Genomic DNA, 53,446 nt, shown 5'->3' on the forward strand with positions numbered 1-53,446 from the left:
GCGGCGGGCCGCTGCCCCCGGTTCCCGTCGCGGTGCTCAGCAAGACCGCGCCCTTCGCCGTACCGCCCACGATGTCCAAGGATCTGGTGGCGAAGCTGGAGAAGGCCTGGCCCACGGCGCAGCAGGCTCTGGTGGCCTTGCGCCCGCAGACCCCGCACCTGCTGGCGACCGGTAGCGACCACTACGTCCAGCTCCACGACCCGGACCTCACGATCGCGGCGGTCCGCCTCGTCGCGGACCGCGCGTCGCCCCCGCCGGAAACGTCCTCGACCTCGCCGTAGCGCCGGGGCTCAGGCCTGGGTCGGGTCTCCGGGGATCGGGTGCACTTCGACCGGGTCGCTGCCCGGCGTCCCTCCCGGTCCGGGGCAGGCCGACGCCCGTGCGGCGATCTCCAGGGCCCGGTCCTCGCTCTTGACGTCGACCAGCCAGTACCCGGCCAGGATCTGTCCCTCGTAGGCCGGCCCGTCGGTCACCTGCGGCCGCCCGTCGCTTCCGGCCCGTACCGTCTTGACGAGCGAGGGGCCGCCGAGACCCTGCCCGTCCACCCATTCCCCGGCGGCGGTGATGTCGTCGTTGAGGGCGCCCATGTGGGCGAACATGGCCTTCATGTCGTCCTCGGAGTACGACGACATGATGGCGTCCCACTCGGCGGCAGGCACGTTCATCTGGATCATGTACTTCATGTTCCTCACCCTTCCGGGGCGGCTGCTGGGGTTTCGGTCTTCCACAGGGGTAGACAGCCGGTCGCGGCAAAACTCATCGGTGCTCCCAGCACCACATCACGGAAACCCGGTGATCGCCCCCAGGGCAGCTCGCGCGAGGGACGAGTGACGCACGTCAGGCCTCTTCCGCGTCGGCCAGGGCATCGGTGATCAGGCGGGTCGCGAAGTCGGGGTCGCCGGTCATGCGGTTGATGTACTCCGCGAGCAGGAAGGCCGTGGCCTCGAGCGGATTCATCTCCGCCTCGGTCCAGTCCCCGTACTGCTTGCGCCACAGGTTGGGGCTCAGGCCGGTGCCCGCGGCAATGACGAGTCCGGCCATGGTGGGAATGGCCTCGGGGCGCACGCTCCTGGGCATCATGCGCATCGTGGCGACGATGTTCGGCACGACGTACTCGATGACGTCCTTGCCGTGCTCCTCGTGGGCCCTGCGCAGCCAGATCATGAACATGTAGATGAGCGTGCACGCCCCGTCCAGCAGGTCGTCGGCTTCCCTGGGGCCGAGCGACGAGGCGTACTGGTCGATCAGCGCCTGCTGTTCGGGGTCCCTCCCGGTCTTGCCGTCGTGAATGCCCTTGAGCCGGGAATCGATCATCAACAGCGCTGCGCCCACATCACCCGCGGGAGCGTGCTCGGGGTCGTACTGCGATGCCACAGGACTCCTCCTCAGGTCGCCACGATGGACGGCTCGGCCTTGGTCCGCACAGTAGACGGCCCACAGGACGGCGGCCGCCCGCTTGGCCCTCCGTCACACCCAGATGCACTTCTCGAGCCAATATGGCTTCATCGTCGGCGACTTGAGGAGCGGTATGCGGATACGGATGCGCGTCATGCAGGTACGAACGGTCTCCCTGATCGGCGGCTGCGCGCTGCTCCTGACGGCCTGTACGGAACAGGAGGGCGCCGTACCGTCGGCCGGACCGACCGTGACGAGTACGGCCGCGCCGTCGACCGCACGGGCACTGGCCGAGCGGTACCAGCGCGCGGGTGGGGACGAGAGCGTGTACGCCATCCAGCAGGAAGCGGGCCCCGAGGGGGTTCCGCTCCTGATCCTCCGGACCACGCACACCTCCACGGAGAACGCGCTCTTCGAGAAGCAGCGGGATTCCGTCGTCTCCTACCTCACGCGATTCGAGCAGCTCTCCACGGCCCGGGGCTACCTGATGGACGTATTCGGTGGGACCGGATCGCTGCTCCACCGCTGGGATGCCCGCCCTTAGAACGCCTCGCGGAAGGGGCCCCGGGCGGACGGTCCGGGCCGCCGTGATCGTGGCACTCCTCCAAGGCGCGAACACCACGCAGACGGGCGCCGTCGCGTGCCTGCGGCTCGCCGGGGCGCGGATATCCGGTCACCTCAACCTGGCCGGCGCCCAGATCGCTCATGCTCTCTGGCTGAAGGACTGCTGGTTCGAGCAGAGCGTGGACCTCTCCGGAGCGTCGACTCGGCCGATTGCGATCGTGGACAGCCGAGTGCCGGGCTTGGAAGCCTGCTTGATCTGCATCGAGGGACGCCTCGACCTGCGGCGCTCTCGCCTGGGAGGTGGCTCTGCCTCGCCCTTCCACCGCAGGGTCACCGCCTTGTCGCTCATCAACGCCCATGTGAGTGGCGCCGTGAACCTCAGCGGGGCCGAGATCACCGCACCCGGCGAATGGGCGGTGTCCGCCGGCGGACTGGTCACGGAGGGCGGCGTCTACTGCTTGGACGGTTTCGTCGCGCACGGTGAAGTGCGTCTCATGGGGGCACAACTGCCGGGCGGACTGCACATGCGGGGCGCACTACTGGAACGCCCCGGGCAGCGCGGGGTGGCGCTCGCCCTGGACAACGCCGTGGCCTCGACGCTCGATTTCTCCCGACGGGTTCGTCGCGAACGGGACCGCACGGCTGAGGGGCGCCCGGATTTCGGGCGGCCTGACCTTTGCAGGAGCCGTCCTCAACGGGCCGCCGGCCCGGCGGGCTGACCTGCGCCCGCATCCTCCAGCGGCACGGCATCTTCCCCAGCGTCTACGACCACGAGACCGGGCCGGGGGCCCGCGACCAGGGCGGCACCCTCGACCTCCATAAGGACAACGGCCAGATCGCCCTGCGCGAAGCCGGACTGCTGGAGGAGTTCTTCCGGCTGTCCCGGCCCGAGGGGCAGGAAATGCGTCAGCTGGATCCGGCCGGGACACTCCTCTTCCAGCACACCCCTGACGAGGGCGAACGCTTCAAGCCCGAGATCGACCGCGGCCACCTGCGCGACCTCCTCCTGGGCTCGTTGAAGCCCGGCACCGTCCGATGGGGGCACACGCTCCGGTCCCTCGACGGCCCCGTGGAGGGCCCGCGGCAGCTGCACTTCGCCGACGGCACCACCATCGAGGCGGACCTCGTCATCGGCGCCGACGGCGCCTGGTCCAGGGTCCGCCGCGCCCTCTCGCCGTCCACCCCCCGGTACAGCGGCGTCAGCTTCCTCGAAGCTTGGTTCCACGACGTCGACGACCGGCACGCCGACATCGCCGACCTCGTCGGCCGGGGAAGCGCCGCCGCGGCCGACGGCGACCGGGGCCTGTTCGCGCAGCGCAGCAGCGGCGGTCACATCCGCGCGTACGTCATCCAGCGGCTGCCCGCCGACTGGATCACCGCGGGCGGCCTCACCGTCCAGGACACCGAGGGCATCCGCGCCCTGCTCCTGGAGCGCTACCGCCACTGGTCACCCCGCCTGCGCCGGCTGCTCACCGACAACGACGGGCTCTACGTCGACCGCCCCATCCACGCCCTGCCCGTCCCGCACGTCTGGGACCAGCACCCCGCGGTCACCCTGCTGGGCGACGCCGCCCACCTCATGCCCCCGCTCGGCGTCGGCGTCGACCTCGCCATGCTGGACGCCTGCCAGCTCGCTCTCGCCCTGGTGGACAACGACACCGTCGGCGACGCCGTCCGCGCCTACGAGGCGACCATGCTGCCCCGTTCACAGGAGATGCAGCAGCTCCTCGACAACGGCGCCGAGGAGCTGCTGTCCACCGAGCTCCCGGACTTCGCCACGACCGAAGACCACTGAGGCGGCGGCCGGGCGTCCGTACGCCTCACACGGAGAAGCCCGTGACCTTCTGCGGGGTCACCCGGACGACCACCCGGAGCACCTCCTCCGGTTCGGCCGGCGGGTCCTCGCCCAGGTACTTCTGCGAGAGCGTGCGCGGCAGCGACTTCTCCGGGTCGTCGATCAGTTCGGCAGTACCGCGGATGTCCACGGACCGGTACGGGTCCTCGGAGTCGAAGACCGTGAGGCTGATCCGTGGATCCCGTAAGAGATTCCGCGCCTTCTGGCGCCCGGCCGTCGTGGAGAACAGCACCGTCTCCCCCTCCCGGAGGATCCAGACCACCGAAGTCTGCGGCCCGCCGTCCCGGTTCAGCGTCGCGACGGTGGCGAAGTTCCTCCCGTCCAACAGCTTGCGCGTCTCCGCAGTGAACAGCTCTGACGCTGCGTCCCCCTGTGCCCGGTATTCCTTGGCCAGCTACCTGAGCCGAACATCTGCGAGGGCCGGATGCTTCCCCTTAGGCTGCGTGATCCACATCGTTCGGGGGATCATGGACTTCAGTCGGTACCGCAGACCTTCGGCCTTCCTGCTGCTGGCGGCAGCGGTCATCTTCGCCGTGGCGGCCGTAGCCGGATTCGAATCGGGCGGCGAGGGCGCACTGATCCTGCTGCTCAGGCTCAGGGAACACCTCGTTCTGCTGGGATGCCTCGCCGTGGCCGCGCTGACCGGGGCGGTCATCTTGGGACTGACCAAGTCCTCCTCGCTGCGCATGCCCCTGGTCACCGCGGTGCTCGTCACCGGCGTTCCCCTGCTGCTCGTCGGGGGCTGGGCCTCCGCAGTGTTCGGGGACACGGACAGGGTGGTGAGGGCCGAACCCTCCCCCGGTCGCAGCGACCGCCAACTGGTCGTGGTGTCACGGAGCGGCTTCCTCGACCCGGTGAGGTGCGTCCACGTGCACCAGGGGCACCCGCCGCGGGAACGCCGATGGAACGTCGGCTGCTTCAACGGCGACGACGAGGACAACTCGCTCAGAGAAGCCGTGTGGACGGCTCCCGACCGGATTCGCATGACCACCGAAGGAGGCGCGGTCCACGAAGTGAGCATCGCCCCTGGGGGCCGGCCGGACCGGGTTGTTTCCGTCGGCTAGGCCGTCTCTTTCGGATCTTGTCGGCCGAGCCCGCGGCGTCTGGTGCCGTGCCTGGCCGTGCTGTCGGGGCACGCGCGTACTGGACGTACTCGGTTGCCCTGGAAGTGCGGCCAGGCACGGTGCCAGGCGTCGCGGGCCCGGCAAGATCCGAAAGAGACGGCCTAGTGCTGGTGTGTGCCGGAGGTGGGCGGGAGGTTGGGGGCCGGTGTCGGCCGGCCCGGGTCCAGGACCGTGAACTGGCCCATCATGCCCTCGTCCTCGTGGTAGAGGAGGTGGCAGTGGTACATGTACGGGGTGTTCGGGTCTGCGGGGCCCTCGAAGCGCAGGGCTATGCGGACCGTCGTACCGGACGGGATGAACACGGTGTCCTTCGGGCCGCGCAACGGGGGCGGCGGGGCCGCGCCGTTGATGTCGAGGACGCGGAACTGGACGTCGTGGACGTGGAAGTTGTGCGGCATCCCGTCGTTGTTGCGGAGGGTCCAGGTCTCGGTCGTGCCGCGGGTGACCGTCTCGTCCACGCGGGACATGTCCATCTTCCGGCCGTTGATGCCGGACATCTTGAGCTCGAAGAAGCGGCCGCGTACCGAGTCTTCGCCGGTGGGAAGGGTCGAGGCCGCCAGCGTCTGCGGCAGCTCGGCCGACGGTCGAAGGGTGGGGGCCCCGCGCAGCTGCATCACGTCGAAGGAGTCGTCGCCGCCCCCGAAGCGCTGGTTCCAGAAGTCCAGGCTGGCGTCCAGAGGGTGGGAGCGCAGGACCGTCCGCTCGCCCGGTCGTATGCGTACGACGATCTCCGCCCGCTCCCCCGGCGACAGGCGCAGGCGGTCGGTCGTGTGCGGGGCTTCGAGGAGGCCGCCGTCCGAGGCGATCTGCCGGAACTCCCGGCCGTCGTCGAAGCCGAAGGTGTAGACGCGGGCGGTGGAGGCGTTCAGCAGGCGCAGCCGGACCAGTTCGTCCTGCACGGTGACGTACGGGTCCAGCGTGCCGTTGACCATCGTCCGGTCGCCGAGAAAACCGACGTTGCGCATCAGCTTGTGGCCGTGGTCGAACTTCGCGCCGTCGAAGGACACGTCCTGGACGATGACCGGTATGTCGTCGACCCCGTAGGTCTTGGGCAGGGGCAGGGCGGCCGACTGAGGGTCGTCGAGGAGGAACAGACCCGCGAGGCCGCGCTGCACGTGTGACTCGGTCGCGCCGTGCGGGTGCGGGTGGTACCAGAGGGTCGAGGCGGGCTGCTCGACCGTCCACTCGGGGGCCCAGCTGCCGCCCGCCGGCACCATCTGGTGCGGGCCGCCGTCCATCGCGGCGGGCAGGTGCATGCCGTGCCAGTGGACGGACGAGGCCTCCGGCAGGGCGTTGGCCACCTTCACCCGGACCTTCTCCCCCTTCGCCGCGCGGAGGGTGGGGCCGAGGTGGCTTCCGTTGAACCCCCAGGTGGGGGTCTTGGTCCCCGGAGTGAACTCGGTCTCTCCGGTCTGCATCCGCAGGTCGAAGACGCGCGTTCCGTCGGCTTCGACCGTGGACTGCGCGAGGGGTGGTACGGCGAGGGCGTTGTGGAAGTCCACCGCACCGACGGTGGACACCTTGGCTCCCGTGTAGAGCCACGTGAACAGCACTGCGATGACCAAGGCGAACGTCGCGACGAGCGAGCCGAGGATCAGCAACGCCCGCTTCCACGCCGACATCCGGCGCTTGCCGCCGGTCCCGTTCTTACCGTTTCTCCACATGGCAACGACGCTACGGACGGCGCTCGCGCCGGACATCGGGGACCGACCCGGGGCCGCCCCCGAGACCACCCCCGAGAGGGTTCAGGGACGGTCTCGGGGGCGGTCTCGGGGGCGGTCTCGGGCGAGAGGGGCGGGGTCTCCGAGTGCGAAGGAGGCCCGCGCCCGCCACGTGGTGCCGTCGTGGACCATCAGCTCCACCGCGGAGACGTGCGAGGCGAACGGGAGCCCGCCGTCGAGGTCGGCCTCGATCTCCTCCAGGACCGCGTCCTCCTGGCCTTGGGCGATGGTCAGGTGCGGCACGATCTCGGCGAACCGGCCGCCGTACGGCGGAGCCTCGGGCCAGCGGGCGGCGATCGCCTCCGTGAGCCGGATCAGCGGCGCAGCGGGTTCCGGAACGAGGTACAGGACCTCCGGGAGCCGTCCGCACCTCTCGAACCGCAGGTCGAACGGCTGATGGCAGCGCACCACGTCCTCGAGGGCAGCGTGGACGAGCGGATCGATCCGGCTCTCCTCCAGGAACGGGAAGAGCACGGTGACGTGTGCGGGAACCCCGGCCCGGGCCGAAGGGTCGAGCCGCTCGCGCCACCTGCGGACGGCCGGCTCCGCCTCCGGAATCCTGACGACGAGGCCCGTCTGACCCGCCTGGAACGTGCTGCTGCTGTCATCTGCCATGACACGACAGGGTGCCACGGGAAGATCCGCTCGCGCCCGCGGGTTTGCGCCGCACCCGGTCAGTGGATCCTGTGTTCCGTCCAGAAGGGAGTGAGGTCCTGGGACGTTGCCGCCTGGGCCGCGCGCTTGAAGTCCTTGGTGGTGGAGACGCCCAGCCAGTGGTCGCGGACGTAGTCGCGCAGCATGGCCGTCATCGCCGGGGTGCCCAGGGTGCGTTCCAGGTCGCTCAGGGCGCAGGAGCCGCGGTGGTAGACGACCCGGACGAATTCCGAGCGGTGGCCGTTCGCGTAGTAGCCCATGGAGTTGGTGAGGGCGGCCGTGTCGCTGGGCCAGGCTCCCTGGTCCTCCCAGCACGTGGTGGTGTCGTCTCCGTAATAGGTCCGGTTCGCGTACTGGGCGAAGGATTCGTCGAGCCAGGGCGAAGTGAACTGGTCGTTGCCCACGATGCCGTAGAACCACTGGTGGGCGATCTCGTGGACGACGGCCGCCCCTTCCGGTTCGGTCCAGAGCAGGACGAGGCCCGGGAACTCCATGCTGCCGAACTCGTCGAGGTTGTCGCTCATGACGAGGTCGAGCTCGCCGTACGGGTAGCGCCCGAAGCGCTTCCCGAAGGCGTCGACCGAGCCCACGGCGTCCTTCAGGTCGGTGGCCACGCCCTCCGGGGAGGTGGCGGCGGTCCAGTACGCGTTCAGCCGTACTCCGCCCGGCGTGGTCACCGTCTTCGACAGGAAGGGGCCCGTGGCCCAGGCGAAGTCCCGTACCCCGTGCGCGACGCTGGTGGTGACCGTGCGGCCGGGTGCGCCGGCGCGGCGCGTGGTGGTGCCCGTCGCGGGGACGACGAGCGCGCCGGGGTGGTCGAGGACGACGCGGAAGTCGCCGGTCAGGGTGTAGAAGCTCTCGCCGAAGCCGACGTCGGGGTCGAGGTGGCGGCCCTGGGCGTCGCGTACGGACAGCAGGGGCAGTGCGTTGCCGAGGTAGCGGTGCGCGCCGTCCTTGCCGAAGCGGTGGACGCGGTCCGGGACGCTGATGTCCACGTCGAAGGAAACGCTGGTCCGCGCCCCGTACGGGAGCGGCGCGGGCAGGTCGATCTGCAGGGCGGTGCAGCCGACGGTGAGCGGCCGCGGGGTGCCTCCGGTGACCTTGCCCACCCGGACCGGCGACGGTGCCTCGGGAGTTCCGCAGCCGTCGGTGCCGTTGCCCCACAGCCGGACGTCGATCGAACGCATCGGAGTACGGGCGGAGTTGCGGAAGGAAACCGTCTGGCGGCCGGTCCAGTGGGAGCCGTCGGCGTCGCTGCGCAGCGACACCTCGTACGACGGACGGTCGGGCGTCGCCGCGGACGCGGAGGCCGCGGGGTCCGGAGGGGTCTGGGCCGCGACGGTCTGCGGGGCACAGAGCATGACGGATGCGAGGGCGAGCAGCAGGGCCCGCCTGAACCTGAGCGAGATCATGCCCGGCACGCTAGAACGTCCGTACGGCCGGACGGGCGGGTTCCAGGGCACTCGTCGCCGTCAGGCGGTCAACTCGGCGGCCACGGAGCGCAGGAGCGCGAGGAAGGCGGTCGTCGCGGGTGAGGGGGCCGAGCCGCGCGGGGTCGCCGCGTACACCTCGCGGCGCGGGGAGTCCTCCGCGCGCAGCGGGACCAGGGCGATGTCCGCGCGGGCCGATGAGGCCGCCAGCTCGGGCACGAGGGTCACCCCCAGGCCTGCAGCCACGAAGCCCTGTTTCGCGATCCAGTCGGCGGCCAGGAAGCCCATCCGGGGCTGGAATCCCCGGGCCAGGGCGCCGGCCATGAGGGTTTCCTCGGGGCGGCTGCTCGCCGCGATCCATTCCTCCCCGGCGAAGTCGGCCAGCCGCGCCGAGCGCCGTCCGGCCAGCGCGTGGCCGCGGGGCACCGCCACGTACATCCGCTCGTCCAGCAGGTGGTGCAGTTCGCACCCCTCCAGCGGCTGCCCGCAGGCCGTCCCGACCACTCCGAGATCGAGCTCCCCGGCGGCCAGCAGCGCCAACTGCCGGGCGGACCCGCCCTCGGTGCGTGTGACGCGCACGGCGGGGTGCCGGGCCCTGAACGCCGCGAGGGTACGGGGCAACAGGGCGGCGTCGGCCGTGGAGAACGCGCCGATCCGCAGGCGGCCCCCGTCCAGGGCCCGCAGCGCGTCCAGTTCGGCGCGGGCGGCGCGCAGCCGCTCGTCGACCGCCTCGGCGTGCGGCAGCAGGGCCCGGCCGGCCTCGGTGAGCCGCACCCCGCGCGGCAGCCGGTCGAACAGCGGGGTGCCCCACTCCTCTTCCAGGGTCTGCACCTGACGGGACACCGCGGACTGGGTGTAGCCCAGGACTTGGGCGGCGGCGGTGAAGGAGCCGTGGCGCGCCACGCTGCGGAACACCTCGTAGAGATCATGCGGGATCGGCATGGGAGCCATGCTATTCATTCGCTTGTCGCATGGCTGGGGCGGACCTAGCGTCGAGGCCATGAACACCACAGCGGACGACGCGCCGCACATCGCCTTCCTCGGCCTGGGCAGCATGGGCGCCCCGATGGCCCGCCGACTGCTCGCCGCCGGACACCCGGTGACCGTCTGGAACCGCACCCCCGGCAAGACCCGTGCGCTCGCCGAGGCCGGCGCGGTCCCGGCCGCGAGCCCCGCCGAGGCCGTCCGCGAGGCGGACCTCGTGATCACCATGCTCGCCGATCCGGCGGCCCTGCGCGCCGTCGCGGAGGACCTGCTGCCCGCCCTGCGCCCCGGTACGCACTGGATCGACACCTCGACCGTCGGCCCGCAGGCGGTACGGGACCTGGCGGGACGGCTGCCTTCGGGGGTGCTGCTGACCGACGCCCCGGTCATGGGCAGCGTGGACCGGGCCGCCTCCGGCGAGCTGTGGGTGCTGGCCGGGGGCCCGCTGCCCGGCCCCGTACGCCGGGTGCTGAACACCCTGGGCGAGGTGACCGAGTGCGGTCCGGCGGGCTCCGGTGCCGCGCTCAAGCTGGTCCTGATCAACGCGGTCATCGGCGGGGTCGCGCTGGTCACCGAAGCCCTGGAACTGGGCTCCGCGCTGGGCCTTCCGGAGGAGCTGCTGCGCTCGGAGCTGGCCCGCGGGCCCCTGGCCGGTGCGGTGGCCCGGGCCTACGCCGAAGGCTCCCACTTCCCCGTGGCGCTGGCGGCCAAGGACGTGGACCTGGCCCGCGGCCACGCCGAACTGCCGGTCCTGGAGGCGGTGCACGGCGCCCTGACCGCCCGTCCCGAACTCGCCGCCCGCGACCTGGCGGCCCTGCGCCCGGTCCGCTGACCGGCCGGTCGGAGCCGATGCTCCGCGCGGCCTACGGCGTGCCGACTCCGACGCCGACGCCTGCGAGGCCGGACAGGGCGGTGTGCCAGGCCGAGGTGACCGCCCCGTGGGCAGCGGCCGTCGCTTCGGGGAGCCCGTCGGGCAGGAACAGGGGCGCGCCCACGTGCACATGGACCCGCGGCCGGCGGACCGGGGCCGTGAGGACTCCGGCGAGCTGTTTGGCCGTCGTACCGGAGCTCACCCGGCGGGCGCCCGCCTGGCCGACGGGGCGGACTGGTGCTCCGGTGGCCAGGGCGAGTCGGGCCAGGCCGCTGCGGAAGGGCAAGGGCGCGGCTTCCCCCGAGTCGCGCCGGGCGGGGATCCCGCCTTCCCCGTACATCAGCACGCATCGCCCCGCCGCCAGCGCCCGGGCGGCGTCGGAGAGCGAACCGGCCGCACGGTCCGTTCCGCGGTGAACCGGGATGTGCCCTTCGCGGGCGAGCGCCCCGCCGAGCACCGGGATCCGCCAGAGCCCGGCCGTGGCCATGATCACCGGCTCGACGCCGAGCCGGCGCAGGGCGGCGACCACGACGACGGGGTCGGCCAGGCTGGTGTGGTTGGCGGCCAGGATGGTCCCGCCGACGACGGGGCCCGACGTGTCCGCGGAGACGGTCAACCGCCCGAACACCGGGGCCAGGGCGGCGGCGACGTGGCTGATCATGGAATCGAACCTCCGGGAGACGGGGTGTGCGGTCTGCGTGCCTCCAGCGTGTCGGCCGCAGCCCCGACCTGCATGAGTCGCCCTACTCAACCCGCCTGGGTACGCGGCCCACGCACCCCTCCGCTCCGCGACGGAAGCGGGAGCAAGAGCGGGAGCCCGGAGCCCGCAGCCCTGCGGGAGCCGGAGGTTGCGGGCGTCGGCCGTCTGGCAGTGTGGACCCATGACCGCCTACGTGCCTGCGAGGCGTGCCCGTGCCGGATCCGGCCGGGCCCGGACCCGGACCCGCCTCGTGGCGGCCGGGGCGGCGGTCGTGACCGTCGGCGCGGGGCTGGGGCTACGGGCCGTGGCGACGGGAAGCACGGCCAAGTACGGCGGAGACGCGCTGTACACCGTACTGATCTTCGCGCTCATCGTGCTGGCCCTGCCACGGGTGACGGCCCTGCGGGCCGCCGCCGGCGCTCTCGCGGTGAGTTGGGTGGTGGAGTTCCTCCAGCTGACCGGCATACCGGCGGAGCTCTCCCGGCACAGCGGGCTCGCCCGGCTCGCCCTCGGGTCCACCTTCAACCCGCCCGACCTGTTCTGGTACGCGGTCGGCGCGGCGGCCGGCTGGCTCGGCCACACCGCGGTGGGGCGCCACTCGCCACGGCCCGGCGGCCCGAAGGAGACCGCCTAGTGGCGGCGGATCAGGTTCTCGGGGGCGCCCGCGGACTGGGCCCCTTCGGTCTCCAGGGTGAGCCGGTCGGGTTCCGTCAGGGTCAGTACGTAGAGGTTGCCCTTCGGACAGTCGAAGGTGGCCGCGGGGTCGGTCGGATGGCTGGTCACCGCCGCGAAGACCGCCCTGTCCCCGCTCGTCTGCCGTAGTTCCAGGGCCTCCGTGCACCCCAGGTTCCGCCCGGAGACCGTCTCCTTCACCTCGCTGACCTGCCGGCCCACGAGGTCGCCGACGGAGCCCGCGTTCAGCGTGACCGTGACGGAGAACTCGCCCGTCCTGGCCCGTGTGATTCCGTCCGCGTCGGGGGTTCCGGGGCCGGTGCCGGTCCACGTGCCGACCCACGACCGCGGCATCGCCGACGCGGAGGCGGAAGCCGAAGCGGACGGGGTCGCCGGTCCGCGCCCGTCCACGTCCCTGTCGCCGTCCCCGCCCCACGGCATCTTGATCACGAGGGTGGCCGCGACGACGAGGACGGCCGCGCCGGCCGCCCCCGCCACCCGTCGCGTCCTGGCGGGAAGGGGAGAGAGCAGCGGCGGCGTCGCCGCGAACGCCGAGGGCGGCGCCGGGGGCGCCGGGGGCGCCGGGGGCGCCGGGGGCACGGAAACGGGTGCGGGCGTGGGTGGCGGCTGGGACGCCGCCAGGATGCCCTGGAGTACGGCTTCCCTGCTGCCCACGTCCGCAGCAAGCGCAGGTGGTACCGACCCGCTCCACTCCTGCCCTGCCGCGCCGATCCGGGTCAGCACCTCGTCGGCGGTCGGGCGCTCCTGCGGATCCTTGGCCAGGCACGCGCCGAGCAGCGGTCGGAGCCCGTCCGGAACTCCGTCCAGGGCGGGCTCGTCGTGCACGATCCGGTAGAGGAGGCCGGGGAGTTCGAGCTCCTCGCCTGCGGCCAGGAAGGGGCTGCGCCCGGTGGCCGCGTAGACGAGTACCGCGGCGAGCGAGAAGACGTCCGCCGGGGCCTCGGCCACGGCTCCGGTCGCCTGCTCCGGCGCGAGGAACCCGGGCGTGCCGATGACCGCTCCCGTCCGGGTGTGGCGCGGGTCGTGCACGGCACGCGCGATGCCGAAGTCGATGAGGAAGGGCCGTTCCCTCCCGAGCAGCACGTTCCCCGGCTTGATGTCGCGGTGCACCACGCCCGCCGCCCGTACGGCCACGAGCGCGGCCGACAGTTCCCGGGCCAGGCTCCACACGGCCGGGCCGGTCAGCGGTCCGTGCCGGTGCACCCAATCGCCCAGGGAGGGCGCGGCGACGTACTCCGTGGCGAGCCACTGCGGGGACGTCCCCTGAGCGCTGTAATCCACCACCGAGACCGTCCACGCGGAACGTACGCGGTCGTTGGCGCGTATCTCCCGCGTGAAGCGGTCGGCGAAGTCGGGATCCCGGCTCAGTTCCCGGTGGACGGTCTTCAGGGCCAGCGGCCGGCCGGACGCCGTCCGGGCCAGGAAGACCTCGCCCATGCCGCCTTCGCCGAGCCGTGCCAGCAGGCGGTACCCGCCGATCTCCGGCGGGTCGCCGGGCCGCAGTGACTCCACCGACTCCCCCTGTCCACAAGGCCGTTGTCCGCACGCGCGGAGCGCTCGGACAGGCCGGTGGAGTCACCTTAGAGGACGCCCCGGAGGGCCCGATGGTCAGGACGACGTCAGGACGACGTCAGGACGACGTCAGGACGACATGATGAAGCGCAGGGCCAGACCCGAGGCGGTCATCCAGTGGGTGACCTTGGCGAAGTCGTTGTAGTAGACCGTGTCGACGCCGGGCAGGGCGACCTTGATCGGGTCTCCCTTCTTGCTCCCGGCCGTGGTGTCCTGGAGCTGGACGGTCATGGTCTTCGCCGGGGCCTCGTCCATGGGTCCGTTCAGGAGCAGTGCGGCGTGCGTCTGCTTGCCCGGAGCGATGGTGTCGTACGGCGTCCCGGGCGTCGGGGCGCTCTCCTTGATCTCGGGAACCAGGCGCCGGGCGTCGCCGATCTGGACCTGGGGATAGCGGTAGACCTTGCACGCCTTCTGGCTGGTGTTGGTGAGGGTGAGGAGGATGTGCCGGACGCCCTTGCTGATCTCGTCCTCGGTGCTGGAGGTGATCGAGACGTCGCCCGGGGCGCAGACGGCGACGGCTCCGTCGCCGCTGCCGCCGGTGGTGGTCGGTGCCGGGCTCGGCTTCGCCGAGGGCGTGTCGCCGGGCTTCGGCGTGCTCGGGGAGCCGGTGTCGCCCGGGGTGCTCGACGGGCTCGTCGCGCTCGGGTTGCTCGGGTTGCTCGGCTTGGCCGTGGGCTTGCCGTCGCCCGGCCCGTCGCCCCCGCTCGGCGAGCACGCGGCGGACGCGAGCAGTGCGGTGACCGTCGCGGCCCCGATGACGTAGGACTTCCAGCCTCTGCGACTCGTGCGGGCAGCAGTGTTCATGGTGTTCCCCCGTGGGCGGCCCTGGGCGGCCGCTGTCGACTCCCGATGGTGAACGCAGACCGTGACGGCTCCGAGGAGTCGACGGCGGGCCGACGTGGCTCCCACCTGCTCCTTACCGGCGCCCCCACCGGCCTGCAGTAGCGGATTTCCCACATCGCGGGGGTCCCAGACGCCTGTTACACAGCAGGGACAAGAACGGCACGCTTCGGTCAGATGACCACCCCGTCAGGGCGTCCGCCACCCCTGCGCACGGGGTGGTTGACCACCGCTCGATTGGCATGTATATGATCTTTCCCTTCGGACGGGGGAGCATCATGTCAGGGGATTTCGCGCAGGAATGGGAGCGTGAGCGCGCGGGCGTCACGGACCACGACGTGGCCGTGCGGTTGAACGGCGCACCCACGGGGCCGTTCGCTCCGGGCGGGTCCGGTGACTTCGCCTCGACGCCCGCCGAGAAGCAGACCGCGGCGAACACCATCGAGACCGAGCTGGAGCCGAACACGAAGAAGGCCTCCGAGCACGCGGACGATGCCACCAGTGCGGCCCAGAAGGGCTTCGAGGGCTGGGACACGGCCGGCGGCCTGAAGAAGGTGTCGGACACCTGGGACCAGCAGGTGAGGACCTTGATGGGCCGTCTGTCCTCCGAGAAGGGGGCGCTGCGCGGGGCCTCGGGGCTCTTCGTGCGCAACGACACCGGGCTGGGCAGCCAGTTCCTGGCGTCCGGCTCGAAGCTGAACGGTCTGTAGGGGGCTGCGGTGCTGACGTATCACGAGGTCATGACCACGGACCTGGGCCTGTTGACGGCCGCGGCGGCCAAGTGGGAGGCCATGGCGGGCGAGTTGAAGAAGGTCGAGGCCCGCTACGGCGACAGCGTCCAGAAGATCACGCTGGGCCCGACCTGGTCCGGCGTCAGCGCGGGCGCCGCGCAGTCGGGTTTCGCGGCGACCCGTTACGAGTACGCCGCGGCGCAGACCCAGGCCAAGGCCGTCGCGAGCCTGCTGCTGGACGCCCACGCCGTGTTCACCGACCTCAAGTCGAAGCTGCAGAGCGCGCGGGACGACGCGGTCGCCGCCGGGATGACCGTGTCGGAGCAGGGCCGCGTCGCCTTCGACTACTCCAAGCTGACCCCCGCCGAGCGCAGCGCCTACCACCACGACCCCGACGGCGAAGCCTCCATCCGTACGGCGGTCACCTCGTGGCAGCAGTACCTCGACGACCGCGTGAAGGCCGCCTCCGAAGCCGATCAGCATGTGAAGGCCGCTCTGGAGGCCGCTGTCGTCGACGGCAACCGCGACGCCTTCGGCAAGGGGGCCGACCAGACCATCGGCGGGTTCAACGCCCACCCCGAGGGCGACCTGGCCAACGTGCCGCTCCCCCGGTCCAAGGACGCCGAAGTGGGCACGAAGACCGACGGCTGGCAGGCCGAGGGCTCCGCGTCGGCGACCGGGCCCGACGCGGGCGCCAAGGCCTCCGGGCCCAAGTACGGCAAGGAAGGCTCGGCCCAGGCGTACGCCGAGCTCGGCCACGCGACGGCGCAGGGATCCCTCAGCAACGGCTCGATGCGGCTCTCCGGCATCGCCGACGCCTACGCAGGGGCCCGGGCCAGCGCGAACGTCGGCATCACGGACAAGGGCCTCACGGGCAAGGCCGAGGTGTCCGCGGGTGGCCGCGCCCTGGCCGAGGGGCGCGCGGGATACGGTTACGTGGAGGGCTACGGCCGGGCCGAAGGGTTCGCCGGGGCCGAGGCGCAGGCCAGTGCCGGCGTCGGCCTGGAGGGCCTGAACGCCGGGGCGAAGGCCTTCGCCGGGGCGAAGGGCAGCGTCGCCGGGGGCGCCGAGGTCGCCGGGATCGGGGCCGGTGCCACGGCCGAGGGATGGGCCGGAGCGGGCGCCGAGGCGAAGGTGACCTTCGGCAAGGGCGACGACGGCAAGTTCCACATCGGTGGCAAGGTGGGCGTCGCCCTCGGCCTCGGCGGTTCCGTCGGAGCGGAGTTCACGATCGACCCGGCGAAGGTGACCGACGCCGCCGGCGACGCGGCCGATGCGGTCGGGGACGCCGCCCATGCCGTCGGCGATGCGGCGGGCTCGGTCAAGGACACTGTCGGCAGCTGGTTCGACTGACCCACGTTTCCGTGGGAGGACAGAAAGACAGAAAGAAGGAAAGCGCGCGATGCCCACGACACTGCCCGTACCGATCGAGTTCCGACTGCCGGAGGGCTGGCAGCCCGCCCCTCCGGACGAGGTCGGCGCTCCGGGCGTGGCCTTCGTCGCGCTGCATCCGCAGCCGGATTCCGGATTCACGGCCAACATCACCATCGACGGCGAGTACCGGCCGGACGAGGTGACGCTGGACGAGCTCGCCGACGCGTCGGTGGAGCGCCTGCGCGAGGCCGGCGAGTCCGTGGTGGTGGCCGCCCGCCGGGAGATCGGCCCCGAGGGCGCGCCGGGTCTGACCCAGCGGGTGAGCTTCTCGGCGGTCGCGGGCGGCGTGCGCCGCGAGCTCGTCCAGTCCCAGGTCTACTTGTCCATGCTGGACGTCCACGACCCGCGCAAGCGTGCGGTGATCCGGATGGTGCTGACCGCCACGGCGGAGCAGCACGACGACGTCCTGGGCGACTTCCAGGAGTTCCTGCGTACGGTGGGCCCGGACACGGCGGCGGGATCGTAGGAGCCGCGCCGGATCGTTCGATCTTGTATCGAACGGCCGGATGTCCCTAGGGTGGTGTGATGGGTCTCTTCGACAAACTCACCGGCACCAGGCACCCCGACCGCGGCGTCGCACCGCGCTCCGCCGAGGAGGTGCGGGCGACACTGCTCGGGCTCTTCGCGGCGGACGCCCCGTACGTCGTGCGCGGGGGCGCCCCCGAGGGCGCCGACCTGGTGGCGGAGTGGCGGATCCAGGAGCCCGCGTGGCACACCTTCTTCGCCCGGACCCAGGTGAGCCGCGTGCTCCAGATCCGGCTGCGCCTGGACGCGGCCGCCCGCGAGGTCCGCAGCGTCGACCGGCAGTTCGATGTCACGTGGCTGGGAGACACGCCCCGGCTGGCCCTGTCGGCCGAGGCCGCGCGCGGGCAGGTCACCACGGTGTCCCGGCGCTGGAAGGTCGAGCGGGATGCCGACGGCGGGCTCGGGGCCACCGAAGTGTTCCGCTTCGACAACTCGGACCTCAAGGACCCCCTCCGCGAGGCGGTGCTCGCCGCGGGGTGGACCTGGCGCGGGGTCGCCTTCGGGAAGCTCTGACGCGGGCGGCGGCGGGGGGATCCGGTCGTCCCCCCGGTCGTCCTTCCGGCCGACGCCCGGTGCCCACCGCCCCGCAGCGGCCGGATCCGGCCGGCGTCGGGGGTCCGCCTCCGCGAAGACACACGGCCCCGCGCACCCCGGCCGCGATCGCCGAGCTCCAGGTCCGGTCTCCCTGCTCCGGCCTGCCGCCCACCCTGCGGGGGCCTCCGCGCCGGCCCTTGCGAAGCCACCGAGGTGTCACCCGCGGCATGGAAGACAGCACCGCCCGTCTCCTCGCGACCCTGACCGCATCGACCGTTCCCGAGGCCCGAGGATTCCTCAACGCCCGTGGCCTCACCGCCGAGGTCCGGATCACCGTCCGCCGGACCCGAGGACGTAGAACCGGATAGCTGAATGGCGGGACGTGGGACGTGGATGGCCTGCCGGCGCGTCCGACCAGCTCCGTTGTCAGAGCAGTGCGCTTCACTGTCCGGAATGAAGCTCACACAGATGGCCGTCAACGATCTGCTGGCTCAACTCGGCCCGGCCGACGGCTACATGTACCTGCCCGGCGACCTGGGCCCGCAAGCTCTGACCGACCTGCTCGCCGACAGGTACGGAGTTCCACACACTCTCGTCCTCGACGGCTTCACCGATCCGGCGGTCGACGACTCCAGGGGCGCGGCTCTCCTTGCCCCCTTCGGGGACCGGGCTGTGAAGATGCGGGCGTGGGCGTACGGGAACCAGTGGGTCGGCACGGGCACGGCGCGAGACGCCGAAGGCGCCGAGCGGCCGGTACTGGTGGTCGCTCAGAGGCACGTGCCCGAACCGTCGGCTGTCGCTCCGGACGAGGACGAGGACGAGGAAGCCGACTGGATGGAGCGGCTCATACGAATCACCGGCTGGACGCAGCCCGCCCAACGGCCGGACGTGAACTGGGCGGAGGTGGAGTCACGCCTGGGAACGGCGCTCCCGGCCGACTACAAGCGCATGGTCGAGACGTTCGGCGAGGGCGCCTTCGACGCGTATCTGAGCCTGCACCAGGAGCCGTGGGCGGATCTCCGGGAGGACGGGCTCATCATCTGGGCGGGCACGGAGCACGAGGACCTGTACTGCTGGCGGGCCGACGGCGACGACCCCGACCGTTGGCCCGTCGTCGTCCGGTCCTTCGATGGCGAGGATGCCCCCTTCGGCTACCAGGCCGCAGAATTCGTCCGTCGCATCCTCGTCGACCCGCACCACCCGTTCACGATGGCGCGCTATTTCGATACGCACTGGTTCATGAACTACCGGAAGAGCGACTGACGGAGCCCCGCGCGAGTGGGATGCGGACTCGTCCGCCGGCGGCCGGGCACGGACCTGTAGGCTCCGCGCCCGTGGACGACATACGGCAGACAAACATCACTTTCAGCGGAATCCTGACGCGGGAGGAGTTCGACGAGGCCCTCGCGGCAACCAGATGGTTCCGACACCTGCGCGGGCTCGTCCTCGTGGCCGCGGCCCTGATGGCGGCGCTGAGCCTGAAGCCCGGTAGCGGCGACCCGATCAACACGGGTCTGCTGGCGCTCGCCCTCGTCTATGGCGCGCTCGGCCTGTTCCTTCCCCCGATGCTGGCCGGCCGCATGTTCCGTGCCGACCAGGCCACTGGGGAGAAGCAGGCCGTCATCGACCACGCGGGCTGCGTAGTCTCCCGAGGCTCCGAGGAACTCATGCGCGTGCCGTGGCGCACCATGTACCGCTACTACGAAACGGAGCGGGTCTACGTGGTGACCGGCCGCATCGGTTGGAAAGTCGGCCTGTTGATCGTGCCCAAGCGGCTACTGACCAGGACAAGCGAGACCGAACTGATCCACCTTCTCATGGAGTCCAGCGTTCGCCGCGCGAAGAGCAAGCAGGCACACGGCCGTTAGCGTCAGCCAGGGCTGAGAGAAGCAGCCTGCCCCTCACCCGGTTCATCGTGGCAGCCGCTCGATCGTCCTTGGGTCCCGCCCCCGGGAAACCGGGGCTGCCAGGGTTCCGGTCGATGCATCGGGTCAAGCAATCCCGCTCTGCCGTTTCGGCTGCGGTCAGCCCGCAAGCCTTCCAGGACCCGAAGGGCTGCCCGAGCACTTCGGGTGACGCAGCGAGGGGCAGTCAGCGGTGGTCCCGTCGCGCGCCTACAGTCGGTGCATGCGCATCGTCTCCCTGCTTCCCGCGGCCACGGACATCGTGGTGGACCTCGGACTCGCCGCCGACCTGGTCGGACGCACCCACGAATGCGACTGGCCGCCCGCAGTGGTCGCCTCGGTTCCCGTCGTCACCCGCGCCGAATTCGACGCGGACGCACTCAGCAGCCGGGAGATCTCCGCCGCGGTGGGCGGCGCGGCACACAGCGGATCCTCGCTCTACACCCTGGACACCGAGGCTCTTGCCGCGCTCGCCCCGGACGTCCTGCTCACCCAGGACCTCTGCCAGGTCTGCGCGGTGTCCTACGAGGGTGTCTCCCGGGCGGTGCGCCTCATGGACGCCGGACCCCGTGTGCTGAGCCTGGAACCGCGAACCCTGGACGACGTGTTGGACTGCCTCGTCACCGTGGGCGAGCTGTTGGGAGTCCGCGCAGCGGCCGAGCGCCGGCGCGGCGAGTTGCTCGACCGGCTCGCCGGGGTGCGGCGCGCGACGGCGGGCCGGCCGCGGCCCCGGGTGGTGGCCGTCGAGTGGCTCGACCCGCTGTGGCCCGCCGGACACTGGGTGCCGGAGCAGATCACGTGCGCGGGCGGGGAACCGCTGCTGGCTGCGCCCGGAGAGCACACCAAACCGATGACCTGGGAGGCGGTACGCGCGGCACGCCCGGACGTCGTCCTGGTGCTGCCGTGCGGGTTCCCGCCCGAACGGACCTTGACCGAGATCGATCTACTCACCTCACTGCCAGGCTGGGCGGATCTGCCCGCCGTACGGACGGGCCAGGTGTGGGTGCTGGACGGGCCCGCCTACTTCAACCGACCCGGGCCGCGCGTGGTCCGGGGCGCCGAGGTGCTCGCCCACGTGCTGCACGGGGCGCGGGCCGGGGATCCTGTGACCGAGGCCGAGGCGAGGCGGTTGGTCCGGGCTTGATGCTCACCCCCGGTCGCGGGATACGGGGTAGGGGATGAACGTGCTGCTGTTCTCGTCGACGGCGAGGGTCCGGCTCAGCGGCGGTACGGCGCGCTGGGGGCAGTCGAGGCGTTCGCAGAGGCGGCAGCCCATGCCGATGGGCGTGGCCTCGGCCGTGTTGTCGAGGTCGAGGCCCTCGGAGTAGACGAGGCGGGAGGCGTGGCGGAGCTCGCAGCCGAGCCCGATGGCGAAGGTCTTGCCCGGCTCGCCCCAACCGCCGCGGTGGCGGGCGCGGGCGCGGGCGCGGGCGGTCCACAGGTACCGCTGCCCGTCGGGCATGGCGGACCGTCTCGTAGCCGAGCCCGAAGTGGTCGGTGAGCCGCTCGATGTCGTAGCGGAACTCCTCGGCGGCCGTGTGGAACGCGCCGTACGGGAGGACCAGCGCGGCCGCGACATAGTTGGCGATGCCGATCCGGGCCGGGCGGTGTGCCGGGGAGTCGGGCGGGAAGTCTTCAGCCGCCAGCCGGTCCAGTTCCGTCCCGTACTCCAGCAGCGCGAGCTGGGTGGGCCTCATGACCGCACGTGCCGCAGCCATCCGGATCAACGCGCGGGCCGGAATCGTCGTCGCCGTGGCGGCGTGCCTCGGGATGGTCGCCCGATCCGCTTCGAGCCCCGCACCATCCCGGCTGAGCAGTGACCACAGCGCCCGCCGTCCACTTCGGGGACGGACTGGAGCATCCACCGCTGACCGCCGCCTGAGGGTGGAGGTGCAGGCGTCGTCACGCCTGACCGGTCGGACGCAGTTCGCGTTCGAGGGCGGACAGGGCGAACGCGTGCGCGGAGGTGTCCTGCCAGCGAGACCGTCCGAACATCACGTCTTCGGAGAGACCGCTCAGCATGGCCACGGCCCGGATGGTGAACTCGGCAACGTCCACCTCGGCGAAATGTCCCAGGTCCCGGCCCTCACGAAGGATGGCTCCCAGTCGCTCGTCCCAGCCGTCCAGCAGCGCGGTGAGGATCTGCCGGCCGGCTTCGTCGTGGCGCTGGGCCAGGACCTGCGTCCACAGTGCGTAGCGCTCGTCACCCTGGTGGCGGGGCAGGTAGAAGCGGACGAACAGGTCCAGCTTCTCCGCAGGGGATGCGGCCTGGTCGCAGGCCTCCCGGAACCGGTCCCAGAGGTCCGCTTGGCTCCATGCGAGGACTTCGAGCAGGAGGCGGTCCTTCTTGCCGAAGTGGTAGAGGATGTGCCCGGTGCTCATGCCGGCCCGCTCGGCGATGTCCGACATCCGCAGGGCCGCGGTGCCCTTCTCGGCGATGACACTGATGGCGGCCCGCATCGCCCGCCCCCGTGCCTCGTCCCCGCTGGGCTGGCGCTTCCTGTCGACCGGGGCCGTAGCAGCCGGCCGGGAAGCAGCACTGGCGTCGATCCCCGCCCCCTTCACACCCTCCGGCAGGACAGGGTGCTGCGGCCGCGCGGGCCCGGGCTCTGACGTCGGCATGAGCTGGCTCACCTCGGTTCCGGGAATCTAGATCTCTACTCTAGACTGAAAATCTAGTCAGGGCGGCAGGGTGGGTCGATTCCCACCCGACCGGCCCGATGCGCCGGGCGCTCACCAGTCCGGCCCGATCCCAGGAGGCAGCCGTATGACGCGCGGATTCGATGTTGTGGAGACCTGTATCGCCGACCTGCGCGCGGCGCTGGAGAAGGGTGAGACCACCGCGGTCGACCTGCTCGATGCCTACCTCGCGCGGATCGAGGCGTACGACCGGCCCGGTACGGCGACCGCGCTCAACGCGATGGTCGTGATGAACCCGGATGCCCGCGCGGAGGCGGAGGCCAGCGACACGCGCCGCGCGCGGGGCGAAACGCTCAGCCCGCTGGACGGCATCCCGTACACGGCGAAGGACAGCTACCTCGCCAAGGGGCTGACCGCCGCCTCCGGCTCCCCCGCCTTCGAGCACCTCGTCGCCCAGCACGACGCCTTCGCCATCGAACGGCTGCGCGCGGGCGGGGCCGTCCTCATCGGCCTGACCAACATGCCGCCGATGGCGAACGGCGGCATGCAGCGCGGCGTGTACGGCCGCGCCGAGAGCCCGTACAGCGCCGACTGGCTGACCAGCGCCTACGGCTCCGGTTCCTCCAACGGCTCCGGCACCGCGACGGCGTCGTCGTTCGGCGCGTTCGGCCTCGGCGAGGAGACCTGGTCCTCGGGCCGCGCGCCCGCTTCGAACAACGCGTTGTGCGCCTACACGCCCAGCCGCGGTGTGATCTCGGTCCGCGGCAACTGGCCGCTCGTACCGACCATGGACGTCGTCGTCCCGCACACCCGCACCATGGCCGACCTGCTCGAACTGCTCGACGTCATCGTGGCCGACGATCCGCAGACGCGCGGCGACCTGTGGCGCGCGCAGCCCTGGGTGGCGGTTCCCCCGGCCTCGCAGGTACGGCCCACCTCGTACCCCGCGCTCGCGCCCGCCGGCGTCCAGGCCGCGCACGACGCGCTCTCCGGCAAGCGCGTCGGGGTGCCCGCGATGTACATCAACGCCGACCCCAACGCCGGAACCAACCCCGACGGGGGCATCGGCGGGCAGACCGGGCAGCGCATCGACACCCGTCCCTCGGTCATCGCGCTGTGGGAAGCTGCGCGCCGCGACCTGGAAGCCGCCGGGGCCGAGGTCGTCGAGGTCGACTTCCCCGTCGTGTCGAACTACGAGTCCGACCGCCCCGGTGCGCCCTCGCTCCACACCCGCGGACTGGTCAGCCGCGACTTCCTCACCTTCGAGATCGAAGACCTGTCCGCCTGGGCATGGGACGACTTCCTGCGCGCCAACGGAGACCCCGCAATGTCCACCCTCGCCGAGGTCGATTGCACCCGCATCTGGCCCAAGCAGGAAGGCGAACTGCCCGACCGCTACGAAGGCTTCGACGACACCATCGGCGACTACCCGCGCTTCGTGCGCGAGCGCCCGTACGCCTCCCTCACCGACATGCCGCACCTCGAGCAGGGGCTGCGCGGACTCGAGGAGACCCGCCGGATCGACCTGGAGCTCTGGATGGACGGACTGGGCCTGGATGCCGTGCTGTTCCCCGCGGTCGCCGACGTGGGCCCCGCGGACATGGACGTCAACGTGGCGTCCGCCGACCTCGGCTGGCGCAACGGCGTCTGGGTCGCGAACGGCAACCTGGTCCCCCGCCACCTCGGCATCCCGACCGTGACCGTTCCGATGGGCACCATGTCGGACACCGGCATGCCCGTCGGGCTGACGTTCGCGGGCCGCGCCTACGACGACAACGCCCTGCTGGCCCTCGCCGCGGCCTTCGAGAAGACCGGCAGCCGGCGCACCGCGCCGCCGCGCCTGTCCGCCCCGTGACCTGCCGGAGACCTCCGCGCAGATCCCCACAGCCGGTAGCGGAAGCGGTCGGCCGGTGGAACGGTGCCGAGCATCCCCCCAGTGCACAGGGGGGATGCCTTCGCCGAGAGTTCATCGTCTAGGCAGGCCCCTTGCCTCCGCACGTGGAGCAACTCCGTCGAGGATCGCGACGCCGGAATCGAGAGCCGCGAAGGAGGTCACCGGGCCGCGGGCGCGGGCCTTGGCACCGCAACAGCGGCGGCCCTGGCGATCCGGCTCCGCACACGATCGGCTGGAGGCGGCCTCATACCTGCCCTACTCCTCGTTCGAAGCTGATGCCTCCGCCCGACCGAGTGTGTGCAGGCAGGAGCCGGCCAACCAGGACGCACCACACCCAGGCAGCACACCTCCCGACAACCACTGCCTAGCAGAGCAGGTCACGCGCCCGGGGCATCGCCCCGAAGAGGCGGCCACCAAGGGGGTGCGAGCGGCCGTCAGTGTCCGGCGGTGGCCTTGACCACCGCGACCGCCGTCCCGATCGCCGCGTCGATCGCGCCGCCAAGCAGCGCGAACACCGTCCCTCCGCCCATGCGGATCCCGCCGTAGCACCCCCACGCGAACAAGGTGGCGACGTTGACCCCGGCCGCCGTGAGCAGGGCCGTCTTCAGGCCCATCGCCCCCAGTGCCGAGACGCCGATCAGCACGAGGGGTCCCAGCGCGGACAGCAAGAGCGGGCTGCTGACGAAGAGCATCACGCGTAGTTCCCGTCCCCGTGCGAGAGCGCCGTGCATCACCCGGTGGGCCTGCTGATCGGCGACCAGCGCGGCCAGCCACAAGCCCACCGAGGCGGTCGTAACCGTCGCAGCGGCTCCGAGGACGGCCACGTGGCTGCTGCCCGCGAGGCCGATGACGACGGAGATCATGGTGATCGTCGCGTAGATCCGCTCCTTGAGCTGGGCCGCGGCCATCTCCGTGCCCGTTGCGTCCACCGCATGTTTCGTCATAAAAGCCACCGTAGGGCGCGGGTGTACGGGGCGCCGGGAGCAACACCTGACACCCCGGGCGTCGCGGACCCAGGGGTCGATACCCGCTGGTGGCGCTCGCCAAGGGCAAGGTCTTCACCGGCCTGCCGGGGATGCCGGGCGTCGCGCGGGACGGGCCCCGTCACTGCAAGATGCCCACCGCCCGGGACACCACGAGCAGGACGATGATCAGCGACACCGACGTCTGCACCATCATCAGCAGCTTCGCCCACGTCGTGAGCGGCATGGTGTCGGTCGGGCTGAATGCGGTGGCATTGGTGAAGGCGACGTACAGGTAGTCCCCGAAGTACGGCTTCCAGTCCGGGGCGGAGATCCCCGTCTGTTGCATCTGCGGGAAAAGGAAGTCGGGGTAGTCCTTGGTCGCCTGCGCTCTGGCCACCGGGCCGCCCCGGTCCCACTCCCAGTACCAGAGTGCGAAGGCGACCACATTGGTCACCCAGACGGCTCCGGCCGTGCCGAGCAGCGCGAGCGCCCCTTCCGGCCCGGTGCGCTGAAGCAGTTCCCGTACGAGCTCCACGGCAGACCAGGCGTTGGCCAGACTGATGGCGGCCACCAGGCTCAGGCCGAGCCCGCGCAGCAGGATCGAGCTGCGGTCGAAGCGCCGGTGCGGGTGGACGGCGGCCAGGGCCGGCAGCAGGGTGATGTCCAGCGCCGGGAGCAGCCAGCGCGGATGAATGGTCAGCCGGTCCGGCAGGAGCAACTGCAGCCCCACGGCCACCAGGATCGCCACGGTGACGGCCCACCGTTCCTCTCCCTCGGTGGGCTGCCGCCAGGACGGCCTCTCCTCCGGTCCGGCGGCAGGTTCGAGCAGATCCTCGATCCGGTCCAAGCGGCGATGCAGCCGTTCCACCAGCTCGCGGCCCGCTCCCGCGTTGCTCTCACTCATGGCCCACAGTCTGAGGCGGTTGGCCGCCCGACTGACGAAGCCCTGCCCCGGACTGCCCTCATCGCCACCCCGTCACAGGAGTGGAACCTCTACGTGTCGGGCCAAGGCCTGTTCTCCAGCGGGCTCGGCTGCCTCACCGAGGGAAGGCCGCGAGGGTGCCCATGCTGGTGAGGTCGGCCAGCAGGTTCAAGCGGAACACGGCCGCGAGGAGCCTGCGACTCAGGCCGCTCCCCGTCCTGGGCCGCTGCCACACGGCCGGTCGCCGAGGCGCGCGGCGGGGAGTAACCCTCCGGCCGTCCAAGCCGCTCGGCCGCCGCGATCAAGATCCGGGCCGTTTCCGGACCAACGTCCATCCAACGCGCGCAACAGCCACCACCCCCGCAGGTCAGCATCGGTGCGGGCCACAGACCCTTCACTCGCCGCCCGGCTTGGACTCCGTGGCGCGCTCGGCTTCCTCGGAACGCCTCTCCATCTCGTCCGGCGGCACGTCCTCGATGTGCGTGGCGATGCTCCAGCGATGTCCGAACGGGTCCTCGAACTGGCCCGTGCGGTCGCCGTAGAACTCGTCCCTGACCGGCCGCAGCTCGGTGGCACCCCCGGCCAGGGCCATGGCGAAGACCGCGTCGACGTCTTCGACGTACACGTGCAGGGTGACGGGCGTGCCGCCCACCGACTTCGGTGAGCGGAAGCCGATGTCGGGGTACTCGTCCGCGAGCATGATGACCGAGCTTCCGAGCTCCAGCTCGGTGTGGCCGATCTTGCCGCCGGGTGCGGCCATCCTCATCCGCTCCCGTGCGCCGAGCACGGAGACGTAGAAGTCGATCGCGGCAGCGGCGCCGTCGATACAGAGGTACGGCGTGACGCGCGGATACCCCTCGGGAACGGGCTGGACAGTCACCGGCCACCTGCCTTTCCGGACCGTGGCAGCCACGCCGACCACCATCTGCGACCAGAGATATCCCGGACGTGCCGCACACGTACCCGCGCCGCGCGGCGGCCGGGCGCCGGATGCCCCAAAGGGCTGCGGGCCCGGCTCTTGCACTACTAGCGCCCTGGCGGCTGCGATGGTGCTGTCGGTGTTCGAGCCCAAGGGCGTGACGCACCGCGGACAGCAGCGGACCGTCAGGGCTGGACGTGTCACTTCCGTGCCCTGAACGATCCGCAGATGCCCTCGGTTCAGGCCCTCATGGGTTCCTACAGCCCTTGCACACAGGCGCAGTTGGATCACACGCTCTTCCGCGAAGGGGTGCCCGGGGGCGGGTGGACGCTGGCTATGATCACGGGGTGATGACAGCTCGGTCGCGTTCCGGCGGCCGGTCAGCCACCTCGCAGGTGGGCCGACTGGTCACTACCGGGCTGGCCTTGCTGCTGCTCAGCCTGGTCGGCGTGTGCTGTTCCTTGCCGGAGCACGGCAGCGAAACGGCGGCCGTGCAGGTCGCATCCGCCGCTTTGGCGAACGCGGAAGGCCAGATGGTGGCATCTGCCGAGGGCTGCCCCGAGAGCGAAGGCCACTCGGTGGTCGAGGGTGCGCGCCGCTCGAGTGCACCGTCGGGCACCGCGGACAAGCGCGATCTCGCCGAGGCGCTGTACGAACGGCGGACTTCTCCGAACGTCTCGCGTGCCCGGCCCACCGAGCAGTTGAAGCAGCCCGCTGCGGCCTCCTCCGACCACGACAGATCACAGGTCGTCCTTCAGGTGTAGCCGTCGGAGCTTTCCGACGACACCCACGCGCGCGCTGCGGAGTTCACGGATTTACCCACTACGCGGCGTTATGTTCAATGCGCCTCGGCTTCCGGCGCCGAAATCCTGCACCCTGTGCGCGCACCCGCCCCTGTCGCTTCCCACCCTCGTGGCCGAGGAAGTGACTGCCGCTCGGAGGATCTGTGCTCCGCCTGTCCCCGCCGCGCTCGACCCACCGGGTTCCTTCGTGGCCGGCGGCTCTACTCGCCTGCGCGCTGAGCGTGCTGCTCCTGGCCGCCGTGCACTGTTCGTCGTACCTGTCCAACGACGGCCACCGGCACCTCTCCCTGTCCGCACCGGCTGCGCCGGACGGGCACGCGGAGCCCTCCGGCGGACAGGAGTACCCGGACCGCCCGCAGCACGACCACGGCGCCTCGTGCGCGTCGCCTTGCCTGACCACGTGGGCCTCTGCGAACGAGGTCCAGCGGCCGGCCGATGGGTCGGCAGCCCCTTCGTCGTCCGTGCTCGGGGTGCTGTCCGTGGAGCAGGTGGCGGCCTCGGCGGCCTTCGGCTCCGGTAGATCATCCATAGCGCGTACCGGTCGCTCCACTCTGACCGGCGTTTGCCGGTGGCGGATCTAGGCCGCTCGTCCCGCAGCCGCAAGCGGCTGCCGCATGCCGCACTCCGGGCCGGGGCCCTGCCCTCCTGATGCCCGGCCGGTCACGGCATGCCACGCGAACGAGTAGCCGACGCCATCACCGAACGAACGAAGGCACAGTCATGCATTTTCCGACCACCGACACGTCGGCCACAGGCCGCACGACCTTGTCGGAACTGGTGGGCAACACCCCGCTGCTGCGCATCTCCGAACCGCTCGCGCCGGCGGGCCGGGGCTTCTGGGCGAAGCTGGAGGGCTTCAACCCCGGCGGCATCAAGGACCGTCCCGGCCTGTACATGGTCGAACGGGCCCGCGTCCGCGGCGACCTGAAGCCGGGCGCGAGGATCATCGAGTCCACCAGCGGGACCCTGGGCCTCGGTCTCGCTCTGGCAGGCATGGTTTACGGGCACCCGGTCACGCTCGTCACCGACCCGGGCCTCGAGCCGTCCATGACCCGGCTGCTGACGGCGTACGGCGCCCAGGTCAACGTGGTCTCCGAGCCGCACCCCACCGGCGGCTGGCAACAGGCCCGCCGCGACCGGGTGCAGCACCTCATGGCGCGGCACCCGGATTCCTGGTGCCCGGACCAGTACAACAACCCCGACAACACCGCCGCCTACACCCCGCTCGCCCTCGAACTGGCCACCGAGCTGCGCCACATCGACGTACTGGTCTGCAGCGTCGGTACCGGTGGCCACTCCGCAGGGGTCTCGCGGGTGCTGCGACAGCTCTACCCCGATCTGACGCTGGTGGGAGTGGACACGATCGGCTCCACGATCTTCGGACAGCCCGCCCGGCCGAGGCTGATGCGCGGGCTGGGGTCGAGCATCTACCCCCGCAACGTCGCCTACGACAACTTCAGCGAAGTGCACTGGGTCTCCCCCGCCGAAGCCGTGTGGACCTGCCGTCAACTGGCCGGCTCCCACTACGCCACCGGCGGATGGAGCGTCGGTGCGGTCTCGCTGGTCGCGGGCTGGCTGGCCCGCTCGCTGCCGAAGGAGGCGCGCATCGCAGCGGTTTTCCCCGACGGCCCCCAGCGGTACCTCGGCACCGTCTACGACGACGGCTACTGCGCGGCCCACGGCCTGCTCGACTCCCCGCCGGCGCCGGAACCGGACCTCATCGGCCGCCTGGACGAGAAGGAGGTCACCCGCTGGACCCGGTGCACTTCCGTCGTCGACCCGCTCACTCTCGGCGGAGGCCGTGAGAACGAGGCCGGCGGAAAGACCGACGTGCAGCGCGCGTCCGACCCGCAGGAGCAGGCCCGGTGAAGGACACGATCGCTCAAGTCCGCTCGTACGACGGCAGCGTTCAGCTGTTGATGGTCAACCAGTTCACCATCAACCTCGGCTTCTACATGCTCATGCCCTACCTGGCCACCTACCTGGCCGGGCCGCTCGGCCTGGCCGGCTGGCTGGTCGGACTGATCCTCGGCGTACGCAACTTCAGCCAGCAGGGCATGTTCCTCATCGGCGGGACGCTGGCCGACCGCCTCGGCTACAAGCCCATGATCATCGCCGGGCTCGTGCTGCGCACCGTCGGCTTCGCGACCCTCGGGCTGGTGGAGTCCGTCCCCGCCCTGTTGGCCGCGTCCGCCGCGACCGGGCTGGCCGGTGCCCTCTTCAACCCCGCTTCCCGCGCCTACCTGGCCGCCGACGCGGGCGAGCGCCGCGTGGAGGCCTTCGCCCTGTTCAACGTCTTCTACCAAGCGGGCATCCTGCTCGGCCCGCTGGTCGGCCTGATTCTGACCGGCGTCGATTTCGGCGTCACCTGCCTGGTGGCCGCAGGGATCTTCGCGATCCTGAGCGTCATCCAGATCAGGGCCCTGCCGGCCCGTCGCCCCGATCACCCGGGCACCTCGGACGGGCTCCGCGAGGGTGTCCTGCAGCAGTGGCGGGGGATCTTCTCCAACCGTCCGTTCCTGCTGTTCTCGCTCGCCATGGTCGGCTCGTACGTCATGTCCTTCCAGGTCTACCTGTCCCTGCCGCTGGAGGTCAGGCGCCTGGGTGGTGAAGGACGGTTCGGGACAGCCGCCGTGGCGTTCCTCTTCGCCGCCTCCGGACTGAGCACGATCGTCTTCCAGACCAAAATCACTGCGTGGTGCAAGGCCCGGATGGAGCCGGGCCGGGCGCTCACCTGGGGGTTGCTGGCGATGGGGGCGGCGTTCGTCCCGCTGCTCCTCGCCTCGGCCGTGCCGGTACCGGACGGCGGGGCGGGCCTATGGGTCCTGGCCGGGCTGCCGCCGGCGCTCTCGGCACTCCTGCTGGCGCTGGGCACGATGATCATCTACCCCTTCGAGATGGACACCATCGTCCGCCTCGCGGGCGACCGTCTCGTGGCCACCCACTACGGCCTGTACAACACCATCTGCGGAATCGGCATCACGGTCGGCAACCTGCTCACCGGCATCGCACTGGACGCCGCACGCAACGCCGAAGTGCCGGCACTGCCGTGGGTGGCGCTGGGGCTGCTCGGCCTGGCCTGCGCGGCGGCGCTCTACGCACTGCACCGTACGGGTCGACTGTCACCTTCGCGGGCCGAAGGAGGACGTCAGGCCGTGACCGCCTGACCGGCGCCGGGACGTCCGGGCAGGGCGCTGGGCGGCCACAGCCGCCCCCGCCCCCTGCCGCGCCTCGCGAACCGGCGTGAGCAACGTCGCGCAGGCGTGCACAGAGCGGTGCGGCCGGCGGATCTCCACCGGCCGCACCGCCCTTCCCCTCGGTCAGTCCCTGTGGAGAAGGGAGCCTTCGAGCGGACGCGCCGGGAACACGCCCGCATGGTGAGAACGGACCGGTTTTGGTGACTGACCCCCACGCGATGGCCGGTCACCCGGGCCTAGCGTCGGGGTATGGGCCCAAGAGGCCGCTCCCCCTGTCCCCAGCTCGCCGAGGGAACTCGCCATGCCGATGCAACCCTGGTTCACCGAAGCCAAGTTGGGCATTTTCATCCGCTACGGGATCTACTCCGTCGACGGCGTCCCGGAGTCCTGGTCGCTCTACACCGGTCAGCTCTCCCACAAGCAGTAGCAGTACATGAAGCAGCTGGAGGGTTTCACCGCCTCGCGGTACGACGCCCGCGCGTGGGCCCGATTGTTCGCCCGCGCCGGAGCCTCGTACGCCGTCCTCACCGCTCGCCACCACGACGGGGTCGCACTCTGGGAACGAGTCCTGGGGCTACCAGCCGCAGGACCGGGCCCACAAAGTCGGTGCGCCAGCTGGTCCGGTACTTCGGCGAGACCATCGCCATGGGCGGCAACCTGTTGCTGGCCGTCGGCCCCCGCGATGACGGCACGTTCCTGCCCGAGCAGGTGGAACGCCTGGAGGGCCTGGGCGACGGGACCACCAAGCACTCCGAAGCCGTCGGCACCACCATGGCCGGCCTCCCGGCCGGACACCACTACGGGCCCAGCACCCCCTCCGCAGGCCCGGGCCATCCCGGGCACGGTCAGCGGCGCGGCCAGGTGCGACTCGACGTACGCCAGCGCCGCCGCGACCGCCTGGTGCGGCCGCCGCTCCATCTCCGCCGAGCCGGCCAGGGCCGCCACGCGCCACAGCGCAGCCCACACCTCGGCATCCGCCCGGCGCGGGGTGCGCGGAGCCGCGGCGACGGCGAGCAGCAGCAGCTCGGAGAGGACCGGGGTCTGCGCCCCGATGGTACGCAACGTGAGGGGCGGTACGGATGTCCGTACCGCCCCTCACGCGTGGAACGCCGCCGGCCTACAGGACCTTCGAGAGGAAGGCCTTCGTCCGGTCGTGCTGCGGGTTGCCCAGGACCTCGCGGGGGTGGCCGGATTCGACCACCACACCGCCGTCCATGAAGACGAGGTTGTCGCCGACCTCGCGGGCGAAACCCATCTCGTGGGTGACCACGATCATGGTCATGCCCGACTCGGCCAGGTCCCGCATGACGTCGAGGACGTCACCGACGAGCTCCGGGTCGAGCGCCGAGGTGGGCTCGTCGAAGAGCATCAGCTTCGGCTCCATCGCCAGTGCACGGGCGATCGCCACACGCTGCTGCTGACCGCCGGAGAGCTGGGTGGGATAGTTCCCGCCCTTGTCGCCGAGACCGACCCGGTCCAGGAGCTTGACCGCACGCGCCCGCGCGACGGCCTTGCTCTCGCCCTTGACCATGACCGGGGCTTCCATGACGTTCTCTATGGCCGTCATGTGCGGGAAGAGGTTGAACCGCTGGAAGACCATGCCGATGTCCCGGCGCTGCGCCGCGACCTCGCTGTCCTTCAGCTCGTAGAGCTTCCCGGCCTTCTCCTTGTAGCCGACCAGCTGGCCGTCCACCGAGAGCCGCCCGGCATTGATGCGCTCCAGGTGGTTGATGCAGCGCAGGAACGTCGACTTGCCGGAGCCCGACGGGCCGACCAGGCAGAACACCTCGCGGGGAGCGACTTCGAGGTCGATGCCCCGCAGGATGTGGGCGGCGCCGTACGACTTGTGGACGGCCTCGGCCTTGACCATCGGCTGGGCGGTCACTTCGCCACCTCCGTACGGCGGAACATGTTCAGGTTGGCCTTGAGCCGCTGGAGCGGCGTGGGCGGCAGGGAACGCAGCGAACCACGCGCGTAACGGCGCTCCAGGTAGTACTGGCCGACGCTGAACACACTGGTCAGAGCCAGGTACCAGATGGAGGCGACGAACAGCATCTCCATGATCGCACCGGCCGTGGACCCGATGTTCGACGAGGCCCGCAAAAGCTCGGTGTACTGCACCGCCGACACCAGGGACGAGGTCTTCAGCATGTTGATGAACTCGTTGCCCGACGGCGGGATGATCACGCGCATCGCCTGCGGGAGGACCACACGGCGCATGGTCTGCGTCTGGGTCATGCCCAGCGCGTGCGAGGCCTCGCCCTGGCCCTCGTCGACGGACTGGATGCCCGCACGGACGATCTCCGCCATGTACGCGCCCTCGTTCAGGCCCAGCCCCAGCAGGGCGACCATGAACGGGGTCATCAGCTCGACGGTCTCCTGCTTGTAGATCGGGCCGAGGTTCACGTACTGGAAGATCAACGACAGGTTGAACCACACCAGCAGCTGCACGTAGACCGGAGTACCGCGGAAGAACCAGATGTAGAGCCAGGCGACCGTGTTGGTCACCGGGTTCTTCGAAAGCCGCATGACCGCGAAGAGGATGCCGAGCACCAGGCCCAGCGCCATCGCGGACACACTGATGATCACGGTGTTGCCGAGGCCGGCGATGATCGAGGGATCGAAGAGCTTGTCCCCGACCGTCTTCCAGATCACATTGCCCTGCGAGAAGGCGTAGACCAGCCAGCCCAGCAGGACGATGACCACGACACCGCTGACCCAGCGGCCGTAATGCCGCACGGGGATTGCCTTGATGGCCTCGTACGGGGTACCCGAGGCGCCGGGCCCGGCCGGCGGGGTCGCCGCCGGATCCTTGTCGATCTTGTCAGTCACAACGACTGCCCTTCAATGGAACCTTCGATGGGATGCTCGGATCACTGGCCTGCATTGAGCTGGGCCTGCTTCACCGCGCCGTCTTCGACGTTCCACTTCTCCAGGACCTTGGCGTAGGAGCCGTCCTTGATGATCGCGTCGAGGGCCTGCTTCAGGGCATCGCGCAGCTGGACGTTCTCCTTGGACACCGCGATGCCGAAGAGGCCGATGTCGCTCTGACTGCCTACGACCTCGAAGTCGTTGCCGCCGCCCGAGGTCTTCGCGATGTACGCGGCGACCGGGAAGTCGTTCAGGTCGGCCACGGCGCCACCGGCCTTGACGCGGGTCTGAGCCTCTACGTCGGTATCGAAGGCCTGGATCGTGAGCTTGTCCGGGCCGCACTTCACGGCCTGCGCCTTGAAGGTGTCCTCGGAGAGCGTGCCGCGCTGGACGGCGACGGTCTTGCCGCAGAGGTCATCCAGGGACTTGATGTTCTGCGGGTTGCCCTTCTTGACGAGGAGCGAGACGCCGGACGAGAAGTAGTCCACGAAATCGACACCCTTGCCGATCTTCGCGCCCTTGTCGTCCTTGCCCTCCTGGCGCTGCTTGGTGTCGTTGACCGACGACATGGCCACGTCCTGGCGGCCGGTGTCCAGCGAGGTGATCAGACCGTCGAAGCTGCCCGAGGTGAACTCGAACTTCACGCCGAGCTGCTTGCCCAGGGCCTCGGCGATGTCGGGGTCGACACCGACGATCTTGCCGCCCTCGGTGAACTCCATCGGCGCGTACGCCGCGTCCGTGCCGACCTTGATGACACCCGCGTCCTGGATCTTCTTCGGCAGGGCGGAGAACAGCGGAGCATCGTTGCTCTTCCCCTTGGCGGCGGAGTCGCTGTCGGTCTGATCCCCGCAACCGGCCAGAGTCAGGGCGGCGGTGCACACGAGGGTCAGGGCTGCGACCGTACGCCTGCTTGCTATCGCTGCGGTCATGATCGGTGGACTCCTTCGACGGAATGGTGGGAACAGCGGGGGCGGGGAGAGAAGAAGGGAAGGCAGTGGGCGGGCGGAGGGATCGACCCACTCAGGCGTCGACCACGCGCAGGTGCCCGACGGTCGGGTCTACGGCGCCGCGTACGTGGCCGTTGGGTGCGGCCGCGGTGAGTTGGAGGAAGCGCACCGTCTCGGTGGTGATGACCTCGCCGGGCAGCACGTTGGGGATGCCCGGCGGGTAGGCGGCCAGGGTGTCGGCCGATACCCGGCCCACGGCCTCGGCCGCCGGCACGACCCGGCCGGCGCTCATGAACGCCTCGCGCGGAGTGAGTACCGCCTCGCCGGGGGCCGGGAGCAGGAGTCGCATCCCGCCCTCCGCCCCGGCGCAGAGGGGGCGGGGCAGGGTGTGCAGGGCCTCGATGAACCGGTCGGTGTCAGGAGCGCTGCCCGCGCCCACGACCGCGACGACGGCGGAGTCGGTGGCCACCTCGACCATGATCTGGTGATCGCGGAACAGCCTGCGCCGGGCTTCGTGACCGCTGATCCCTCCGGCCCTGGTGTCGATGGCGACGCGAAGGGGGTCGGCGGTCACGATGTCGGGGAACCGTCCGAAGCCGTCGCTGACCACTCCGTACCGGCCCAGGCGACGCAGTGTCCCGCGCAGCGCGTCCGCGGCCCGAAGGGACACCCCGATGCGGTCGTGCCCGCACGCCAGACCTCTCCGGGCGACGTCGAGGGAGGCGAGCAGCAGCGCGCTCGCGCTGGTGGACTGCACGAGGCGGTAGGCACGGTCGATCAGCGGCTCCAGCACCTCGGCGAAGGGCCCGTGGCCCAGGTGCAGCATCGCGGACTGCGTGAGGCTCCCGCCCAGTTTGTGCGTGCTGGAGGTGACCAGGTCGGCGCCTTGGGCCAGGGCGCCGGAGGGCAGGCCCGGGTGGAAGCCGAAGTGGGATCCCCAGGCTTCGTCCACGATCAGCGGCAGCCCGTGCGCGTGCGCCGTGTCGGCGATGGCCCGGATGTCGGCGACGGCACCGAAGTAGCTGGGCGAGACCACGTACACGGCCGCCGCGTCGGGGTGGAGCGCGACCGCGTCGGCGACGGCCGCGGCGGTGACCCCGTGTGCGATGCCCTGTTCGGTGTCGAGGGACGGCTGGACGAAGGCGGCCTTCAGGCCGGAGAGCACCAGGCCGTCGATCACGCTGGAATGCACGCTGCGCTGCACGACGAGGGTGCGGCCGAGCATCGGCGTGATCAGGGAGGCGATCTGGTTGCCCTGGGAGGCGCCGTTGGTGAGGAACCACGTACGCCGGGCACCCCATGCCTCCGCCGCCAGCTCCGTGGCCTGGTCCATCGGCGTGTCCGTGCCGAGGTCGAGGCCGTCGAGGAGCGGCGGGAAGTCCAGCCGGAGCAGGTCGGAGCCGAAGGTCTCCACCAGGGGGCCGCCGTCCTCGGCGGCATGTCCGGGCACGTTGAGGCGCAGCCAGGCGCGGTCGGCGTGGGCGCGCAGCGCCTCGGCGTAGGGGGCGCGATCCTGGGACGCCCCGGTCGGGCGAGAAGTGGGTGCTAGAGCGAGGGGGCTGTTCACGTCGCTCAGTGTGGGGGCGCCTGGAGAGCTACAGGAATGCTGCATTCACCTATGGATCTCCATACTCTGTCTATATGCTTGAGATCCGCCACCTCCACGTCCTACGTGCCATCGCCAACGAGGGTTCCCTCGCCGGAGCGGCCCGGGCCCTCCACTACTCGCAGCCGACGGTCACCCATCATCTGACCGTCCTGGAGCGGCACTTCGACGCTTCGCTGGTGCAGCGGGGTCCGCGGGGCGCCACTCTCACCGAGCTCGGCGAGACACTGCTGCCCCACGCCGAGGCCGTGCTGTCCCGGCTGCGTCTGGCCGAGAGGGAGGTCCGCGATCAGGCGGCCCGCGGGACGCGTGCGCTGCGCATCGGGACCTTCCCCACCGCCGGCGCCCTCCTGCTGCCCGGCGCCGTGCGGTCCCTGCACGAGCAGGGCGTCCACGTCTCCCTGGTGGAGGGTGAGCTGCCCGTCCTGCTGAACGGGCTGCGATCGCGGGAACTGCACGCCGCACTCGTCTTCTCGCAGCCGGGCGACCGGCTCGACCTGGAGGACGAGTTCGAGGTGCACCCCCTCCTGACCGATCCGCTGCTGCTGGTCCTCCCCGAGGACCACCGGTGCGCGGCCCTGGAACGGGTACCGCTCGAAGAGCTGCGGGAGGAGAACTGGGTAGGGGCCGCCGACCCCCGCGACCCCTGCGACCGCCTGCTGTCCTGGGCCTGCGCGCAGCACGGCTTCGAGCCGGTCCACGTGATGCGCACCGACGACTACGGCGTCGTACAGGGCTTCGTCGCGGCCGGTACGGGGGTCTCGCTGGTCCCGCGCCTGGCGCTGGGAGCGCCGCGCGCCGACCTGGCCGTGCGCCCCCTGGAGGGACAGCCCCTGGCCCGCGAGATCAGTGTCGCCGTCCTGCGTTCCACGACGGCCCGCAGCGCCCAGGACCTGGTCGACGCCCTCAAGCGGCAGGCGTCCCGCGTCATCGCCCAGTGGAAGGAGAGCCCGCTCGCCTGATGGCAGCACGTCGATCACTCCGTGGATGCGCGTCGGGTTGAGCGCATGCCGCCCGACCGGCTCAAGGGCACCCTGGTAGGCGGCTGCTCGGCCTGCGCTCTCCCGCGCCGTCTCCTTGCCCTCGGGAGACGTGACTGAGGCTTCGAGGGACAAGGGAGACGGCTGGGTGTGCCCGCCGGGCCCGTCACCAGTAGTGCTTCCGACCTCCAACAGCGTGACCGGCCGCTCCGAGGATCCAGAGAACAGCTCCTACGACGAGGAGAACGACGCCGATGGTCCACAGGATTGAAATCCCCGTCACGAATCCGATGACCAGGAGAATGATGCCGAGAACGAGCATGGTCTCCTCCTACTTCGCTCGATGCTTCACAACCACGGTAGGAACCAACCGGACGTAACAGCTCCTGCCAGGCTGCTACCCGGCTCCGTGGGCAGTAAGCACTCGCTCCCGCCCACGGTGCCGGCCGTCCTGACCAGCGAGAGTTCAATGCTCCGGAACTGACGGGCCGCGCCCACGCACTTGAGGACCGTCCCCCTGACCGCCCGCGAGCACCCTGGGAGGCGCTCCCGGGGGGCACCAGCGGATGGGATCGACCGTCGTGTCGACATCGAGTCACGAAACGTTCGGCGCCCCTTGCCGGGTCAGTCTGCTGGCCCGCGACCTCCAAACGGCGCAGGAGTTCTGCGGTGCGGTTCTCGGCTGGGAATGCGGATCCGCCCAGGTCGGAGAGGCCTTCGCCGTCGGCGTCGCCGACGGGACGGGCAGCGCTCGCCGCCGACCTCGACGGGGCGGTCTTCGGGACTGGCGGGGCGATGCCATCCCCGACGGGGTTGGGCTCGGTTTGTGCACCGCGCTGCTCGGCGTCGCCTGCGCGGTGCTCTTCGTACGAGCCGTGGCCACCTCGTCCCCAGGACTGATCTGGGCCTTCGCGGCGGTACGGGTCCTCACCCTGGTCTGCCTGCTCCTGCTCGTGATCCGATGGTGCCACGGGGCAGCGGCCGCTTCGGTCGCGCCACAAGGGTGGCTGACGTCGCGCACTCCCCCGCGAGCAGAGGTCGCCACCTCGTCGAACAGCACCAGTCCGGCACACCGAGACAGGCCCCCTTCCCCGTCAGCTGCGCCGTCTCCTGGGGCTCATCGGCTCGGGCGGCCCCTCACACCCCCAGCAGCGGCGAACGCGACGCGCTACGCCCCTGGTCCCAGGCCTCGCGGATGTGGTGTGCCAGGCGGTCTTCCAGGAACACGGTCGCCGCGCAGCCGAAGGCGACGTCCGCCTCCAGCTCCGGCTCGTCGGCCAGGAGTCCGCCGATCACCTCGCGGCGTACGACCTGTTCGTGGACGGCGTCCCCCTCGACGTGCTCGGCCTAGAAGTGCTCGGCGGCGGGTCCGCGCCGCAGCGCCGCATGGCCTTGGCCAGGCGTCTGGACCCGGGCGAGGAGGTGACCTCGACGCAGGCGAAGTGGCCGACGAGACGCGGTCCGCGCGGCCGGCGCCGAACTCGTCGTACTCGATGGCGGCAAACCCGGCCTTGGCCCGGCCGGTGAGCCGGGGGATCGCCCAAGCGTGCGGGTCCGCTTCCTTCAGGTGGTAGAGGGATCTGAGGGCCGCGTACTCACGTAGCTGCCATAGCTCGCCCTCGGTTTCGAGGTGGTGGGTGAGGCTTCCGGAGAGGGCTATTGGCTCCACGAGGGGGTCATGCAGGATTCCTGTCCTCGGGCGGCGCGGCGGGACGCTCGCGGTGTCGGTGGCTGGTGTCGCACCACGGGTACGTACGGCTGCGGCGACAGGTGCACACCGCGACCATGGAGCGGTCGGACCGGGCGACCGTCCCGTCATCCAGGACGACCTCGACCGGCCCCTCGACCAGGACCGCCCCGTTCGGTTCCACGGTCACCCGGCGGGCGGGCCCTGCTGCGGAGACCGGGCATGGGTCACGGGGCCGGAACGTACGGCGGGCCAGGAAACATCGACGGCCATGACCCGGGCTCCCGCGGCCATGCAGCGCCAGCACTCCGGTGCCCGTACCGATCTCCAGCACGTCACTCAGCGGCCCGAGCTCCTCGTGATCGAGCGCCTCCGCGAGGAGAAGGGTGTCCGGCTGTGGCCGGTAGACGCCGGGCACGGCCATCAGCCCGGCGGGCAGTGAGGGCAAGGACAGAGCCGTACCGGGCATCGCGCGCCTCCTGGTCGTACCGCACTTCCTGGTCACGTCGGGCGTGCTCAAACCCGGGGACCCTGGCCGGCGGCGTCGTCGTCCGGTGTCTGCCAGGAGTCCTCACGCTGCCGTGCCGCGGGGTTCTGCTCGGCCGGCCGGACAGGAGCAGGGCGCCGTGCGCTCCGTCGGCTGCCGTACCAGAACGCACCGATCAGAAGCACGACCACCACCACTCCGGCGATCACGAGGAAGAGCGCTCCCTGGCCTTCGGCAGCAAGACTTTCGGTAGGAATCATGGGTGGCGCCTACCCGCGATCGGCGGATCTACGGATTCGTGCGCGGTCACCACCCCGTGCGGTACACCCAAGGTCGTCTTCGGTGTCCTGGCATGGGTACCCGCCAAGGTGACCGGCGCCCTTCCCTCTTCCTCATCGGTTCGAGGAGTACTCCACAGCACGTCAGTGCTGGTGAGGCTGCCGTCCGCGGAGCCTACGTCGGATCACGTACAGGTCTGTGATCGCCACCGCGGCCAGCACCAGACAGGCCGCGGACAACACCGCGCAGAGCCCCGCGGACGGGCTGCTGTCCTGCGTCGCGCGCAAGCCCGCGAGGGCGAACACCACGCCCCCGGCCGTGAAGAGGGGCGCGAAGATCGTCGACAGGAGGCGCCGCAGCCGCAGATCGCTGCGGGCCCGGCCGGCCTCGGTACCGTCGCGGCGCCGGGCCGTTACGAGCACGAGTCGGCCTTCCGCCCGCAGCCCGCGGGCATGGGGTCTGTGGGTGAACGACATGACGCGACCTCCGCTTCGTTCAGTCTTCGGCGTACTGGAGCGCTTCGAGTACTGCTGCGGGCGGGCAGGGCTGGCCCGTAAGGACGCACAGGCTGAACAGGGTGTCTTCGAACTCCTGGCGGGCCTCGGTGCCGGTCGGGGCCGCGGACAGGCGCAGGCGGGCTTCGAAGAAGCGGCCCCGGTCAAGTGAGGTAGGTGCGGCAGCCGGTGAGCTCCAGGAGTCGCTCCACGCAGGGGCTGGCGGCGGTGATTCGCAGGCTTCTGCCCGCCCGCCGCGCCGTGGAGCGTGCGACCAGCAGCGCGTTCAGGCCGGCGCAGTCACAGAAGCCGACCTGCTGCAGGTCCAGGAGCAGGTTGCCGCGCTGGGCCGCGAGTGCGGTGAGGAGGGTGTCACGGAGCAGCGCGGCGTTGTCGAAGTCGATTTCGCCGCACACGCGGATCTTGACGCTTCCGGGCGGGCCCGCTTCCACGCCGATCTCCAGCTCCTCGACGGTGGTGGTGTCGAGGTCGGTTTCGTACATGAGCCCGGTCATGGCGGCCTCCCCGAATGTCCTGGGGTTGCTCCTTCAACAGCATGGTCTGCACGGGTGGAACGTACGTCAAGAATTACCTGAAAATATGGACGTATACACAGTATCCGGGCATGCTGGGGGTATGGGTGATGCAGCTTCCGCTCAAGCGCCGTGGACGTTCCTGACCAGCCACGCACGCGTACTCCTGACCCTCGCCAGGGACCCCAGCGTCCGCCTGCGGGACGTCGCGGAGACCTGCATGCTCACCGAGCGGACCGTCCAGTCGATCGTCGCCGACCTGGAAGGGGCCGGATACCTCACCCGGGTACGCGAAGGACGCCGCAACCACTACCGGATCACCCCCGGAGCCAAATTCCGCCACCCCGCGGAAGCCGACCGCGACATCGCCGAGCTCCTCGCCCTGTTCGCACGGGAGCCGAGCACGGCCGGGAGCCCCCGCCCCGAACCGCAGCAGGTCTGATCGCTGCGCGCGGCAAGCGACGGACCGCCACCCCGTTTCCCCTGCTCGGCGAGGAACGTCGTCTTCAAGGTCGGTTCGGGCACTCGCTCTCGGGCACTCACAAGGTCGGTTCGGGCACTCGCGCGGCGCCTGATCCGAGGTGGTACACGGCGAAGGCACGGTCGATCACCGGCATCGCCACGTTGCGCACCCGTACCCCGCCGGCCGTCATCCCGTGCTCGGTGCCCATGTGCGCATGGCCGTGGACGGCGAGGTCGGCGCCGCCCCGGTCCATCGCCTCGGCGAGCAGGTAGCTCCCGAGGAACGGATAGATCTCCAGCGGCTCACCCGCCAGGGTGTCCGGTACGGGCGAGAAGTGCGTGAGCGCGATCAGGACGGTGCTTCCCGCTTCCCGGAGTTCGTCGAGCGCGCGACCGAGATTGTCCGCGCACCGTCGCGTGTAGCGCACGAAGGACTTCATCTCGGGCTCGCCGAACTCGCTGGCGCAGCGTCCGGCGAAGCCGCCGCCGAACCCCTTGGTCCCCGCGACGCCGACCCGCGCACCGTCCACGTCGAGCAGTACGCCGTTCCCCTCCAGCACATGCACCCCGGCCCGGAGCAGTTCCCGGGTGACGGCCGCCTCCTGGTCGCTCTGGTAGTCGTGGTTCCCGAGCACGGCGACCACCGGCACGGGCAGACCCGCCACCTCCCCGGCGACCACCTGCGCCTCTGCCGGCGTGCCGTGCCGGGTCAGGTCGCCCGCCAGCAGCAGGAGATCGGCGCATCCCCCGAGCGTCTCGAAGGCGGGGCGCAAGGCGCCCTCGTCGCCCGGGGAGAGATGGATGTCCCCCACGGCCGCCACGCGGATCACGACAGCTCCTCGGGGTGGTCGGGCGGGTTGTGGCAGCTCACCGTGAGGTCCGCGTGCCAGGGAAGACCCGCGAGTTCCTCCTCGGCGATGCGCAGGACCGCCGCGCGGCAATCCGGGCTGGTGACACTGCCCCAGACGTGCGCGGTGGGCCCGCGGGGCTCCACGCGTACGCCGAGCTCGGCGATGTCCTCGCGGGCCAGCCGGTCCCTCAGGTGCTGGACGCGGTATTCGATGTGACCGCCGGCCGTCATGGCTCCTCCCGCTCCCACTCCCGTTTCCGCGGCTCGACGACGCGGAGCCGTTCCAGGAGGTAGAGGAACGCGTCGGACAGCGGCGCGTCCCGGTGATCCAGGTACATCCGGTCCCAGTCGATCTGTTCCCGCAGCATCCGGGCCATGGGCAGCAGATCTCCGAAGTCGCAGTAGTGCTCGCACAGCGCGGCAAGCCGGCTGTCCATCAGGTCGGTGGGCGCCAGAACCGGCATCCAGACCGAATCCACCGCCCTGACCTGGGCCCGGTCGAGCAGTTCCGTGCTGACCGGACGCCGGGCGAGCTCGAAGATCAAGTCGATCTCCTCCCCGTCGGAATGACCCTTGACCAGCCAGTCCTCAGGTGCCCTGCGCATGGATATTCCGCCGCCCTCCAGAGCCCCGATCACCGCGTCGGCGTCCTCGCGGCGGACGCAGAAGTCCGTGTCGTGCTGGAAACTGGCCGGCAGGCCGTGCGCGAACGCCGCCACGCTCCCGGCGAGCGCGAACCGCTTTCCGGAGGCCTTCAACAGCCCCGCGACACGCTTGGTGGTTTCCAGGATGGCCTGCGTGTGGTCGTGCGGCAGCGGCTCCGGCTGCGGCTCCACATCGTCGGGCGCAAGGGCCAGGACGGGTCCGTCACCTTCGTACGTCTCGGTGATCACGGCCGGCACCTCCTCCTCTGCCTTGAGGGCCGCAAGTGCATCCACCCACACCCGGGTCGCTACCCACGAAGCACTCGCTCATGCCTTGATCTCCATGGGGGGGCATCCACGAACACTCTGGCCCATCGGGCACGCCGTCGGACGTTCCGAGCGACGGCGCCAGGCCTGGTTGAGGCTCCCCGCTCCGTGCAGGGGCCGGCACGAAAGACCGAAGCCCATCCCCCGATGGCGACCGCCGAAAACCACCCCCTGCCCCGACCTGTTCGACGCCGTGCTGCGGCTTCCCCTGCTCGACTGCGGACGGGCAAGGTCCGAACTCGGCTGGGCGCCCCGGCGTCAGGGCGCGAGGAGTGCGAAGGCGGGCGGAGGGTAAGCGCACGACGTGTTTCCGGTGGTCCGGAGCCGGAGCCGGGGGCCCGACCCGTTGCCGCCGCACGCGGCCAACAGCGGTTTCGTACTGAAGGCCGTCCCCATCCAAGAGAGGAGTCCGTCATGCCCCGAGGATCCAGTCCGAAGCGTGAGCGGCAGTACGAGCACATCAAGGAGAGTGCGCAGGAGCGCGGCGAGAGCCCGGAGCGCGCGAAGGAGATCGCGGCGCGGACCGTGAACAAGGAGCGGGCTCGCTCGGGCGAGTCCAAGACGGCGAGCAAGAGCTCGATCGAGGACATGTCGTCCTACAAGCGCGGCGGCCAACGCTCCCACAGCGGCGCGCAAGGGCCCACGTACGACCAGCTCTACGCAGAGGCCAAGCGCCGCAACCTGCACGGCCGCTCCTCCATGAACAAGGCCGAACTCAAGCGCGAGCTCGGCCGCTGAACACCGGGAGCGCGCATGAACCGGGCCGCGCTGTTGGACGTCGACGGCACCCTCACCGACCCTCTACGGCACGTACTTCGACCCGTTGCCGCCCCTGGACGCGGCAGCCGACCTGCTGCGCGAGCTGGACCGGCGCGGCTGGCGCGTCGTGCTCGTCACCTCCGCCCGGCAGGCCGAATTCGACGCTCTGCGGCGAGCCGTCGACGCCGACGACGTGGAGGACGGCAAGCCCGCACCCGACCCGGTGCGCCACGCCCTCGACCTTGCCGACGCACCCTCGCGCGGCTCCGCCTTCGTCGGGGACACGGTCTGGGACAAGCGGGGAGGCAGCCGCGCCGACGTCACCTGCGTGGGACTGCAGAGTGGCGCCATTTACCCGCGGCGACCTCGAAGAGGCCGGGGCGCGGGCCGTGTACCGGAATCCCGCCGACCTCCTGGCCCACCTCGGCGACAGCCCGTTCGCCGACACGGCCGGCCTCGACCCGTGAGGAGACGACCGGGCACCCGGCCTGTGCTCGCGGGTGACTCGTTCAGGTGTGGAGGCGGCTGTCGGGTTGAGGGCGCGTACGGCGTCCAGGTCGCACGGGCAGGCCCGGGGCTACGTGACCGGTTCCGGTGCTGGTACCGGCCCGGGAAGTGGCCCGGGCTGGGGGTGCGGCTCGGGCCGGGGCGCCGGCGGAGGCTGGGGGTCGGGTGCGGGTTGCGGCGGCGCCGGGGGCACCGGATCCGGTCCGCCCGGAGCGGGTACGGGACCTGGCAGCGGCCCGGGCCGCGGTCCAGGGCCCGGGCCCGGTGCGGGCGTCGGGTTCGGCGGTACGGGGTCGTTCGGCGGAGTACCCATGGCGGCTCCCCTGTAGTGACGGCCACTGGCCTGTCCGGCAACGGCGGCAGGTGAGTCGTCGACGCCCACCACCACACGGGGAATAGGGCCCATGGCGTCCATGGCCGCGTCCCTCCTCACAGGCTTGTTCCCACGACGGAGCGGCGGCCCCCGGGCCCGTCCCTCGTGCGGCCCGGAAGCCGTCCACCGCTCATCACGGCGCCTGCCCGAACGGGCCATCCCCAAACAGCGGTGGGTGCCCGCCGTCAGGTGCGCCGCTGGCCTCCACGCGCGCCGTCCGCATGCACAGGGCCGGTCAGGCGTCGACCCGGTGCTTGCCGAGCCTCTCGACCATGGCCGGGTCACGGTGGTCGAAGAAGAGCGACTTGCCGGTGTCGAGGGTGGCGATGGCCGTCATCTGCTCGTCGGTGAGTTCGAAGTCGAAGACGTCGAAGTTCTCGGCCATGCGCTCGGGCCGCACCGATTTCGGGATCGCGACGACGCCGCGCTGGGTCAGCCAGCGCAGCACGACCTGTGCGACGGACTTTCCGTACTCCTTGCCGATCTCTGCCAGGAGCGGGTTGGCGAACAGGTCGTTCCTGCCCTCGGCGAAGCCGCCCCAGGACTGGATCTGGACACCGCGCTCGCGCATCAGCTCCTGATAGTCGGCTCGCTGGAAGAAGGGATGGGTCTCGATCTGGTTGACGGCCGGGGTGATGTCGTTGTTGAGGATCAGGTCGATCAGCCGGTCGGGGTAGAAGTTGGCGACCCCGATCGCTTGCGCGAGGCCCTCTCGGTTGAGGGATTCCATGGCTCGCCACTGCCCGTAGACGTCACCGAAGGGCTGGTGCACCAGGTACAGGTCGACGTGGTCGAGGCCGAGCTTGGTCAGGGAGGTCTCGAATGCGCGCCGGGTGTTGTGCTCGGCAGGGGCGTCCTGGACCCACAGCTTGGTGGTCACGAAGAGTTCCTCGCGGGAGATGCCGCTGTTCCTGACGGCTCGGCCGACGGCTTCCTCGTTGCCGTAGGCCGCGGCTGTGTCCAGGAGCCGGTAGCCGGCGGCGAGCGCGTCGGTGACGGCCCGCTCGGTCTGCTCCGCCGGGATCTGGTAGACGCCGAAGCCGAGGATGGGCATCCGGATGCCGTTGTTCAGGGTGATGTGCCGCATGGTTCTTCCGTCTCTGAGCAGGTGCGGGTGGGGCGCTGCTGGACCGGTGGTTCTCGGTCACACTCCCGCACCGTGGTCGTCCTCGCGCGCCGACGGGGCCCGAAGGCGGAGGTTGCCCTTAATGGCCCGGGCGGGCGGTCTCGAGTGCAGCACCCTCATGAAGTAGACGGCCATGGACGCGATCGTGCTGCTGCGCGAGGACCACAAGACTGTCGAGAAGCTGTTCAAGCGGTTCGAGAAGACGGGCGACGACCATCTCGCCGAGCGCCGGGCGATCGCCGACGAGGTGACCGGAGAGCTGAGCGTGCACGCCTGGATCGAGGAACAGGTGCTGTGCGGGTGTGGGCCCCCGCGCTCCGGTTGGACGGGGCCAGACGGGCCGGGCGCGCCTTCGAGCGGGCCCTCGCCGACGCGGACTACGGACGGGCCTGCGCGCTACTGGCTCCGCAGACCCGGCAGCAGCTCCAGGAGGACGGGCACAGCGAGCACAGAGCGTGCGGCCCGACGCTACGAGAGCAGGTGCTGCCGGCAGCCGGCCCGGTGCGCGCTACGCAGGTGCACGGGCGGCAGGCCCTGCTGCGCCTGCAGAACGACACCCTGTTCCTGTCGCAGTTCCAAGACGGGTGGAAGGTGGTCGCCGCGGACTGCACATCGCAGGGCGACCGGCCCGACCGCTCCCTGGGGGTCGTGACGGCCCTGCTGTTTCTCCTGTCCTGGCTCGCACAATCCATCGCCGGCACGGCCGCCTACAACGAGCAGCAGCTGCGCCGACTCCAGTCCCCGTTGCCTGGGCCGACTACCTGGCGTCGGCCGACTTCTGGAACCGCTCGCTGCAGAACTGGCAGTCCGAACTCCTGGCCGTGGCCGCCATGGCCATCCTCTCCGTATACGTGCGCCAGCGAGGATCCCCCGAGTCGAAGCCCGTCGGCGCCCCGCACCATGCCACGGCTGTGGAGGGCTGAAATCACATGTCAGATGTCCTCTTCGCGCCTGTCGCGGTCTTCTCGGAGCGGGTCCTCCGCTCGGTGGCGCTGGAGCTCCTCGGGGCTCTTGCCGCGGGACGGCGTGCCGGGCTCAGGGCTCAGGGGCTCCTGGTCGGGCCGCTGGGGGCGCGTCTGTTCCTCGCGCCCTTTGCCGGGTTCTAGCCTCTTGTCCTTCATTCCGCCCATGGCGGCAACTCCTAATGCGTGAGGGGGTCGGCGTGTTCCCGTCGTCCACGCCGACTTATTGATCGTTTCAGAATGAGGTTCGCAGACGGCGGAGGCATACGAGGCTGCAGGCCAGTTCGAGCAGGCCCTGGTGGAGATCGGCGCGTTGTTCGTAGCGGATGCGGAGCCTCTTGAACTGGTGCATCCAGGCGAAGGCGCGCTCGACGACCCAGCGCACCTTGCCCAGTCCAGAACCGTGAGCGACGCCACGGCGGGCGATCCGGGGCTTGATTCCACGCTTCCAGAGCAGGCGGCGGTACTTGTCGAAGTCGTAGCCACGGTCGGCGTACAGACGTCGGGGCTTGCGGCGGGGGCGTCCCCGCCGACCCCGAATCGGCGGAACGGCGTCCAGCAACGGTAGGAGCTGGGTTACGTCATGTCGGTTCCCGCCGGTCAGTGTCACGGCGAGCGGCGTTCCGTGGCGGTCGACGATCAGGTGATGCTTGGAGCCGGGGCGGGCACGGTCAACGGGCGAGGGGCCGACGTGATCCCCCCTTTCAGAGCTCGGACGTGCGACCCGTCCACGGAGCAGTCGTCCAGGTCGAGAAGGTCAGCGCGGCGCAGTTCGGCGAGTATGGCGGCGTGCAGACGCGGCCAGACACCAGCCTCGGTCCAGTCCCGGAGCCGGCGCCAGGCAGTTGCTCCGGAGCAGCCCACGGTCTCGGCGGAAACATCTCGCCACGCGACACCGGTCCGCAGTACGTACATGACGCCGGCGAGTGCGGTCCGATCCGGCACACGCAGGCGTCCGGGAAACCTGTGGCGGCGCTCGGGCGCCGGTGGCAGTAGCGGGGCGATTCGCGCCCAGAGGTCGTCGGGAACTGGGTCCGCGGGCATGCCGGACACGTTGCCAAGATGGATCATCCAGTTCAAGAGTGCGGCGCCAACTGCGGGCCCGCCTCACCAACTCTGGTAGAAGCCGTCGTCGTCCTCGTTCGGCTCCAGCGGTGCGAACTGCCGCAGCTTGCCGCCCCTGATCATCCAGATGCGGAAGAACGCCTCCTCCTGATCCATCACCAGGAGCTGCACCAGATTCGGCTCGCGCCACTGCGTCTCGAACACACGATGCTTGAGAGCGTCGAGATCTGCGTGGTTCAGAGCACCTGCCCACACCTCGCACTCCGGGTTCTTCCAACCACCCCAGCGATGGGTTTCAGGACTCGTCAGCGGTTCCAAAGAGCCCACTCCGCGGCCCTCTCGGTCAGCATGACGAGGCGCGTCGGTCCGCAACCACGCACTCAGCTCCTCTGCGTTCGCACTGTCCGCCGCGCCAATCGAAATCATCACGTTCGCCACCCAGCTCATAGCGATCGTTCTACAGCAGCAGTCAGCACACCTGGCCAGCCGCCTGCTCACAAGCCTTCGTGCTCCGAGACCCAGTCCTCATTCTGAAACGATCAGTTGGGCCGTGGCGGCACGCAGGGCCGGCAGTAGCTTCGTGGCGGACCACTCCAGGAAGGGTTCCTGCTGGTCGCCTCCGATCTGGATCAAGGCGACCTCGGTGAACCCCGCCTCGGCGTAGGGGCGCACCGCGTCGACTACGGCGTCCACGTCGTCGCCGCAGGGGATGGCCTCGGCGACGTCCTCGGGCCTGATGTGCCGGGCGGCCTGAGCGAAGCCCGCGGGACCTGGGAGTTCCGCATTGACCTTCCAGCCGCCGAGCGCCCAGCGGAACTGGTCGTGCGCCCGGGCCACCGCCGCATCGCGGTCGGGGTCGAAGGAGACCGGGAGCTGGCCCACGCTCGGTTTGCCGACGCCTCCGTACGCGCCGAAGGCGGTCAGCAGCTCCTTCTTCGGCTCGGTGGCTATGAGCAGGTCTCCGAAGCGGCCCGCGATCTCGCATGACCGGTCCCCCGATACGGCGATCCCGATCGGGGGACCCTCGTCGGGGAGGTCCCACAGCCTGGCGTTCTCGACGTCGAAATGGGCACCGTGATGGCTGACGTACCCGCCCGCGAACAGGGAACGGATGATCCCCACGGCTTCCTCGAGCATGTCCAGGCGTACGTGGGCAGCGGGCCAGCCCGTACCGACGACGTGCTCGTTGAGGTTCTCGCCCGAGCCGAGGCCCAGCCGGAAGCGCCCCTGGGACAGGAGCTGCATCGTGGCGGCCTTCTGCGCGATCACCACGGGGTGGTAGCGGAAGGTCGGACAGGTCACGTACGTCATGAGCGGGATCCGCGACGTCGCCTGTGCGGCGGCGCCCAGGACGCTCCACGCATACGGCGCGTGTCCTTGCTCCTCCAGCCAGGGGAACGCATGGTCCGAGATGACGGAGAAGCCGAAGCCGGCCTGCTCCGCGTGCACCACGTGGTCGACGAGCTCCCGTGGCCCGGCCTGCTCGGTCATCATCGTGTATCCGATGCGCACCATGCCGGGCGCCTAACCGATTCGGCCACCTTGAAACGTGCCCGGGCCTCCGGCCCGGGCGGCGCCGCGCTCCGCGGCCTCGGGCGGGGTGACCCGGGTCGAGATCCCGCAGCGCCCGGTACTGGAGCAGCGGGGGTGGCGGACCCTCGATCCGGCCGGTGAACCAGCTGCGCACTTGCTCGAGGACCGGGCTGCCCGCTTCGCCCGGACGCCAACCGACGGCTCTGAACTTGTCCACCCGGTCGCCCGTCTCCTCTCCGAACAGCTCCGCCAGCGCCCGGTCCTCCCGGCGGAGCACATGCACGGTGAGGTACTCGGCCTCGCGAGCGACGCGGTGGGTGTGGTTGGCGGTCGACAGCCAGACGGTGAACCTTGGCGGGTCGATGGAGCACTGCGAGGCGAAGCCCACCAGGCATCCCGCGCACCCGGCGGCGGCGGAGGCGGCCGTGACCACGTACATCGGTCCGTCGTGCACGTCGGTGAAGTGGTCGAACTCTGCCGTCACGGCGCCTCCTCGCGCGCTCTCCCGGCACCGAGTCACATGCCGAGGTCGAGGAGCGCGTTCTCCACGACCTCGGTGAGCGCGGGATGGATCCAGTACGGGGACTTGGCGAGGGTGACGGCGTCGATGCCCAGAGTCGCCGCCAGGACGAGGGGCTGGATGAGTACGGAGGCCTGCGCGCCCATCAGGTGGGCGCCGAGGATCCGTCCGGTGCCGGGCTCGGCGAGGACCTTGCAGAAGCCGGTGGTGTCCTCCATCGCCCAGCCGTAAGCGATGTCGCCATAGCCGGCCGTGCCCACCCGGTAGTCCAGTCCCCTGTCGCGGCAGTCCTGTTCGGTGGCGCCGACGGAGGCGATCTGCGGTTCGGTGAAGACCGCCGCCGGCACCAGGTCGTGGTCGGCGGCGATCAGGTGGTCCGGGTTGCGGAGGTTGTGCGCGACCACTTCCGCCTCCCGGTTGGCCACGTGCTTGAGGGGCACCGGGGAGCAGATGTCACCGAGCGCGAACACGCCTTCCACGGTGGTGCGCTGGTGCGCGTCGACGAGTACGCGGCCGTCGTCGTGGGTGGCGATGCCGGCCGCTTCGAGGTGGAGCCGGTCACTGTTCGGAACACGGCCGACGGCAACGAGCAGCATGTCCGCCTCGATCGTCGATCCGTCGTCCAGGGTCAGCAGCAGCTCGCCCGGTCGGCCACTGACCGCCGTGACCTCCCGACCGAGCCTGAGGTCGTAGCGGGAACGGACCAGCTCGGTGAACCGCTCAGCGACCGTCTCGTCCTGCGGGCCGAGCAGGCGCTCCTCCTTCTCCACGATGACGACGGAGCTCCCCGCCGCAGCGAACACCTCGGCAAGCTCCGCGGCGATGTACCCGCCGCCGAGGACCGCCAGACGCCTGGGCGGGGCGTCGATGCGCATCACGGTGTCGGACGTCTCGTAAGGCAGCCCCGCTCCGGCGACGGGACCGGGCACGAGCGGACGGCTGCCCGCCGCGACGACGATCTGCCCGGCACTCACGTCGACGGCACCCTCCGCCCGGTCGATCCGCAGGGTCCGCGGGCCGGTGAACCGCGCCCTGCCCTCGTACACGGTGACCCAGTCCTCATCCATACGGCCCCTGCGGCCCCGGTCCCGTTCGGCATCCAGCCGTCCGAAGACCCGGTCGCGCGCTTCCCGCCAGCGCACCGCTCTCAGCTCGGCGTCCACGTCGAACGTCCCGGCTTCCCGGACGGTACGCGCGACGTGGGCGGTGTGGGCGAGCATCTTGCTCGGGACGCAGCCGGCGTTCAGGCAGGTTCCGCCGAACCAGCGCTCCTCGACGATGGCCACGTCGAGGTCGGCGAACGAGTCGTCGATGACGGCATTGCCGGATCCCGCACCGATGACGACAAGATCATGATGGCGCATCCGGCCAGCCTACGAGGCTCCTCGGCGGGCCGGTCCGCCGACGCGCTGACCCCGGCCCCGGCCGCCGCCCCGAGGCGGCCCGGCGCGGGAGCCCGGCTCAGGTGGTCAGGAGGCGGTTGAAGAAGGAGCGGTAGCGCCGAAGGGCAAGGCGGAGGTCCTCGGTGGCGACTTCCCCGCGGCTCTGCCATTGCTCCTCCAGGGCACCCTTGCGTTCGGCGAAGGTGCCGGCCAGGTGCTGCATGACGGAGGCGACCAGCGCGTCCGCCTCGCGGACGGATTCCCTGGGGCCGTCCACGAAGCCCCCCTCTGGATCCGGGCCCACTGGTCCCGGAACCCCTCCGCCTCGGACTCCGGCAGCAGCGGAGCCTCGTCCCCGAGCGGGGCGGCGGACGTACCGGAAGGTGCTCCCGCGACCGCGGACGTTCCGGCCGCGTCCTCGTACGCATCGGTGCTCGCATCGGCCGCGCTGCGCACCTGCACCTCATGGGCTCTGCGGTAGTGATCCAGGGTGCGGCCTTGCTCCACGGACAAGTCGTGCAGGGGCTGCTCGTACCTCTCCATCGGAAATCCGCGGTCCCGCATCAACCGGATCACCAGCTGGTCCGCCCGGGCAACGGCATCGACGGGGCGCTCCACGAAGTTCTCACCATCGCCTCGACACCCACCCCATGAGCAGGAGCTCTGCGGGCGTCGGCGCAATAGCGGGCAGAGGCCGGCCGGAGCAGGCCGGCGCCTTGGTTAGCGGCTCTCCCCCGTTGGGGGCCTGTCGTTCGGGTGCAGTCGGGGCCCGCGCGGGATCGCGGCGTGGCAGCGGGTAAGCGTCGTGCATGAACTCACGCACCCTCGACACCTCGCCCACGGCTGGCCAGACCGCGGCCCTCGACACCGCCTCGGCATGCTGGCTGAAGACCCTGGACCGGCTCGAGCGGACAACGGTGGCCGATCCGGCCATCAGGGTGCTGCAACGGGGCATCCGTTCGCTCCCCCTGGGCGGCATGCGCGATCTGTTGCGTGGCAGGCCGCTGGGCCACCCCCTGCACCCCGTGCTCGTGCAGGTGCCCATCGGCTGCTGGCTGTCGGCTTCGGTACTGGACTTCGTGCCCGGGGCACAGCGCGCGACGACCACCCTGACCGCCGTCGGCCTGGCGGGCGTCGCCCCGGCAGCGGTCGCCGGCTGGGCGGACTGGGCGGATCTGCCGCCGGAGCAGGCCCGGGTCGGTCTGGCCCACGCGGCCTCCAACGTGGCTGCGGTGGCCTGCTACACCGCGTCCCTGACGGCGCGGCTCCGCGGCCGCTCGGCGAAGGGCCGGCTGTGGGCTCTGGGCGGGATGGCTGCCGTGGCCGTCAGCGGTGCGCTGGGTGGGCACGTGGCCTACCGACAGGCTGTCGGGGCGCACGCCGCGACGTGAGGGAGCGCAGCCCCTGCGCACCGTCGCCGAGCCGGCGCTTCTCTCCGGAGGTGGGCATCGCGGCGTGGTCAGGATGATCGGGGGTACGGCGAACCGTTTTGAGCCTGCCTCCAGGAGGTGGTCGCGCCCGCCGGGCAGCTCGTCGACGATGTCGCGTTCCACCGTGGCGAAGGGGGATGGCCTCGCAACTCGGCGAAACCGCACGGGGCTGCACGGCTCCGCTGACCGACTGGGCGAAGCCCCGCCACGTACGGTGACCGCCGTGCTCAGCCTTTCTGCCCTCACCTCAGAACGCGGAGCGGGCCGTCAGCTCTTGGCGCTGGGAACCGCTAGCGGCTCTACGGGAGCCTTCTTCTCGATCGCAGGGACATCAAGAAAGGGCAGGGCATGAGGAGTGGCAACGACCCCGACCGCCCAGTGGGGGCGACGTCGGGGGCGACACACCTCGGCGTTGGTCCCGACGACAAGTCCACAAAGACGGACAGCTACTTCGCTGCCTCGGCCCGAAGGGTGCCGGCGCCGATGGCGCCCCGGAGGACGTCGGCGATCTCCTCGGGCCTGAGGTCGATTCCGTCGAGCCCCTCGACGATCAACGGGATTTCCTCCAGCGCGTACTCGCCGCGGCCCTCGGCGCTGAACTCGGGACCGGTGCGGTCGTCGAAGGACCAGGTGGCGATGCGGGCGAGGTAGAAGAGCTGACGCTCGTCGTCGGACTCCATGGTGTGGAGGAGGCGGACGATGTCGGCCTTCCCTGCGATCTCCTCGTGGATCTCCCGGTGGAGAGCGGCCT

General features: G+C 70.8%; 59 protein-coding genes and 6 pseudogenes (2 of these 65 only partly in view). 27 read left to right on the forward strand and 38 right to left on the reverse strand.

What is annotated here, in order from left to right; all coding sequences use genetic code 11:
- Positions 1-281: the end of an alpha/beta fold hydrolase gene (locus ACE1OC_RS01015; protein WP_407835317.1), read on the forward strand. 658 nt of this gene lie to the left of the window's left edge; 281 of the gene's 939 nt are visible here — the last part of the coding sequence; its start codon lies off the left edge, out of view; it ends in the stop codon at positions 279-281.
- Positions 282-290: 9 nt separating this feature from the next.
- Here the strand turns inward: ACE1OC_RS01015 and ACE1OC_RS01020 are convergent, their stop codons facing one another.
- Both ACE1OC_RS01020 and ACE1OC_RS01025 read right to left on the reverse strand, forming a co-directional pair.
- Positions 291-683 carry a YciI family protein gene (locus ACE1OC_RS01020; protein ID WP_407835318.1) on the reverse strand — a complete coding sequence of 131 codons (393 nt, stop codon included), beginning with the start codon at positions 681-683 and terminating at the stop codon, positions 291-293.
- Between the two features lie 154 nt (positions 684-837).
- Positions 838-1,374: a hypothetical protein gene (locus ACE1OC_RS01025; protein WP_407835319.1), complete on the reverse strand. Its 537-nt coding sequence runs from the start codon at positions 1,372-1,374 to the stop codon at positions 838-840.
- 175 nt (positions 1,375-1,549) lie between these two features.
- Between ACE1OC_RS01025 and ACE1OC_RS01030 the strand changes: the two genes are divergently transcribed.
- Genes ACE1OC_RS01030 through ACE1OC_RS01040 form a run of 3 tightly spaced genes read left to right on the forward strand, consistent with a single transcriptional unit; the run spans position 1,550 to position 3,754 of the window.
- Entirely contained in the window at positions 1,550-1,939 is a 390-nt protein-coding gene (locus ACE1OC_RS01030) for a hypothetical protein (RefSeq protein WP_407835320.1), read from the forward strand.
- Positions 1,940-1,982: 43 nt separating this feature from the next.
- Positions 1,983-2,678, forward strand: coding sequence for a hypothetical protein (locus ACE1OC_RS01035; protein ID WP_407835321.1), 696 nt, complete (start codon positions 1,983-1,985; stop codon positions 2,676-2,678).
- Complete coding sequence (locus tag ACE1OC_RS01040) at positions 2,636-3,754, forward strand: FAD-dependent oxidoreductase (protein WP_407835322.1); 1,119 nt, start codon at positions 2,636-2,638, stop codon at positions 3,752-3,754. Before ACE1OC_RS01035 ends, ACE1OC_RS01040 begins: the two co-directional genes overlap by 43 nt.
- A gap of 25 nt (positions 3,755-3,779) precedes the next feature.
- Here ACE1OC_RS01040 and ACE1OC_RS01045 read toward each other — a convergent pair whose 3' ends face one another.
- On the reverse strand, positions 3,780-4,208 hold the full coding sequence (locus ACE1OC_RS01045; RefSeq protein ID WP_407841450.1) for a PPOX class F420-dependent oxidoreductase: 429 nt from the start codon (positions 4,206-4,208) through the stop codon (positions 3,780-3,782).
- Between the two features lie 73 nt (positions 4,209-4,281).
- Between ACE1OC_RS01045 and ACE1OC_RS01050 the strand changes: the two genes are divergently transcribed.
- A complete protein-coding gene (locus ACE1OC_RS01050) occupies positions 4,282-4,878 on the forward strand; it encodes a hypothetical protein (protein WP_407835323.1) in 597 nt (198 codons plus the stop codon).
- A 161-nt stretch (positions 4,879-5,039) separates the two neighbouring features.
- Here ACE1OC_RS01050 and ACE1OC_RS01055 read toward each other — a convergent pair whose 3' ends face one another.
- The 4 genes from ACE1OC_RS01055 to ACE1OC_RS01070 all read right to left on the reverse strand — a co-directional run bounded on the left by ACE1OC_RS01055 (position 5,040) and on the right by ACE1OC_RS01070 (position 9,694).
- Positions 5,040-6,602 carry a multicopper oxidase family protein gene (locus tag ACE1OC_RS01055; protein ID WP_407835324.1) on the reverse strand — a complete coding sequence of 521 codons (1,563 nt, stop codon included), beginning with the start codon at positions 6,600-6,602 and terminating at the stop codon, positions 5,040-5,042.
- An 81-nt stretch (positions 6,603-6,683) separates the two neighbouring features.
- Complete coding sequence (locus ACE1OC_RS01060; protein ID WP_407835325.1) at positions 6,684-7,274, reverse strand: 2'-5' RNA ligase family protein; 591 nt, start codon at positions 7,272-7,274, stop codon at positions 6,684-6,686.
- A 59-nt stretch (positions 7,275-7,333) separates the two neighbouring features.
- Positions 7,334-8,725 carry a M1 family metallopeptidase gene (locus tag ACE1OC_RS01065; RefSeq protein ID WP_407835326.1) on the reverse strand — a complete coding sequence of 464 codons (1,392 nt, stop codon included), beginning with the start codon at positions 8,723-8,725 and terminating at the stop codon, positions 7,334-7,336.
- Between the two features lie 60 nt (positions 8,726-8,785).
- Positions 8,786-9,694, reverse strand: a complete 909-nt coding sequence (locus tag ACE1OC_RS01070) for a LysR family transcriptional regulator (RefSeq protein WP_407835327.1) — start codon at positions 9,692-9,694, stop codon at positions 8,786-8,788.
- Positions 9,695-9,743: 49 nt separating this feature from the next.
- Between ACE1OC_RS01070 and ACE1OC_RS01075 the strand changes: the two genes are divergently transcribed.
- A complete protein-coding gene (locus tag ACE1OC_RS01075) occupies positions 9,744-10,559 on the forward strand; it encodes an NAD(P)-dependent oxidoreductase (protein WP_407835328.1) in 816 nt (271 codons plus the stop codon).
- Positions 10,560-10,590: 31 nt separating this feature from the next.
- Here the strand turns inward: ACE1OC_RS01075 and ACE1OC_RS01080 are convergent, their stop codons facing one another.
- Positions 10,591-11,259: a lysophospholipid acyltransferase family protein gene (locus tag ACE1OC_RS01080; protein WP_407835329.1), complete on the reverse strand. Its 669-nt coding sequence runs from the start codon at positions 11,257-11,259 to the stop codon at positions 10,591-10,593.
- 220 nt (positions 11,260-11,479) lie between these two features.
- Between ACE1OC_RS01080 and ACE1OC_RS01085 the strand changes: the two genes are divergently transcribed.
- On the forward strand, positions 11,480-11,932 hold the full coding sequence (locus tag ACE1OC_RS01085) for a DUF2809 domain-containing protein (protein ID WP_407835330.1): 453 nt from the start codon (positions 11,480-11,482) through the stop codon (positions 11,930-11,932).
- Here ACE1OC_RS01085 and ACE1OC_RS01090 read toward each other — a convergent pair.
- Together ACE1OC_RS01090 and ACE1OC_RS01095 are read right to left on the reverse strand one after the other, a co-directional pair.
- A complete protein-coding gene (locus ACE1OC_RS01090; RefSeq protein WP_407835331.1) occupies positions 11,929-13,503 on the reverse strand; it encodes a serine/threonine-protein kinase in 1,575 nt (524 codons plus the stop codon). The two genes, ACE1OC_RS01085 and ACE1OC_RS01090, sit on opposite strands and share 4 nt — an antisense overlap.
- Before the next feature lie 129 nt (positions 13,504-13,632).
- Positions 13,633-14,367, reverse strand: coding sequence for a DUF4232 domain-containing protein (locus tag ACE1OC_RS01095; RefSeq protein WP_407835332.1), 735 nt, complete (start codon positions 14,365-14,367; stop codon positions 13,633-13,635).
- Positions 14,368-14,681: 314 nt separating this feature from the next.
- On the opposite strand from ACE1OC_RS01095, the gene ACE1OC_RS01100 reads away from it, so the two are divergent.
- From ACE1OC_RS01100 to ACE1OC_RS01135, 8 genes are all read left to right on the forward strand, one after another.
- A complete protein-coding gene (locus tag ACE1OC_RS01100) occupies positions 14,682-15,113 on the forward strand; it encodes a hypothetical protein (protein WP_407835333.1) in 432 nt (143 codons plus the stop codon).
- A gap of 30 nt (positions 15,114-15,143) precedes the next feature.
- The gene (locus ACE1OC_RS01105) at positions 15,144-16,487 is read left to right on the forward strand and encodes a hypothetical protein (protein WP_407835334.1); all 1,344 of its coding nucleotides are present in this window, start codon (positions 15,144-15,146) and stop codon (positions 16,485-16,487) included.
- A gap of 49 nt (positions 16,488-16,536) precedes the next feature.
- Complete coding sequence (locus ACE1OC_RS01110) at positions 16,537-17,034, forward strand: hypothetical protein (RefSeq protein ID WP_407835335.1); 498 nt, start codon at positions 16,537-16,539, stop codon at positions 17,032-17,034.
- A gap of 59 nt (positions 17,035-17,093) precedes the next feature.
- Positions 17,094-17,606 (forward strand): hypothetical protein, encoded by a 513-nt coding sequence (locus ACE1OC_RS01115; RefSeq protein WP_407835336.1) that lies wholly within the window; start codon positions 17,094-17,096, stop codon positions 17,604-17,606.
- 248 nt (positions 17,607-17,854) lie between these two features.
- A complete protein-coding gene (locus ACE1OC_RS01120) occupies positions 17,855-17,995 on the forward strand; it encodes a hypothetical protein (protein ID WP_407835337.1) in 141 nt (46 codons plus the stop codon).
- 85 nt (positions 17,996-18,080) lie between these two features.
- Positions 18,081-18,890: an SMI1/KNR4 family protein gene (locus ACE1OC_RS01125; protein ID WP_407835338.1), complete on the forward strand. Its 810-nt coding sequence runs from the start codon at positions 18,081-18,083 to the stop codon at positions 18,888-18,890.
- 71 nt (positions 18,891-18,961) lie between these two features.
- Positions 18,962-19,495, forward strand: a complete 534-nt coding sequence (locus ACE1OC_RS01130; RefSeq protein WP_407835339.1) for a YcxB family protein — start codon at positions 18,962-18,964, stop codon at positions 19,493-19,495.
- Positions 19,496-19,754: 259 nt separating this feature from the next.
- Positions 19,755-20,675, forward strand: coding sequence for a cobalamin-binding protein (locus ACE1OC_RS01135; protein ID WP_407835340.1), 921 nt, complete (start codon positions 19,755-19,757; stop codon positions 20,673-20,675).
- Between the two features lie 3 nt (positions 20,676-20,678).
- Here ACE1OC_RS01135 and ACE1OC_RS01140 read toward each other — a convergent pair.
- Positions 20,679-21,237, reverse strand: a pseudogene (locus ACE1OC_RS01140) (short-chain fatty acyl-CoA regulator family protein); the annotation flags it as partial.
- Positions 21,238-21,433: 196 nt separating this feature from the next.
- Positions 21,434-22,153, reverse strand: a complete 720-nt coding sequence (locus tag ACE1OC_RS01145) for a TetR/AcrR family transcriptional regulator (RefSeq protein ID WP_407835341.1) — start codon at positions 22,151-22,153, stop codon at positions 21,434-21,436.
- A gap of 145 nt (positions 22,154-22,298) precedes the next feature.
- Here ACE1OC_RS01145 and ACE1OC_RS01150 point away from each other — a divergent pair, with 145 nt between their 5' ends.
- Entirely contained in the window at positions 22,299-24,026 is a 1,728-nt protein-coding gene (locus ACE1OC_RS01150) for an amidase (RefSeq protein ID WP_407835342.1), read from the forward strand.
- A gap of 473 nt (positions 24,027-24,499) precedes the next feature.
- Here ACE1OC_RS01150 and ACE1OC_RS01155 read toward each other — a convergent pair whose 3' ends face one another.
- The 3 genes from ACE1OC_RS01155 to ACE1OC_RS01165 form a co-directional block, all read right to left on the reverse strand.
- Positions 24,500-25,009 (reverse strand): hypothetical protein, encoded by a 510-nt coding sequence (locus ACE1OC_RS01155; protein WP_407835343.1) that lies wholly within the window; start codon positions 25,007-25,009, stop codon positions 24,500-24,502.
- Positions 25,010-25,169: 160 nt separating this feature from the next.
- Positions 25,170-25,934, reverse strand: coding sequence for a hypothetical protein (locus tag ACE1OC_RS01160; RefSeq protein ID WP_407835344.1), 765 nt, complete (start codon positions 25,932-25,934; stop codon positions 25,170-25,172).
- 412 nt (positions 25,935-26,346) lie between these two features.
- Complete coding sequence (locus tag ACE1OC_RS01165) at positions 26,347-26,832, reverse strand: VOC family protein (protein WP_407835345.1); 486 nt, start codon at positions 26,830-26,832, stop codon at positions 26,347-26,349.
- Positions 26,833-27,296: 464 nt separating this feature from the next.
- Between ACE1OC_RS01165 and ACE1OC_RS01170 the strand changes: the two genes are divergently transcribed.
- From ACE1OC_RS01170 to ACE1OC_RS01185, 4 genes and pseudogenes are all read left to right on the forward strand, one after another.
- A complete protein-coding gene (locus tag ACE1OC_RS01170) occupies positions 27,297-27,635 on the forward strand; it encodes a hypothetical protein (RefSeq protein WP_407835346.1) in 339 nt (112 codons plus the stop codon).
- Positions 27,636-28,394: 759 nt separating this feature from the next.
- Positions 28,395-29,543, forward strand: coding sequence for a PLP-dependent cysteine synthase family protein (locus tag ACE1OC_RS01175; protein ID WP_407835347.1), 1,149 nt, complete (start codon positions 28,395-28,397; stop codon positions 29,541-29,543).
- Positions 29,540-30,841 carry an MFS transporter gene (locus ACE1OC_RS01180; RefSeq protein ID WP_407835348.1) on the forward strand — a complete coding sequence of 434 codons (1,302 nt, stop codon included), beginning with the start codon at positions 29,540-29,542 and terminating at the stop codon, positions 30,839-30,841. The genes ACE1OC_RS01175 and ACE1OC_RS01180 overlap by 4 nt, the downstream gene beginning before the upstream one ends.
- 331 nt (positions 30,842-31,172) lie before the next feature.
- A pseudogene (locus tag ACE1OC_RS01185) lies at positions 31,173-31,678 on the forward strand (alpha-L-fucosidase); the annotation flags it as partial.
- A gap of 310 nt (positions 31,679-31,988) precedes the next feature.
- Here the strand turns inward: ACE1OC_RS01185 and ACE1OC_RS01190 are convergent.
- From ACE1OC_RS01190 to ACE1OC_RS01205, 4 genes are all read right to left on the reverse strand, one after another.
- Positions 31,989-32,741 (reverse strand): amino acid ABC transporter ATP-binding protein, encoded by a 753-nt coding sequence (locus ACE1OC_RS01190; protein ID WP_407841451.1) that lies wholly within the window; start codon positions 32,739-32,741, stop codon positions 31,989-31,991.
- 11 nt (positions 32,742-32,752) lie between these two features.
- Positions 32,753-33,703: an amino acid ABC transporter permease gene (locus ACE1OC_RS01195; RefSeq protein ID WP_407835349.1), complete on the reverse strand. Its 951-nt coding sequence runs from the start codon at positions 33,701-33,703 to the stop codon at positions 32,753-32,755.
- Between the two features lie 41 nt (positions 33,704-33,744).
- The gene (locus ACE1OC_RS01200; RefSeq protein WP_407835350.1) at positions 33,745-34,671 is read right to left on the reverse strand and encodes an ABC transporter substrate-binding protein; all 927 of its coding nucleotides are present in this window, start codon (positions 34,669-34,671) and stop codon (positions 33,745-33,747) included.
- 91 nt (positions 34,672-34,762) lie between these two features.
- A complete protein-coding gene (locus ACE1OC_RS01205; RefSeq protein WP_407835351.1) occupies positions 34,763-36,256 on the reverse strand; it encodes an aminotransferase class I/II-fold pyridoxal phosphate-dependent enzyme in 1,494 nt (497 codons plus the stop codon).
- Between the two features lie 74 nt (positions 36,257-36,330).
- Here ACE1OC_RS01205 and ACE1OC_RS01210 point away from each other — a divergent pair, with 74 nt between their 5' ends.
- Positions 36,331-37,257 carry a LysR substrate-binding domain-containing protein gene (locus ACE1OC_RS01210; protein WP_407835352.1) on the forward strand — a complete coding sequence of 309 codons (927 nt, stop codon included), beginning with the start codon at positions 36,331-36,333 and terminating at the stop codon, positions 37,255-37,257.
- Between the two features lie 184 nt (positions 37,258-37,441).
- Here the strand turns inward: ACE1OC_RS01210 and ACE1OC_RS01215 are convergent, their stop codons facing one another.
- The 7 genes and pseudogenes from ACE1OC_RS01215 to ACE1OC_RS01245 all read right to left on the reverse strand — a co-directional run bounded on the left by ACE1OC_RS01215 (position 37,442) and on the right by ACE1OC_RS01245 (position 40,737).
- A complete protein-coding gene (locus tag ACE1OC_RS01215) occupies positions 37,442-37,597 on the reverse strand; it encodes a DUF6131 family protein (RefSeq protein ID WP_267041414.1) in 156 nt (51 codons plus the stop codon).
- A gap of 815 nt (positions 37,598-38,412) precedes the next feature.
- Positions 38,413-38,947, reverse strand: a pseudogene (locus tag ACE1OC_RS01220) (iron-containing redox enzyme family protein); the annotation flags it as partial.
- 4 nt (positions 38,948-38,951) lie between these two features.
- Complete coding sequence (locus ACE1OC_RS01225; RefSeq protein ID WP_407835353.1) at positions 38,952-39,431, reverse strand: CDGSH iron-sulfur domain-containing protein; 480 nt, start codon at positions 39,429-39,431, stop codon at positions 38,952-38,954.
- A gap of 47 nt (positions 39,432-39,478) precedes the next feature.
- Positions 39,479-39,709, reverse strand: coding sequence for a DUF6479 family protein (locus tag ACE1OC_RS01230; RefSeq protein ID WP_407835354.1), 231 nt, complete (start codon positions 39,707-39,709; stop codon positions 39,479-39,481).
- A 162-nt stretch (positions 39,710-39,871) separates the two neighbouring features.
- Positions 39,872-40,204 (reverse strand): hypothetical protein, encoded by a 333-nt coding sequence (locus ACE1OC_RS01235; RefSeq protein ID WP_407835355.1) that lies wholly within the window; start codon positions 40,202-40,204, stop codon positions 39,872-39,874.
- Positions 40,205-40,223: 19 nt separating this feature from the next.
- The gene (locus ACE1OC_RS01240; RefSeq protein ID WP_407841452.1) at positions 40,224-40,361 is read right to left on the reverse strand and encodes a DUF5133 domain-containing protein; all 138 of its coding nucleotides are present in this window, start codon (positions 40,359-40,361) and stop codon (positions 40,224-40,226) included.
- Positions 40,362-40,386: 25 nt separating this feature from the next.
- The gene (locus tag ACE1OC_RS01245) at positions 40,387-40,737 is read right to left on the reverse strand and encodes an STAS domain-containing protein (protein WP_407835356.1); all 351 of its coding nucleotides are present in this window, start codon (positions 40,735-40,737) and stop codon (positions 40,387-40,389) included.
- Positions 40,738-40,858: 121 nt separating this feature from the next.
- Between ACE1OC_RS01245 and ACE1OC_RS01250 the strand changes: the two genes are divergently transcribed.
- Positions 40,859-41,197, forward strand: a complete 339-nt coding sequence (locus ACE1OC_RS01250; RefSeq protein ID WP_407835357.1) for a helix-turn-helix transcriptional regulator — start codon at positions 40,859-40,861, stop codon at positions 41,195-41,197.
- Positions 41,198-41,294: 97 nt separating this feature from the next.
- Here ACE1OC_RS01250 and ACE1OC_RS01255 read toward each other — a convergent pair whose 3' ends face one another.
- The 3 genes from ACE1OC_RS01255 to ACE1OC_RS01265 are packed head-to-tail and all read right to left on the reverse strand — an operon-like array spanning position 41,295 to position 43,005.
- The gene (locus ACE1OC_RS01255) at positions 41,295-42,047 is read right to left on the reverse strand and encodes a metallophosphoesterase family protein (protein ID WP_407835358.1); all 753 of its coding nucleotides are present in this window, start codon (positions 42,045-42,047) and stop codon (positions 41,295-41,297) included.
- Entirely contained in the window at positions 42,044-42,298 is a 255-nt protein-coding gene (locus ACE1OC_RS01260; RefSeq protein WP_407835359.1) for a hypothetical protein, read from the reverse strand. The genes ACE1OC_RS01255 and ACE1OC_RS01260 overlap by 4 nt, the downstream gene beginning before the upstream one ends.
- Positions 42,295-43,005, reverse strand: a complete 711-nt coding sequence (locus ACE1OC_RS01265; RefSeq protein ID WP_407835360.1) for a hypothetical protein — start codon at positions 43,003-43,005, stop codon at positions 42,295-42,297. Before ACE1OC_RS01265 ends, ACE1OC_RS01260 begins: the two co-directional genes overlap by 4 nt.
- 447 nt (positions 43,006-43,452) lie before the next feature.
- On the opposite strand from ACE1OC_RS01265, the gene ACE1OC_RS01270 reads away from it, so the two are divergent.
- Both ACE1OC_RS01270 and ACE1OC_RS01275 read left to right on the forward strand, forming a co-directional pair.
- A complete protein-coding gene (locus tag ACE1OC_RS01270) occupies positions 43,453-43,776 on the forward strand; it encodes a plasmid stabilization protein (RefSeq protein WP_266961774.1) in 324 nt (107 codons plus the stop codon).
- Positions 43,777-43,819: 43 nt separating this feature from the next.
- Positions 43,820-44,264, forward strand: a pseudogene (locus tag ACE1OC_RS01275) (HAD family hydrolase); the annotation flags it as partial.
- A gap of 648 nt (positions 44,265-44,912) precedes the next feature.
- Here the strand turns inward: ACE1OC_RS01275 and ACE1OC_RS01280 are convergent.
- Both ACE1OC_RS01280 and ACE1OC_RS01285 read right to left on the reverse strand, forming a co-directional pair.
- Positions 44,913-45,764: an aldo/keto reductase gene (locus tag ACE1OC_RS01280; protein ID WP_407835361.1), complete on the reverse strand. Its 852-nt coding sequence runs from the start codon at positions 45,762-45,764 to the stop codon at positions 44,913-44,915.
- A gap of 118 nt (positions 45,765-45,882) precedes the next feature.
- The gene (locus tag ACE1OC_RS01285; protein WP_407835362.1) at positions 45,883-46,074 is read right to left on the reverse strand and encodes a hypothetical protein; all 192 of its coding nucleotides are present in this window, start codon (positions 46,072-46,074) and stop codon (positions 45,883-45,885) included.
- Positions 46,075-46,436: 362 nt separating this feature from the next.
- On the opposite strand from ACE1OC_RS01285, the pseudogene ACE1OC_RS01290 reads away from it, so the two are divergent.
- Together ACE1OC_RS01290 and ACE1OC_RS01295 are read left to right on the forward strand one after the other, a co-directional pair.
- Positions 46,437-46,726, forward strand: a pseudogene (locus ACE1OC_RS01290) (DUF6766 family protein); the annotation flags it as partial.
- A 6-nt stretch (positions 46,727-46,732) separates the two neighbouring features.
- The gene (locus ACE1OC_RS01295; protein WP_407835363.1) at positions 46,733-46,909 is read left to right on the forward strand and encodes a hypothetical protein; all 177 of its coding nucleotides are present in this window, start codon (positions 46,733-46,735) and stop codon (positions 46,907-46,909) included.
- Between the two features lie 91 nt (positions 46,910-47,000).
- Here the strand turns inward: ACE1OC_RS01295 and ACE1OC_RS01300 are convergent.
- From ACE1OC_RS01300 to ACE1OC_RS01325, 6 genes and pseudogenes are all read right to left on the reverse strand, one after another.
- A protein-coding gene (locus tag ACE1OC_RS01300; RefSeq protein ID WP_407841453.1) for an IS5 family transposase occupies positions 47,001-47,809 on the reverse strand; the annotation gives its coding sequence in 2 pieces (ribosomal slippage) (positions 47,001-47,470 and positions 47,470-47,809; 810 coding nt in all).
- Positions 47,810-47,872: 63 nt separating this feature from the next.
- A complete protein-coding gene (locus ACE1OC_RS01305) occupies positions 47,873-48,277 on the reverse strand; it encodes a squamosa promoter-binding protein 15 (protein ID WP_407835364.1) in 405 nt (134 codons plus the stop codon).
- Positions 48,278-48,355: 78 nt separating this feature from the next.
- Positions 48,356-49,345, reverse strand: coding sequence for an LLM class F420-dependent oxidoreductase (locus ACE1OC_RS01310; RefSeq protein WP_407835365.1), 990 nt, complete (start codon positions 49,343-49,345; stop codon positions 48,356-48,358).
- 79 nt (positions 49,346-49,424) lie between these two features.
- Positions 49,425-49,802 (reverse strand): annotated as a pseudogene (locus ACE1OC_RS01315) (flavin reductase family protein); the annotation flags it as partial.
- A gap of 77 nt (positions 49,803-49,879) precedes the next feature.
- Positions 49,880-51,247 carry a mycothione reductase gene (locus ACE1OC_RS01320; protein WP_407835366.1) on the reverse strand — a complete coding sequence of 456 codons (1,368 nt, stop codon included), beginning with the start codon at positions 51,245-51,247 and terminating at the stop codon, positions 49,880-49,882.
- Between the two features lie 97 nt (positions 51,248-51,344).
- Positions 51,345-51,542, reverse strand: a complete 198-nt coding sequence (locus ACE1OC_RS01325; protein ID WP_407835367.1) for a hypothetical protein — start codon at positions 51,540-51,542, stop codon at positions 51,345-51,347.
- Positions 51,543-52,074: 532 nt separating this feature from the next.
- Between ACE1OC_RS01325 and ACE1OC_RS01330 the strand changes: the two genes are divergently transcribed.
- Complete coding sequence (locus tag ACE1OC_RS01330) at positions 52,075-52,656, forward strand: DUF2231 domain-containing protein (protein ID WP_407835368.1); 582 nt, start codon at positions 52,075-52,077, stop codon at positions 52,654-52,656.
- 485 nt (positions 52,657-53,141) lie between these two features.
- Here ACE1OC_RS01330 and ACE1OC_RS01335 read toward each other — a convergent pair whose 3' ends face one another.
- Positions 53,142-53,446, reverse strand: the 3' portion of a protein-coding gene (locus ACE1OC_RS01335; RefSeq protein ID WP_407835369.1) for an NUDIX hydrolase. The gene runs 133 nt beyond the window's last position; 305 of the gene's 438 nt are visible here — the last part of the coding sequence; its start codon lies beyond the right edge, outside the window; it ends in the stop codon at positions 53,142-53,144.

Source organism: Streptomyces stoeckheimensis, assembly GCF_045822005.1.
GTDB lineage: Bacteria > Actinomycetota > Actinomycetes > Streptomycetales > Streptomycetaceae > Streptomyces > Streptomyces stoeckheimensis.

What these genes read in the sequence shown, in the direction of transcription:
- ACE1OC_RS01060 (WP_407835325.1), bottom strand. Translation starts at nt 7,274, where the DNA reads ATGGCAGATGACAGCAGCAGCACGTTCCAGGCGGGTCAGACGGGCCTC.
- ACE1OC_RS01270 (WP_266961774.1), top strand. Translation starts at nt 43,453, where the DNA reads ATGCCCCGAGGATCCAGTCCGAAGCGTGAGCGGCAGTACGAGCACATC.
- ACE1OC_RS01230 (WP_407835354.1), bottom strand. Translation starts at nt 39,709, where the DNA reads ATGATTCCTACCGAAAGTCTTGCTGCCGAAGGCCAGGGAGCGCTCTTC.
- ACE1OC_RS01145 (WP_407835341.1), bottom strand. Translation starts at nt 22,153, where the DNA reads ATGCCGACGTCAGAGCCCGGGCCCGCGCGGCCGCAGCACCCTGTCCTG.
- ACE1OC_RS01280 (WP_407835361.1), bottom strand. Translation starts at nt 45,764, where the DNA reads ATGCGGCACATCACCCTGAACAACGGCATCCGGATGCCCATCCTCGGC.
- ACE1OC_RS01330 (WP_407835368.1), top strand. Translation starts at nt 52,075, where the DNA reads ATGAACTCACGCACCCTCGACACCTCGCCCACGGCTGGCCAGACCGCG.
- ACE1OC_RS01055 (WP_407835324.1), bottom strand. Translation starts at nt 6,602, where the DNA reads ATGTGGAGAAACGGTAAGAACGGGACCGGCGGCAAGCGCCGGATGTCG.
- ACE1OC_RS01200 (WP_407835350.1), bottom strand. Translation starts at nt 34,671, where the DNA reads ATGACCGCAGCGATAGCAAGCAGGCGTACGGTCGCAGCCCTGACCCTC.
- ACE1OC_RS01095 (WP_407835332.1), bottom strand. Translation starts at nt 14,367, where the DNA reads ATGAACACTGCTGCCCGCACGAGTCGCAGAGGCTGGAAGTCCTACGTC.
- ACE1OC_RS01100 (WP_407835333.1), top strand. Translation starts at nt 14,682, where the DNA reads ATGTCAGGGGATTTCGCGCAGGAATGGGAGCGTGAGCGCGCGGGCGTC.
- ACE1OC_RS01175 (WP_407835347.1), top strand. Translation starts at nt 28,395, where the DNA reads ATGCATTTTCCGACCACCGACACGTCGGCCACAGGCCGCACGACCTTG.
- ACE1OC_RS01050 (WP_407835323.1), top strand. Translation starts at nt 4,282, where the DNA reads ATGGACTTCAGTCGGTACCGCAGACCTTCGGCCTTCCTGCTGCTGGCG.
- ACE1OC_RS01260 (WP_407835359.1), bottom strand. Translation starts at nt 42,298, where the DNA reads ATGACGGCCGGCGGTCACATCGAATACCGCGTCCAGCACCTGAGGGAC.
- ACE1OC_RS01135 (WP_407835340.1), top strand. Translation starts at nt 19,755, where the DNA reads ATGCGCATCGTCTCCCTGCTTCCCGCGGCCACGGACATCGTGGTGGAC.
- ACE1OC_RS01155 (WP_407835343.1), bottom strand. Translation starts at nt 25,009, where the DNA reads ATGACGAAACATGCGGTGGACGCAACGGGCACGGAGATGGCCGCGGCC.
- ACE1OC_RS01065 (WP_407835326.1), bottom strand. Translation starts at nt 8,725, where the DNA reads ATGATCTCGCTCAGGTTCAGGCGGGCCCTGCTGCTCGCCCTCGCATCC.
- ACE1OC_RS01160 (WP_407835344.1), bottom strand. Translation starts at nt 25,934, where the DNA reads ATGAGTGAGAGCAACGCGGGAGCGGGCCGCGAGCTGGTGGAACGGCTG.
- ACE1OC_RS01110 (WP_407835335.1), top strand. Translation starts at nt 16,537, where the DNA reads ATGCCCACGACACTGCCCGTACCGATCGAGTTCCGACTGCCGGAGGGC.
- ACE1OC_RS01210 (WP_407835352.1), top strand. Translation starts at nt 36,331, where the DNA reads ATGCTTGAGATCCGCCACCTCCACGTCCTACGTGCCATCGCCAACGAG.
- ACE1OC_RS01225 (WP_407835353.1), bottom strand. Translation starts at nt 39,431, where the DNA reads ATGCCCGGTACGGCTCTGTCCTTGCCCTCACTGCCCGCCGGGCTGATG.
- ACE1OC_RS01320 (WP_407835366.1), bottom strand. Translation starts at nt 51,247, where the DNA reads ATGCGCCATCATGATCTTGTCGTCATCGGTGCGGGATCCGGCAATGCC.
- ACE1OC_RS01115 (WP_407835336.1), top strand. Translation starts at nt 17,094, where the DNA reads ATGGGTCTCTTCGACAAACTCACCGGCACCAGGCACCCCGACCGCGGC.
- ACE1OC_RS01215 (WP_267041414.1), bottom strand. Translation starts at nt 37,597, where the DNA reads ATGCTCGTTCTCGGCATCATTCTCCTGGTCATCGGATTCGTGACGGGG.
- ACE1OC_RS01310 (WP_407835365.1), bottom strand. Translation starts at nt 49,345, where the DNA reads ATGGTGCGCATCGGATACACGATGATGACCGAGCAGGCCGGGCCACGG.
- ACE1OC_RS01070 (WP_407835327.1), bottom strand. Translation starts at nt 9,694, where the DNA reads ATGGCTCCCATGCCGATCCCGCATGATCTCTACGAGGTGTTCCGCAGC.
- ACE1OC_RS01295 (WP_407835363.1), top strand. Translation starts at nt 46,733, where the DNA reads ATGTCAGATGTCCTCTTCGCGCCTGTCGCGGTCTTCTCGGAGCGGGTC.
- ACE1OC_RS01120 (WP_407835337.1), top strand. Translation starts at nt 17,855, where the DNA reads ATGGAAGACAGCACCGCCCGTCTCCTCGCGACCCTGACCGCATCGACC.
- ACE1OC_RS01235 (WP_407835355.1), bottom strand. Translation starts at nt 40,204, where the DNA reads ATGTCGTTCACCCACAGACCCCATGCCCGCGGGCTGCGGGCGGAAGGC.
- ACE1OC_RS01085 (WP_407835330.1), top strand. Translation starts at nt 11,480, where the DNA reads ATGACCGCCTACGTGCCTGCGAGGCGTGCCCGTGCCGGATCCGGCCGG.
- ACE1OC_RS01190 (WP_407841451.1), bottom strand. Translation starts at nt 32,741, where the DNA reads ATGGTCAAGGCCGAGGCCGTCCACAAGTCGTACGGCGCCGCCCACATC.
- ACE1OC_RS01150 (WP_407835342.1), top strand. Translation starts at nt 22,299, where the DNA reads ATGACGCGCGGATTCGATGTTGTGGAGACCTGTATCGCCGACCTGCGC.
- ACE1OC_RS01080 (WP_407835329.1), bottom strand. Translation starts at nt 11,259, where the DNA reads ATGATCAGCCACGTCGCCGCCGCCCTGGCCCCGGTGTTCGGGCGGTTG.
- ACE1OC_RS01075 (WP_407835328.1), top strand. Translation starts at nt 9,744, where the DNA reads ATGAACACCACAGCGGACGACGCGCCGCACATCGCCTTCCTCGGCCTG.
- ACE1OC_RS01125 (WP_407835338.1), top strand. Translation starts at nt 18,081, where the DNA reads ATGAAGCTCACACAGATGGCCGTCAACGATCTGCTGGCTCAACTCGGC.
- ACE1OC_RS01245 (WP_407835356.1), bottom strand. Translation starts at nt 40,737, where the DNA reads ATGACCGGGCTCATGTACGAAACCGACCTCGACACCACCACCGTCGAG.
- ACE1OC_RS01250 (WP_407835357.1), top strand. Translation starts at nt 40,859, where the DNA reads ATGGGTGATGCAGCTTCCGCTCAAGCGCCGTGGACGTTCCTGACCAGC.
- ACE1OC_RS01105 (WP_407835334.1), top strand. Translation starts at nt 15,144, where the DNA reads ATGACCACGGACCTGGGCCTGTTGACGGCCGCGGCGGCCAAGTGGGAG.
- ACE1OC_RS01020 (WP_407835318.1), bottom strand. Translation starts at nt 683, where the DNA reads ATGAAGTACATGATCCAGATGAACGTGCCTGCCGCCGAGTGGGACGCC.
- ACE1OC_RS01030 (WP_407835320.1), top strand. Translation starts at nt 1,550, where the DNA reads ATGCAGGTACGAACGGTCTCCCTGATCGGCGGCTGCGCGCTGCTCCTG.
- ACE1OC_RS01305 (WP_407835364.1), bottom strand. Translation starts at nt 48,277, where the DNA reads ATGAGCTGGGTGGCGAACGTGATGATTTCGATTGGCGCGGCGGACAGT.